General features: G+C 73.5%; 54 protein-coding genes and 1 riboswitch (1 of these 55 cut by a window edge). Of the genes, 30 read left to right on the top strand and 24 right to left on the bottom strand.

All coding sequences use genetic code 11. The features are described 5' to 3' along the window. The 4 genes from ACZ7MY_RS18950 to ACZ7MY_RS18935 all read right to left on the bottom strand — a co-directional run. Positions 1 to 1083, bottom strand: the 5' portion of a protein-coding gene (locus ACZ7MY_RS18950; protein ID WP_499603095.1) for a WD40/YVTN/BNR-like repeat-containing protein. 3 nt of this gene lie to the left of the window's left edge; the window shows 1083 of its 1086 coding nt (coding positions 1-1083); it begins with the start codon at positions 1081 to 1083; its stop codon lies off the left edge, out of view. Between the two features lie 174 nt (positions 1084 to 1257). Then, on the bottom strand, positions 1258 to 2607 hold the full coding sequence (locus tag ACZ7MY_RS18945; protein WP_499603094.1) for a nucleobase:cation symporter-2 family protein: 1350 nt from the start codon (positions 2605 to 2607) through the stop codon (positions 1258 to 1260). Between the two features lie 91 nt (positions 2608 to 2698). Then, the gene (locus tag ACZ7MY_RS18940; RefSeq protein ID WP_499603093.1) at positions 2699 to 4045 is read right to left on the bottom strand and encodes an FAD-dependent oxidoreductase; all 1347 of its coding nucleotides are present in this window, start codon (positions 4043 to 4045) and stop codon (positions 2699 to 2701) included. A 142-nt stretch (positions 4046 to 4187) separates the two neighbouring features. Next, positions 4188 to 4865: a DUF305 domain-containing protein gene (locus ACZ7MY_RS18935; protein WP_499603092.1), complete on the bottom strand. Its 678-nt coding sequence runs from the start codon at positions 4863 to 4865 to the stop codon at positions 4188 to 4190. Between the two features lie 27 nt (positions 4866 to 4892). On the opposite strand from ACZ7MY_RS18935, the gene ACZ7MY_RS18930 reads away from it, so the two are divergent. Next, positions 4893 to 6344 (top strand): LVIVD repeat-containing protein, encoded by a 1452-nt coding sequence (locus tag ACZ7MY_RS18930; RefSeq protein ID WP_499603091.1) that lies wholly within the window; start codon positions 4893 to 4895, stop codon positions 6342 to 6344. Here the strand turns inward: ACZ7MY_RS18930 and ACZ7MY_RS18925 are convergent. The 7 genes from ACZ7MY_RS18925 to ACZ7MY_RS18895 form a co-directional block, all read right to left on the bottom strand. After that, positions 6335 to 6973 carry a TetR/AcrR family transcriptional regulator gene (locus ACZ7MY_RS18925; RefSeq protein WP_499603090.1) on the bottom strand — a complete coding sequence of 213 codons (639 nt, stop codon included), beginning with the start codon at positions 6971 to 6973 and terminating at the stop codon, positions 6335 to 6337. The two genes, ACZ7MY_RS18930 and ACZ7MY_RS18925, sit on opposite strands and share 10 nt — an antisense overlap. Positions 6974 to 7159: 186 nt before the next feature. Next, the gene (locus ACZ7MY_RS18920; RefSeq protein ID WP_499603089.1) at positions 7160 to 7855 is read right to left on the bottom strand and encodes an HAD family hydrolase; all 696 of its coding nucleotides are present in this window, start codon (positions 7853 to 7855) and stop codon (positions 7160 to 7162) included. Positions 7856 to 7920: 65 nt separating this feature from the next. Continuing rightward, positions 7921 to 8454, bottom strand: a complete 534-nt coding sequence (locus tag ACZ7MY_RS18915; protein WP_499603088.1) for an SMI1/KNR4 family protein — start codon at positions 8452 to 8454, stop codon at positions 7921 to 7923. 103 nt (positions 8455 to 8557) lie between these two features. Further along, positions 8558 to 9268 (bottom strand): phosphatase PAP2 family protein, encoded by a 711-nt coding sequence (locus ACZ7MY_RS18910; RefSeq protein ID WP_499603087.1) that lies wholly within the window; start codon positions 9266 to 9268, stop codon positions 8558 to 8560. 10 nt (positions 9269 to 9278) lie between these two features. Beyond that, positions 9279 to 10217 carry a M56 family metallopeptidase gene (locus ACZ7MY_RS18905; RefSeq protein ID WP_499603086.1) on the bottom strand — a complete coding sequence of 313 codons (939 nt, stop codon included), beginning with the start codon at positions 10215 to 10217 and terminating at the stop codon, positions 9279 to 9281. A gap of 72 nt (positions 10218 to 10289) precedes the next feature. Continuing rightward, entirely contained in the window at positions 10290 to 10889 is a 600-nt protein-coding gene (locus ACZ7MY_RS18900) for a DUF5134 domain-containing protein (RefSeq protein ID WP_499603085.1), read from the bottom strand. A gap of 103 nt (positions 10890 to 10992) precedes the next feature. Then, positions 10993 to 11898 (bottom strand): DMT family transporter, encoded by a 906-nt coding sequence (locus tag ACZ7MY_RS18895; RefSeq protein ID WP_499603084.1) that lies wholly within the window; start codon positions 11896 to 11898, stop codon positions 10993 to 10995. Between ACZ7MY_RS18895 and ACZ7MY_RS18890 the strand changes: the two genes are divergently transcribed. Continuing rightward, positions 11897 to 13348 (top strand): aminotransferase-like domain-containing protein, encoded by a 1452-nt coding sequence (locus ACZ7MY_RS18890; protein WP_499603083.1) that lies wholly within the window; start codon positions 11897 to 11899, stop codon positions 13346 to 13348. The two genes, ACZ7MY_RS18895 and ACZ7MY_RS18890, sit on opposite strands and share 2 nt — an antisense overlap. Positions 13349 to 13408: 60 nt before the next feature. Here the strand turns inward: ACZ7MY_RS18890 and ACZ7MY_RS18885 are convergent, their stop codons facing one another. Beyond that, positions 13409 to 13795 (bottom strand): VOC family protein, encoded by a 387-nt coding sequence (locus tag ACZ7MY_RS18885; protein ID WP_499603082.1) that lies wholly within the window; start codon positions 13793 to 13795, stop codon positions 13409 to 13411. 74 nt (positions 13796 to 13869) lie between these two features. On the opposite strand from ACZ7MY_RS18885, the gene ACZ7MY_RS18880 reads away from it, so the two are divergent. Together ACZ7MY_RS18880 and ACZ7MY_RS18875 are read left to right on the top strand one after the other, a co-directional pair. Then, complete coding sequence (locus ACZ7MY_RS18880) at positions 13870 to 14478, top strand: hypothetical protein (RefSeq protein WP_499603081.1); 609 nt, start codon at positions 13870 to 13872, stop codon at positions 14476 to 14478. A 266-nt stretch (positions 14479 to 14744) separates the two neighbouring features. Then, the gene (locus ACZ7MY_RS18875; protein WP_499603080.1) at positions 14745 to 15290 is read left to right on the top strand and encodes a GNAT family N-acetyltransferase; all 546 of its coding nucleotides are present in this window, start codon (positions 14745 to 14747) and stop codon (positions 15288 to 15290) included. A gap of 42 nt (positions 15291 to 15332) precedes the next feature. Here ACZ7MY_RS18875 and ACZ7MY_RS18870 read toward each other — a convergent pair whose 3' ends face one another. After that, entirely contained in the window at positions 15333 to 16028 is a 696-nt protein-coding gene (locus tag ACZ7MY_RS18870; RefSeq protein ID WP_499603079.1) for a glycerophosphodiester phosphodiesterase, read from the bottom strand. A gap of 229 nt (positions 16029 to 16257) precedes the next feature. On the opposite strand from ACZ7MY_RS18870, the gene ACZ7MY_RS18865 reads away from it, so the two are divergent. Genes ACZ7MY_RS18865 through ACZ7MY_RS18855 form a run of 3 tightly spaced genes read left to right on the top strand, consistent with a single transcriptional unit; the run spans position 16258 to position 19546 of the window. After that, positions 16258 to 17676: a DUF6421 family protein gene (locus ACZ7MY_RS18865; protein ID WP_499603078.1), complete on the top strand. Its 1419-nt coding sequence runs from the start codon at positions 16258 to 16260 to the stop codon at positions 17674 to 17676. Positions 17677 to 17702: 26 nt separating this feature from the next. Then, entirely contained in the window at positions 17703 to 18467 is a 765-nt protein-coding gene (locus ACZ7MY_RS18860) for an SDR family oxidoreductase (RefSeq protein WP_499603292.1), read from the top strand. Beyond that, positions 18464 to 19546 (top strand): threonine aldolase family protein, encoded by a 1083-nt coding sequence (locus ACZ7MY_RS18855; RefSeq protein ID WP_499603077.1) that lies wholly within the window; start codon positions 18464 to 18466, stop codon positions 19544 to 19546. Before ACZ7MY_RS18860 ends, ACZ7MY_RS18855 begins: the two co-directional genes overlap by 4 nt. 129 nt (positions 19547 to 19675) lie before the next feature. Here ACZ7MY_RS18855 and ACZ7MY_RS18850 read toward each other — a convergent pair whose 3' ends face one another. Then, the gene (locus ACZ7MY_RS18850) at positions 19676 to 19945 is read right to left on the bottom strand and encodes a chaplin (protein WP_499603076.1); all 270 of its coding nucleotides are present in this window, start codon (positions 19943 to 19945) and stop codon (positions 19676 to 19678) included. Positions 19946 to 19982: 37 nt separating this feature from the next. After that, on the bottom strand, positions 19983 to 21155 hold the full coding sequence (locus ACZ7MY_RS18845) for a sialidase family protein (protein WP_499603075.1): 1173 nt from the start codon (positions 21153 to 21155) through the stop codon (positions 19983 to 19985). Positions 21156 to 21446: 291 nt separating this feature from the next. On the opposite strand from ACZ7MY_RS18845, the gene ACZ7MY_RS18840 reads away from it, so the two are divergent. Continuing rightward, the gene (locus ACZ7MY_RS18840; RefSeq protein ID WP_499603074.1) at positions 21447 to 22841 is read left to right on the top strand and encodes a C39 family peptidase; all 1395 of its coding nucleotides are present in this window, start codon (positions 21447 to 21449) and stop codon (positions 22839 to 22841) included. An 11-nt stretch (positions 22842 to 22852) separates the two neighbouring features. Here ACZ7MY_RS18840 and ACZ7MY_RS18835 read toward each other — a convergent pair whose 3' ends face one another. Then, positions 22853 to 24754: a M48 family metallopeptidase gene (locus ACZ7MY_RS18835; RefSeq protein WP_499603073.1), complete on the bottom strand. Its 1902-nt coding sequence runs from the start codon at positions 24752 to 24754 to the stop codon at positions 22853 to 22855. Positions 24755 to 24847: 93 nt separating this feature from the next. Next, positions 24848 to 26509: an IclR family transcriptional regulator domain-containing protein gene (locus ACZ7MY_RS18830; protein WP_499603072.1), complete on the bottom strand. Its 1662-nt coding sequence runs from the start codon at positions 26507 to 26509 to the stop codon at positions 24848 to 24850. Positions 26510 to 26646: 137 nt separating this feature from the next. Here ACZ7MY_RS18830 and ACZ7MY_RS18825 point away from each other — a divergent pair, with 137 nt between their 5' ends. From ACZ7MY_RS18825 to ACZ7MY_RS18790, 8 genes are all read left to right on the top strand, one after another. Beyond that, positions 26647 to 27417, top strand: a complete 771-nt coding sequence (locus ACZ7MY_RS18825) for a CoA transferase subunit A (RefSeq protein WP_499603071.1) — start codon at positions 26647 to 26649, stop codon at positions 27415 to 27417. Then, a complete protein-coding gene (locus ACZ7MY_RS18820) occupies positions 27417 to 28073 on the top strand; it encodes a CoA transferase subunit B (RefSeq protein ID WP_499603070.1) in 657 nt (218 codons plus the stop codon). Before ACZ7MY_RS18825 ends, ACZ7MY_RS18820 begins: the two co-directional genes overlap by 1 nt. Next, positions 28070 to 29263, top strand: a complete 1194-nt coding sequence (locus ACZ7MY_RS18815; protein ID WP_499603069.1) for a thiolase family protein — start codon at positions 28070 to 28072, stop codon at positions 29261 to 29263. Before ACZ7MY_RS18820 ends, ACZ7MY_RS18815 begins: the two co-directional genes overlap by 4 nt. A gap of 8 nt (positions 29264 to 29271) precedes the next feature. Further along, positions 29272 to 30054, top strand: coding sequence for a protocatechuate 3,4-dioxygenase subunit beta (gene pcaH, locus ACZ7MY_RS18810; RefSeq protein WP_499603068.1), 783 nt, complete (start codon positions 29272 to 29274; stop codon positions 30052 to 30054). Next, complete coding sequence (gene pcaG, locus ACZ7MY_RS18805; RefSeq protein ID WP_499603067.1) at positions 30051 to 30623, top strand: protocatechuate 3,4-dioxygenase subunit alpha; 573 nt, start codon at positions 30051 to 30053, stop codon at positions 30621 to 30623. The genes pcaH and pcaG overlap by 4 nt, the downstream gene beginning before the upstream one ends. Next, the gene (gene pcaB / locus ACZ7MY_RS18800) at positions 30592 to 32040 is read left to right on the top strand and encodes a 3-carboxy-cis,cis-muconate cycloisomerase (RefSeq protein ID WP_499603066.1); all 1449 of its coding nucleotides are present in this window, start codon (positions 30592 to 30594) and stop codon (positions 32038 to 32040) included. The genes pcaG and pcaB overlap by 32 nt, the downstream gene beginning before the upstream one ends. Before the next feature lie 151 nt (positions 32041 to 32191). Beyond that, positions 32192 to 33367 carry a bifunctional 3-oxoadipate enol-lactonase/4-carboxymuconolactone decarboxylase PcaDC gene (gene pcaDC, locus ACZ7MY_RS18795; protein WP_499603065.1) on the top strand — a complete coding sequence of 392 codons (1176 nt, stop codon included), beginning with the start codon at positions 32192 to 32194 and terminating at the stop codon, positions 33365 to 33367. A gap of 8 nt (positions 33368 to 33375) precedes the next feature. Continuing rightward, positions 33376 to 34557, top strand: coding sequence for a 4-hydroxybenzoate 3-monooxygenase (locus ACZ7MY_RS18790; protein WP_499603064.1), 1182 nt, complete (start codon positions 33376 to 33378; stop codon positions 34555 to 34557). Here ACZ7MY_RS18790 and ACZ7MY_RS18785 read toward each other — a convergent pair. After that, positions 34554 to 35249, bottom strand: coding sequence for an alpha/beta hydrolase (locus tag ACZ7MY_RS18785; protein WP_499603063.1), 696 nt, complete (start codon positions 35247 to 35249; stop codon positions 34554 to 34556). The two genes, ACZ7MY_RS18790 and ACZ7MY_RS18785, sit on opposite strands and share 4 nt — an antisense overlap. A 209-nt stretch (positions 35250 to 35458) precedes the next feature. On the opposite strand from ACZ7MY_RS18785, the gene ACZ7MY_RS18780 reads away from it, so the two are divergent. Further along, positions 35459 to 36253 (top strand): SDR family NAD(P)-dependent oxidoreductase, encoded by a 795-nt coding sequence (locus ACZ7MY_RS18780; RefSeq protein ID WP_499603062.1) that lies wholly within the window; start codon positions 35459 to 35461, stop codon positions 36251 to 36253. Positions 36254 to 36350: 97 nt separating this feature from the next. Here the strand turns inward: ACZ7MY_RS18780 and ACZ7MY_RS18775 are convergent, their stop codons facing one another. Then, positions 36351 to 36923, bottom strand: a complete 573-nt coding sequence (locus tag ACZ7MY_RS18775; protein ID WP_499603061.1) for a TetR/AcrR family transcriptional regulator — start codon at positions 36921 to 36923, stop codon at positions 36351 to 36353. Positions 36924 to 37113: 190 nt separating this feature from the next. On the opposite strand from ACZ7MY_RS18775, the gene ACZ7MY_RS18770 reads away from it, so the two are divergent. The 3 genes from ACZ7MY_RS18770 to ACZ7MY_RS18760 all read left to right on the top strand — a co-directional run bounded on the left by ACZ7MY_RS18770 (position 37114) and on the right by ACZ7MY_RS18760 (position 39149). Continuing rightward, positions 37114 to 37824: a molybdopterin-dependent oxidoreductase gene (locus ACZ7MY_RS18770; protein WP_499603060.1), complete on the top strand. Its 711-nt coding sequence runs from the start codon at positions 37114 to 37116 to the stop codon at positions 37822 to 37824. Then, on the top strand, positions 37808 to 38446 hold the full coding sequence (locus ACZ7MY_RS18765; RefSeq protein ID WP_499603059.1) for a cytochrome b/b6 domain-containing protein: 639 nt from the start codon (positions 37808 to 37810) through the stop codon (positions 38444 to 38446). The genes ACZ7MY_RS18770 and ACZ7MY_RS18765 overlap by 17 nt, the downstream gene beginning before the upstream one ends. 253 nt (positions 38447 to 38699) lie before the next feature. Beyond that, positions 38700 to 39149: a phospholipase gene (locus ACZ7MY_RS18760; RefSeq protein WP_499603058.1), complete on the top strand. Its 450-nt coding sequence runs from the start codon at positions 38700 to 38702 to the stop codon at positions 39147 to 39149. 63 nt (positions 39150 to 39212) lie between these two features. Here ACZ7MY_RS18760 and ACZ7MY_RS18755 read toward each other — a convergent pair whose 3' ends face one another. Beyond that, positions 39213 to 39710 (bottom strand): peptidylprolyl isomerase, encoded by a 498-nt coding sequence (locus ACZ7MY_RS18755; protein WP_018562386.1) that lies wholly within the window; start codon positions 39708 to 39710, stop codon positions 39213 to 39215. A 93-nt stretch (positions 39711 to 39803) separates the two neighbouring features. Here ACZ7MY_RS18755 and ACZ7MY_RS18750 point away from each other — a divergent pair, with 93 nt between their 5' ends. Continuing rightward, complete coding sequence (locus ACZ7MY_RS18750; RefSeq protein ID WP_499603057.1) at positions 39804 to 40436, top strand: GNAT family N-acetyltransferase; 633 nt, start codon at positions 39804 to 39806, stop codon at positions 40434 to 40436. 64 nt (positions 40437 to 40500) lie between these two features. On the opposite strand, the gene ACZ7MY_RS18745 is transcribed toward ACZ7MY_RS18750, so the two are convergent. Then, entirely contained in the window at positions 40501 to 41508 is a 1008-nt protein-coding gene (locus tag ACZ7MY_RS18745) for an aldo/keto reductase (protein WP_499603056.1), read from the bottom strand. A gap of 632 nt (positions 41509 to 42140) precedes the next feature. Continuing rightward, a riboswitch (cyclic di-AMP (ydaO/yuaA leader) is annotated at positions 42141 to 42332 on the top strand. 2 nt (positions 42333 to 42334) lie between these two features. On the opposite strand from ACZ7MY_RS18745, the gene ACZ7MY_RS18740 reads away from it, so the two are divergent. From ACZ7MY_RS18740 to ACZ7MY_RS18730, 3 genes are all read left to right on the top strand, one after another. Continuing rightward, a complete protein-coding gene (locus ACZ7MY_RS18740; RefSeq protein WP_499603055.1) occupies positions 42335 to 43474 on the top strand; it encodes a transglycosylase family protein in 1140 nt (379 codons plus the stop codon). A 208-nt stretch (positions 43475 to 43682) separates the two neighbouring features. After that, on the top strand, positions 43683 to 44498 hold the full coding sequence (locus ACZ7MY_RS18735; RefSeq protein ID WP_499603054.1) for an SAM-dependent methyltransferase: 816 nt from the start codon (positions 43683 to 43685) through the stop codon (positions 44496 to 44498). Beyond that, a complete protein-coding gene (locus ACZ7MY_RS18730; protein ID WP_499603053.1) occupies positions 44495 to 46651 on the top strand; it encodes a putative bifunctional diguanylate cyclase/phosphodiesterase in 2157 nt (718 codons plus the stop codon). Before ACZ7MY_RS18735 ends, ACZ7MY_RS18730 begins: the two co-directional genes overlap by 4 nt. Here the strand turns inward: ACZ7MY_RS18730 and ACZ7MY_RS18725 are convergent. After that, positions 46648 to 47448, bottom strand: a complete 801-nt coding sequence (locus ACZ7MY_RS18725; protein WP_499603052.1) for an alpha/beta fold hydrolase — start codon at positions 47446 to 47448, stop codon at positions 46648 to 46650. The genes ACZ7MY_RS18730 and ACZ7MY_RS18725 overlap by 4 nt on opposite strands. Positions 47449 to 47580: 132 nt before the next feature. Here ACZ7MY_RS18725 and ACZ7MY_RS18720 point away from each other — a divergent pair, with 132 nt between their 5' ends. From ACZ7MY_RS18720 to ACZ7MY_RS18700, 5 genes are all read left to right on the top strand, one after another. Beyond that, positions 47581 to 48921 (top strand): aminotransferase-like domain-containing protein, encoded by a 1341-nt coding sequence (locus ACZ7MY_RS18720; protein ID WP_499603051.1) that lies wholly within the window; start codon positions 47581 to 47583, stop codon positions 48919 to 48921. A 135-nt stretch (positions 48922 to 49056) separates the two neighbouring features. After that, entirely contained in the window at positions 49057 to 49440 is a 384-nt protein-coding gene (locus ACZ7MY_RS18715) for a hypothetical protein (protein WP_499603050.1), read from the top strand. Beyond that, positions 49437 to 50417, top strand: a complete 981-nt coding sequence (locus tag ACZ7MY_RS18710; protein WP_499603049.1) for a transcriptional regulator — start codon at positions 49437 to 49439, stop codon at positions 50415 to 50417. Before ACZ7MY_RS18715 ends, ACZ7MY_RS18710 begins: the two co-directional genes overlap by 4 nt. 80 nt (positions 50418 to 50497) lie before the next feature. Beyond that, positions 50498 to 50890 carry a roadblock/LC7 domain-containing protein gene (locus tag ACZ7MY_RS18705; RefSeq protein WP_499603048.1) on the top strand — a complete coding sequence of 131 codons (393 nt, stop codon included), beginning with the start codon at positions 50498 to 50500 and terminating at the stop codon, positions 50888 to 50890. Positions 50891 to 51006: 116 nt separating this feature from the next. Next, positions 51007 to 51381, top strand: coding sequence for a hypothetical protein (locus tag ACZ7MY_RS18700; protein WP_089223338.1), 375 nt, complete (start codon positions 51007 to 51009; stop codon positions 51379 to 51381). 89 nt (positions 51382 to 51470) lie between these two features. On the opposite strand, the gene ACZ7MY_RS18695 is transcribed toward ACZ7MY_RS18700, so the two are convergent. Then, entirely contained in the window at positions 51471 to 51929 is a 459-nt protein-coding gene (locus tag ACZ7MY_RS18695) for a hypothetical protein (protein ID WP_499603047.1), read from the bottom strand. A gap of 341 nt (positions 51930 to 52270) precedes the next feature. Between ACZ7MY_RS18695 and ACZ7MY_RS18690 the strand changes: the two genes are divergently transcribed. Then, positions 52271 to 53449: an acyl-CoA dehydrogenase family protein gene (locus ACZ7MY_RS18690; protein WP_499603046.1), complete on the top strand. Its 1179-nt coding sequence runs from the start codon at positions 52271 to 52273 to the stop codon at positions 53447 to 53449. A 64-nt stretch (positions 53450 to 53513) separates the two neighbouring features. Here the strand turns inward: ACZ7MY_RS18690 and ACZ7MY_RS18685 are convergent, their stop codons facing one another. Continuing rightward, positions 53514 to 53951, bottom strand: a complete 438-nt coding sequence (locus tag ACZ7MY_RS18685) for a hypothetical protein (protein ID WP_499603045.1) — start codon at positions 53949 to 53951, stop codon at positions 53514 to 53516. Positions 53952 to 53972: the final 21 nt, after the last annotated feature.

Raw genomic sequence — 53972 nt, 5'->3', positions numbered from 1 at the left:
GACCACAGCCGCCCGGACGCACAGCACATCCGGCAGGTGCGAGGCCACGAGCCGCCAGGTGTCGCCCTCGTCGGCGCTGGCGTAGACCTCGCCGTTGCGGTTGCCGAAGTACACGCCGGCCGGGTCGGCGTCGTCGGTGCGCAGTCCGTCGCGCAGGACCACGCCGTAGTGCTCGTCCGTGGGCAGGCCGGCGGACAGGGCCGTCCACGAGGCGCCGGCGTCCTCGGTGCGGTAGACGCGGCAGCGGTAGTCGGGCTGGTAGCGGTCGCTGCCGTCGTTGACCGGCGAGACGTAGGCGACGCCGCCGCGGCGGGGGTGGACGGCGACGGCGAAGCCGAAGTCCGCGGGCAGGCCCTTGCCGATCTCCGTCCACGACGCGCCGGCGTCGTCACTGCGGTAGACCCCGCCGTGGTTCTGCAGGTAGAGCCGGTCCGGGTCCACCGCGTCCCGGGCGATCTTGTGCACGCACTGGCCGAACTCCGGGTACGGGTCCGGCAGGAACTCCGCCTTGAGCCCGGTGTTGGACGCCTCCCAGCTCGCGCCGCCGTCGCCGGAGCGGTAGACCCCGCCGGAGGAGACGGCCGCGATCACGGCGTCGGCGTCACGCGGATCGGTGACGACCGTGTGCACCGCCTGCCCGCCGAACCCGGCGCCCCACAGCTCCCGCTGGGGGTGCTCCCACAGGCTCCGCACGAACTCGAAGGTCACGCCGCCGTCGTCGGAACGGAAGAGCGCGCCCGGTTGCGTGCCCGCCCACACCAGGTCCGGGGCGTCGGTCCCGGCGGGCTGGATCTGCCAGACGCGCTCCAGCGAGGTGTCCGTGTCTTTGGGGAAGCTCACCGCGGGCCGGGCCGGCTCCTCCCAGCTGCGCCCGAGGTCGTCGGAGCGGAACACCGACGGCCCCCAGTGCGAGCTGTCCGCGCCGACCAGCAGCCGGGGAACCGCCCGGCGGGTGTCGATGCCCACCGAGTACACCGCCTGCATCGGGAAGTGCGGGCCGGTCAGCTCCCACCCCCCGGCGGCTGTCCGCCGTCCGAGGAACAGGCCCTTGCGCGTGCCGATCGCGAGTACGACGTCGTCCATGACGCACCATCTCCGAGCTACGGGAATGTGTCCTGCATCACAGATTCTGCACTGCCCCACCGACAACGGGGGGTCGCGGCGCGCGTTCGCCCCGGCGACGGGTCCCGCCCCGGACCGCGGGACGAGGGGCCCCGCGCGTGGACAGCTCGGCGGCGGGGCCGGACCGGCGTGCCGTCAGCCCCGGTGGAGCCCGGCCTCCTCGGCGCCCGAACCGGAACCGCCGGGCAGGTGGTTGAAGAGCAGGTTCAGCGCGATCGCGGTGATGCACCCCGCGCTGATGCCGCTGTCCATCACCGTCTGGAACCAGTCGGGGAAGGCGTCGTACACATGCGGCACGCCCACCGGCAGCAGTCCCACGGCGACCGACACGGCCACCACGGTCAGGTTGCCGTTGCCGTGGAAGTCGACGGTCGACAGGGTCCGTACCCCGCTCGCCGCCACCATCCCGAACATCACGAGGCCCGCCCCGCCCAGCACGGGCGCCGGGATCGCCGCGACCACCGCGCCCAGCTTGGGCAGCAGCCCCAGGAACACGAGGATGCCGCCCGCGGTCGCCACCACCCAGCGGCTGCGCACCCCGGTCATCCCCACGAGGCCCACGTTCTGTGCGTAGGCGGTGTACGGGAAGGTGTTGAACACCCCGCCGAGCACGGTCGAGACGCCGTCCGCGCGCAGCCCGTCGGCGAGCCGCCGCGGCTCCACATGGCGGCCCGTCAGCTCGCCCACGGCGATGATGTCCCCGGTCGTCTCGGTCATCGTCACCAGGGCCACCACGAGCATGGAGACGATTGCCGCGCCCTGGAAGTGGGGCGTGCCGAAGTGGAACGGCGTGCTGATCCCGAGCCAGCCGGCGTCGCCGACCGCGCCGAAGTCGGTGAAGCCCAGCGGCACGGACGCGAGGGTGCCCACCACGATGCCCGCCAGGACCGCGACGCGCGCGACGACGGGGGGCGCGAAGCGCTGCACCAGCAGGACGACCACCAGCACCGCCGCCGCGAGGCCGATGTTCCGCGGCGCCCCGAAGCCGGCCGACCCCGCCCCTCCCGCGGCCCAGTTGCCGGCGACCGGCAGCAGGCTGAGCCCGATGACCAGGATCACGGTGCCCGTCACCAGCGGGGGGAAGAACCGCAGCAGCCGTCCGAAGACCGGTGCCAGTACGACCATCGCCACTCCCGAGGCGATGACGGCGCCGTAGATCGCGGGGAGTCCGCCGTGCTGGCCGATCAGCACCATGGGTGAGACCGCCGCAAAGGTGCAGCCCTGCATGATGGGCAACCGGACGCCGAACCGCCACCATCCCACGCACTGCAGCAGTGTGGCGATGCCGCACACCAGCAGGTCCGCCGTGATCAGGTAGGCGAGGTCGGCGGGCGACAGCCCCAGTGCGCCGCCGACGATGAGCGGCACGGCCACCGCCCCGGCGTACATCGCCAGCACATGCTGCAGCCCGAACGCCCCCAGCTGGACGGCGGGGAGGACCTCGTCGACGGGATGGACGGCGGAACGGTGCGGCGGCGTCGCCACAGGCGGCTCCTCGAACGCGGCGCGGGTGTGCGGTGGCAGGACGAAGCGGCTGCCCGGGACCTGGTGCTGCCGGGGGGACTGTCCCGCGGCCTCACCCCGTGGGGCGGGCGGCCGCCAACAGCCCTTGCCAGTCGTGGATCTTCACCGTCGTGCGGTCCAGCGACCGGCCCAGCGCCGCTTCGGCGGCCTCGATGGCCTCCCACCCGGTCCACTCCACCGGGTCCTGGCCGAGCGCGCGCAGCCCTTCCAGCGGATCGGCGGCCGCGGTGTGCCTGGCCAGCAGCTCAGGCGCGTCGGCGACCAGGGCGGCCGCCGTCTGCTTGGCGCAGGGGCGGTTGGTGCCGATCACCCCGGTCGGCCCGCGCTTGATCCACCCGGCGACGTACTCGCCCGGTGAGGGCGCGCCGTCGCGCAGCACACGCCCCTCCTCGTTGGGGACGATGCCGAGCCGGTCGTCGAACGGCAGCCCCTCCAGGGGGACGCCGCGGTAACCGACCGACCGCAGCACGAGCCCGGCCTCGATGTCCTCCAGGACGCCGGTGCCGCGCACCCCGCCCTGTCCGTCCGGCGCGGTCCGCTCGAACCGCACCCCGGTCACCGCGTCCGCACCGAGCACGGCCACCGGCCGCAGGAAGAAGCGCAGATTGATGCGGCGCCGCCGGCCCGCCGGCGGCCGGGCGGCCCAGCCGCGCAGCACCTCCACGTTGCGCCGGGCGACCGGGACGAGCCCCTGCGGGTCGGTGTACGCGGGGTCGAGCGCCAGTTCCGAGGGCCGGACGACGACGTCCGCGTCGGGCAGGTCGCCGAGCTCGCGCAGCTCCTTGGTGGTGAACTTCGCCTGCGAGGGCCCGCGGCGCCCCACCATGTGGACGTCCGTGACCCGGCTGTCCGCCAGGGCCCGCAGCACTTCCTCGGGCACATCGGTGCGGCGCAGCTCCCCGGCGCCCCGGGCCAGGACGCGTGCCACGTCGACGGCCACGTTGCCGACCCCGATCACGGCGGCGGAGCGGGCGTGCAGGGGGAAGGTGCCGGGAGCCTCGTCGGGGTGGGCGCTGTACCAGGAGACGAAGTGCGTGGCCGCGCAGCTGCCGGGCAGGTCCTCGCCGGGCACCCCCAGGCGGCGGTCGGTCGCGGCGCCGACGCAGTACACGACCGCCTGGTACAGCCCCAGCAGCGCCCGCGGGGACAGCCCGGGACCGCCGACCGTCACATTGCCCAGGAAACGGATCCGGGGGTCCTCCAGGACGCGCCGCAGCGTGCCCTGCAGGGACTTGATCTTCTCGTGGTCGGGGGCCACCCCGTACCGGACCAGCCCGTACGGGCAGGGCAGCCGGTCGAGCACGTCGACGGCGACGTCCGGCACCGACTCCTGGCGGGTCAGCGCCTCGGCCGTGTACACCCCGCTGGGACCTGATCCGACCACTGCCACACGCAGCACGGGCGCCTCCCCTTCGGCGAGGGTTGGGTTCACCTCGGCGGCCCGTGCGCCGCCCGGAACGGGCGGGACGGGCGGCCACGTCCAGCATCGCACCGAGGGACCACCGGGGGGAGGGCACCGGCGCGTGTCGCGGCCGGGGATGTCAGCCCATGGCCTGCATCCGGGCGATCTCGGCGCTCTGCTGGGCGATCACGTCGTTCGCCCACTCGCCGACCTGGACGTTGCGGCCGTGGGTGAGCTCGTCGGTGGCCATCGTCACCGCTCCGCGGTGGTGGGTGATCATCAGGTGCAGGAACTGCCGGTCGAACTCCGCGCCGCGCGCCGCGCGCAGCGCCGCCAGTTGCGCCGCGGTGGCCATCCCGGGCATCGAGGAGTGGTCGTGGTCGTGGGCGGCGCCATGGGAGCCGCCGTTGGTCTTGAGCCAGGCCTCCATGACGTCGATCTCCGGGCCCTGTGCGGCGTCGATGCGTCCGGCGAGTGCGCGGACCCGCTTGTCCGAGGCGTGGGTGCCGGCGAGGGCCGTCATGACAAGCGCCTGCTGGTGGTGGGCGACCATGTTCGTCACGTAGGTGAGGTCCGCCGCGTTCGGTGAGTCGTCGGGCAGGGCCTCGGCCGCCTCGTCCCGGGACAGGGTGGTGGCCTTCTCACCCGGTGCTCCCGGTGCGATGACCGAGGACGCGGCGGACGCGGAATCGCCTCCGGAACCGCCGTCGCAGCTGGTCAGGGCGAGGGTTAAGGCGGCGGCGAGGGCCAGCGCGGGCAGCGTCGCAACGCGATACGAAGAAAACACCAGTGCATTGTCATCTTTTGACGCGCGCATGAGAAGGGCCATACTGCCGGGGTCCGCATGAAGTTCAATCGCGAACGGACTCAAGGGAGGAACGCGGTGAAGCGCTTACGTACAGCCCTCGCTCGCCCCGGACGACTGGTGGCCCTGGCGGCCGCAGCCGTCGCGCTGCTCGGACTGGCGGCCCCGGCCCCCGCCACGGCCGACGGGAGCATCCCGGGTGTCGACGAGGTCGTGACGAGCGCCAACGTCGAGCACCTGGTCAACATACCCAAGCAGTCGCTCGGGGGATTCAACACCGACCTGGCGTTCCAGGGGAGATACGCCTTCGCCGGCAACTACGACGGCTTCGTCATCTGGGACATCAGCCGTCCCACCAGCCCCAAGATGGTCAGCCAGGTGCTGTGCCCCGGATCCCAGAACGACATCTCGGTCTCCGGGAACCTGCTGGTCCTGTCCACCGACTCCTCGCGCTCCGACAACACCTGCGCGAGCACGAGCCAGTCCGCCGCCGAGAAGTCCTCCTGGGAGGGCGTCAAGGTCTTCGACATCAGCGACAAGGCCAACCCGCGCTACGTCGCCGCCGTGGAGACCGCCTGCGGCTCCCACACCCACACCCTTGTACCGGAAAAGCGCGACCTGTTCGTCTACGTGTCCTCCTACTCGCCCAGCGCGAGCTTCCCGGACTGCCAGCCCCCGCACGACGGCATCTCCGTCGTGAAGATCCCGCGCAGCCACCCGGAGAAGGCGGCCGTCACGGCCTTCCCCGTCCTCTTCCCCGACGGCGGCAACCCGGGCGTCCCGCCCACCGACACCCAGGCGCGGGTCAGTGAGACCACCGGCTGCCACGACATCACCGCGTTCCCGAAGATGAAGCTCGCCGCCGGTGCCTGCATGGGCGACGGCATCCTGATGGACATCTCCAACCCCGAGCGGCCGAAGGTCCTCGACCGGGTCCAGGACAACGTCAACTTCTCGTTCTGGCACTCGGCCACCTTCAACGAGCGCGGCACCAAGGTCGTCTTCACCGACGAGCTCGGCGGTGGCGGCGGCGCCGAGTGCAACGCCGCGATCGGACCGAATCGAGGCGCCGACGGCATCTACGACATCGTCCGCAAGCACGGCAAGTCCGAACTCGTCTTCCGCAACTACTACAAGATCCCGCGCCACCAGGCCGACACCGAGAACTGCGTCGCCCACAACGGATCGCTCATCCCCGCCAAGGGCCGCGACATCATGGTCCAGGCCTGGTACCAGGGCGGCGTCTCCGTGTGGGACTTCACCGACTCCTCGCGTCCCAAGGAGATCGGCTACTTCGAGCGCGGGCCCATCTCGACCGACACCCTGACCCTGGGCGGCTCCTGGAGCGCCTACTACTACAACGGATACATCTACTCGAACGACATCGCCAAGGGCTTCGACGTGCTCCGGATCTCCGACCGGCGCACCGACAGCGCCCGCGGCGTCCGGATCGCCGAGCTCAACGTCCAGACCCAGCCCGACTACCGCTGAGCGGTCCCGGGCAGCGGCGTTCCGCCGGGCGGCAGGTCGCCCGGCGGAACGCCGAGTTCCCAGGACAGTCCGTACCGCTGGAACATCTCGGCCCGCAGCCGCGCCAGCGGCATCGCCGCGCCCGGGATCAACTGGGCGAACACCCCGCCCATGAGCTGCGCCCGCAGCATCCGGTAGTCCTGCTCGGGGTCCTGCGAACCCCATGCCGTGATGGCGCCGAGCAGCAGTTCGGCCAGGCGCTGCCGCTCCTCGCACTCGCTGAACCCCGCGGTCTGGAGGATGCCGGCCATGTGCGCCCGCATGACGACCGGGTGGTGCACGGGCAGCCCCAGGACGGCGTCGATCGCCCGGGCCAGCACCTCGCGGCCGTCGGAGGGGGCCGGTTCCCGCCCGAGGGCGGCGGCCAGTTCGGTGTGCATCAGACGGTGCGCGGCCGACTGCAGCAGCAACCGCTTGCCGGGGAAGTAGTACGACACCAGACCGCGTGCCGAACCCGCGCGGTCGGCGATGTCCCCGAGGGTCGTGGCCTCGAAGCCGTTCTCCTCCACCAGTTCGACGGTCGCCTGCAGCAGACGCTCCCGAGAACGCCGGCGCATCGCTTCATTGACCGACGGTCGCCGAGGGGACATGCTTTACTCCTGCGTTGACTGGCTCGGAGCCAATATACTCAGGGCCGGCCCGCGGTGAGTGGCATGCTCACGCGGGTCCACGGGGGTGAGGTGCACGTACCCGGCGGCGCGGGGGACCGCCGGGTACCGCACCTCCGAGCCGGTCGCCCGGGCGCCCTCAGATCCTCGCCACCGGTCAGGAACCCGTCACGCGGTCAGGTCCAGCACCGGCAGCAGCCCCGACGGCCGCTGTTCCACCGGCAGGTGGTCCACCAGGTGCAACGTGCAGCCCAGCGCCGCCGCCCCGCCGTCCGCCCGCCGGTCGTCCCCGACCATCACGACCCGCTCCGGCGGCAGCCCCAGTCCCTCGCACGCGACGCGGAACAGCCGCGGATCCGGCTTCTGGACGCCGTGTTCGAAGCTCAGCACGAAGACGTCCACCAGCCCCTCCAGACCGTGCGCCCGGAACACCGGCCGCAGGTCCCACCCGATGTTGCTCACCACCGCCACCGGCACGCCCCGGCGCCGCAGTTCCTCGAGCACCTCGACCGTGTCCGGGTACGGCGACCAGGCGGCGGGCTCCATGTGCCGGTCGTACAGCGCCGCGTGGACGTCGCCCCACGGCAGCTCCACCTCCCGCGCCAGCGCGGTGAACGCCGCACGGTGGTGCTCCGCCGACAGGTCCCGTTCCCGGTACAGCCGCTCCAGCCGGGCCGGCACCCGCTCGGGTGCCGCCCCACCAGGAAGCCCTCCGGCCCGCTCCAGCCGTTCCGCGTACGCCGCCAACTCCTCCTCGCCGGGGGTGATCCCCATCCGCTCCAGAACGGCGCCCAGCCAGCTGCGGGCGGACTCGGCCCGCAGCAGCGTCCCGGAGAAGTCGAACATGCATCCCTTGATGGTCATGCCCGCCATCCTCCCCGCCCCGGCTTCCCGGTCAACACCCGGACCCGGCGCCGGCCGGGCCCCGGTCAGGAGGCGTCGAACCAGGGCCTGCCGGCCGCCCAGTGCCCGACCCACCCCGCGAACCCCGCGTCGAACGGGCAGGCGCCCTCGCCGGTGATGTTCCACACGCGGCCGCGCTGAGGTCCGGTGACGACCAGGTGCCAGTACATGCCGCAGCCGTCCGTGCCCAGCACGACCGAGCCGTGGTCGAACACCTGGGAGCGGAGCGGCGCGAGTTCCTCCTCGGGCCGGTCGTCGTCCTCCCAGAGCCACGCCGACGTCAGGGGGAAGGGCCGGCCGAGGTCGCGCTCGGGACGCTCGTCGCCCCAGTCGTCCGGCAATTCCTCCAACCCCACGAGCCCGAAGTCGGGAGGCCCCTGGAAGGAGCCGTCGGTGATCTCGGCGACGAACGTCCGGTAGGGCTCGGGCAGGACCACCCCGTGCCGCGCCTCGAAGGCGTGGACGGCCTCCCATCCGAGCGCCGACTCACCGCCGTCGTCCACGTCGAAGGCCGCGCGGAGCGCGGCGAGGTCCTCGGGGGAGGCGTGTTCGGTGTCCATGCCGACCATGGATACCAGCCGGTACCGGCAGCTCGGGAGGGCAGTCGGCGGGCGGCCCCGATCTCCCCTGAACCTGCACGACTCCCGGCCCTGACCGGCGGGGTCACGAGGACGTACGGCCCTGCTCCGAGGAGCCCGTGCGCCACGGTTCGCAGAGCGCGGCCGTACCCGTGAGCACGGCCGCCGCGAGCAGCCAGCCCCCCAGGACGTCGGAAGGCCAGTGGACGCCGAGGTAGACGCGGGTGAAGCCGACACCGGCGACCGACACGAAGGCGACGGCGCAGGCGGCGACGCACCAGGGGGAACGGGCCGGCACGCGGAGCAGCAGCAGCCACAGCAGCGCGCCGCAGACGAGCGCGGCGGTCGTCGCGTGGCCGGAGGGGAACGCCGCGAAGGCGGCCGAGTCGACGGGGTCGGGCCACCGCGGGCGTTCCCGCCCGAGGAGGGCCTTGGCGGCCTGCTGGAGCACCCAGCCGAGGGTGCCGGCCACCACCAGCCACAGGGCCTGGCGGTTCTCGCGCCGTACGACCAGCCACGCCACGGCCGCGAGCAGCAGCAGACGCATCGTCAGCGGGTCCCAGACCCAGTCGGTGAGGACGCGGTTGAGCCGGGTCCAGCCGGAGTGCCGTACGGCGACGGCGTGCAGGTCCACGACGGCGGCGCGGTCGGCGGCCAGCAGCGGCCCCCAGCGCGCCGCGACGAGCCCGAGCAGCAGCAGGAAGGCGGCGGAGACCGCCGCGCACTGGCTCAGGCACGCGGTGCGCGGGGCACTGTCGGGGTCCCGGACATCGGAAGGTGCGGGAGGGGCGTGCATGCAGCCGAGGCTACGTGAGCGCCCCGATTCCGGGGCCGAAGGCCACGAGCAACGGCACGACGGGAATCAGCAGCGCGCACGCCGAGGCATGGGCGCGGCCGAGGCGGGTGAGGCGGGGCGCGGGGTCCAGCAGCCGGTTGACGCGGACCGGGACCTGCGCGTCCGGCGTAGGGCAGGGGCCGAACACGCCGCGGTCCTCGTTGAGTTCGACCAGGGCCAGGGCCGTGGTGAGCCGCCCGAAGCGGCGTGAGGCGATGTCGTCGGCGGCCAGCTCGACGAGCCGGTGCACCTGGTCGCGGAACCCGGCGAAGACCGGCACCTGCGGGAAGCCCGAGGCGAGCGCCCCGGCGCAGTGCAGCAGGACGTCGTGCCTGGCCCGCGCGTGGCCCTGCTCGTGGGCGAGGACGGAATCGAGCTGACGGCCCTTCAGCCGCCGCAGCGCGGCCGTGGTGATGACCAGCTGCGGCCGGGGACCGGTCAGCCACCAGGCGTCCGGACGCTCGCCCTCCAGGACGACCAGCCGCTCGTCCGGCGCGGCGGCCTCACCGGGCAGCCGGGGCGAGCGGGCCCGCAGTTCGGTGCGGCGCGCCCGCTGCCGGGCCCGGGCCCCGCGGATCTCGCGGGCCAGCATGGCCGCCGTCCAGGCGCCCCCGCAGGCCAGCAGCACCGCCAGGTAACCCGCCCAGGGGCCGTAGCCGGGCAGCTCGTAGGCCTCGACGACGTCATGGGGGGCGAAGGCGAACAACCCCTCGCGCAGCGAGGACCAGGTGGCGGAGGCGCTGAGGGCCATGGCCAGGAACAGGCACAGCAGGACCGCGCCGACCACGCACTGCCACACCCACAGGGCCAGCACCGGTTCCCGCTCGGGCCAGACGGCGCGGGTGAGCAGGCGCGGGGCCATGGCGGCCGCCACCGCACCGAGCAGGAGCAGCGCGAGCGGGACGGTCATGCCGCCAGACTATGAGGGTGCCGCTGCGCACGGGTACGTTCTCCGGCGGGAAAGTGACGCGCCTCACTGCCGTCACAGCGTGAGGAGCATGGCGAACATCCCGATCGCCATGGACACGCGGCACGCCGACGTCAGTTCGGGCGCGTGCGCCACCGGGACGACGCCACCCGCGGGCGCCGGACCGGCCGCGGTCACGGCGGCTGGGACCGAGACCAGGCGGACGCCCGCCGCCAGGACGTACACCGCGAAGTAGGCCAGCAGCAGCCCGGTCGCCGCGGGCGTGCCCGCCGGGGTGTGACCGGCGTGGGCCGCGCCCCCGGCGGCACCCGCGGCGCCCGCCTCGGCCATGGCCACCGCCATGTAGACCATCGCCCCCGCACCCACCGCGTGGTGCAGATGGTGCGGGTCGTGCCGCGCCAGCAGCAGCGCGCGCACCGCGGCGGCCCCGAAGACCAGGCCGAAGGCCGCCGCGGCCCACCGCGGCGGATCGAGGACCGACACCGGCACCGCCATCACGGCCATGCCCAGCCCCATCAGCGCCTCCGCGCGCGCCGTCCGGCGTACGTCGGGCCCGGTGCCGGGGCAGCCCCGACGCGTGCGGAACAGGCAGTACGCCCCCGTGGCGGCGCCGAGCGCCACGAGCAGCCAGGCCACCAGCGGCGGTCCGTGCATGAGCGGCCCTCCTTCGGCTCCTTCGCGGAGGATGCCCGCCGCCGGCGGCGCACACTCCAGCGCACGGGCGTACCGGGGGAGCGCGGCACGGCCCGCCGCCGTCTCAGCTGCGGGCCCTCTGGGTGACGGCCACGCACACCAGGACCGCCACCGCCGCGGGCGCGGTCAGCGCGCCCAGGTCCTCGCCGAGCAGCGCGGCCGCCCACACCAGCGTCAGCAACGGCTGTGCGAGCTGCAACTGGCTGGCGCGCGCCACACCGACGACGGCCATGCCCCGGTACCAGACCATCAGCCCGAGGAACTGGGACACCACCGAGACCCAGAGCAGCCCCGCCACCGCCTGCCCGCCCAGGTGCACGGGTTCGAGCGCGAGCGCGACCCCCGCCGCCGGCACCGTCAGGGGCAGCGCACCGACCAGCGCCCACCCGATGACCTGCCAGCCCGGCATGACCGAGGCCAGCCGCCCGCCCTCGACGTAACCGGCCGCGCAGACCAGCAGCGACGCGAAGAGGAAGAGGTCGCCCCTCGTCGGGGCGCCGCCGCCCTGCCACAGGGCGAAGCCCACGACGATCGCCCCGCCCGCGACCGCGGCCGACCAGAACAGCCGTGACGGGCGGGTCCCGACGCGTACGGCGGCCAGGACGGCGGTGACCAGCGGCAACGCGCCCACGACGACGGCGGCGTGCGAGGTGTCGGTGGTGCGCAGCGCCAGGGTGGTCAGCAGGGGGAAACCCAGGACGACGCCGAGCGCCACGATCCCGAGCCCCACCCAGTGCCCGCGGTCGGGCCGCGGCACCCGCGCGACCGTGAGGCAGACGCCCGCCACGGCCGCCGCCAGCACGCCCCGGACGGTCGTGGCCGTCCAGGGGCCGAGTCCGGTGAGGGCCCAGTGCGTCGCGGGGAACGTCAGGGAGAAGGCGGCGACCCCCAGCCCGGCGAGGGCGGTGCCCCGTGCACGGCTCCCGACCGCTATCGACGGGGCCGCGGTAGCGCTATTCTGTGCTGTCATGAATGACGGTAGCAGTTCCGGAAACCTCGCGGACACCCTGCGGAACGAGCTCCAGCGCTACTCGCTCGGTGAGAAGCTGCCCTCGAGCCGTGTCCTCGTCGAGCGCTTCGGCGTCAGCCCCGTCACGGTCTCCCGCGCCCTGGCCGCCCTCGCCGCCGAGGGCCTGGTGGTCACCCGCCCCGGTGCCGGCGCCTACCGTGCCCACCGTGCCGAGGGCGGGCCCCGCGCCGTCGACACCTCCTGGCAGCAGATGGCCCTCACCGTCGAGGAGCAGCACGGCGAACCCGCCCCCAGGGTCGTCGACGCCTCCGGCGTGACCGCCAGCCTCGCCGTCCCGCCGCCCGGGGTCATCGCCTTCAACGGCGGCTACCTGCACCCCTCGCTCCAGCCCGGACAGGCACTCGGCGCCGCGCTCGCCCGCGCCGCCCGCCGCCCCGGCGCCTGGGACATGCCGCCGCTGGAGGGGCTGACGGCGCTGCGGGCCTGGTTCGCGCGCGAGGCGGGCGGCCCCGGCGGCACGCTCGGCCCCGCCAACGTCCTGGTCACCGCGGGCGGCCAGGCAGCGCTCACCACCGCCCTGCGGGCGCTCGCCCCACCCGGTTCGCCGGTGCTGGTCGAGTCGCCGACGTACCCCGGCGCCATGGCCGTCGCCCGCGCGGCCGGGCTGCGTCCCGTCCCCGTCCCCATGGACGACGACGGCGTGCGCCCCGACCTGCTCGCCGACGCCTTCGCCGCCACCGGCGCCCGGGTCTTCTTCTGCCAGCCGCTCTTCCAGAACCCCACCGGGGCCGTCCTCGCCGCGGACCGCCGCCGGCGGATCACCGAGATCGCCCACGCCGCCGGGGCCTTCCTGGTCGAGGACGACTTCGCCCGGCGCCTGGGCCACGGCGCCGAAGCCCCGCCGCCCCTGGTCGCCGACGACCCGTACGGCACCGTCGTCCACGTCACCTCGCTGACCAAGCCCACCTCGCCCAGCCTGCGCGTCGGCGCGCTCGTCGCCCGCGGCCCGGTCATGGAGCGGCTGCGCGCCATCCAAGTCGTCGACAGCTTCTTCGTGCCGCGCCCCCTCCAGGAGGCCACCCTCGAACTCGTCGGCGCCCCCGCCTGGCCCCGGCACCTCCGGGCTGTCTCCGCAGGGCTTCGCGAGCGCCGGGACGCCATGCTCGCCGCCCTCCACCGTGACCTGCCGGCGCTCGCGGCCGCCGTCCGCGTCCCCGTCGGCGGCTACCAGCTCTGGCTCCGGCTCCCGGACGGCACGGACGAGTCCGCGCTGGCCGCCGCCTCGCTGCGGGCCGGCACCGCCGTCGCCCCCGGCCGCCCCTACTTCGCCGCCGAGGCGCCGGCGCCCTACGTCCGCCTCAGCTTCGCCGACACCCGCGGCACCGAGGAGATCGCCGAGGGCGTCCGCCGCTTCGCGGCCGCCTGTGCCGAGACCGGCGTGGCCGCGTGACCGGGGCCGGTGCGCGGACGCCGCGCCGCACGGCCCGGTCCGGCTCGTGACCGCGCGGGCCTACGGCCGGTAGCGCAGCGGATGGTCGGCGGGGACCTCGACCACGCAGATCCGTACGCCGTCGGGATCCTCGATCCACATCTCCACCAGCCCCCAGGGCTCCTGGACGGGCTTGCGCACGATGCGGACCCCGCGCCCGGCGAACCGCCGGTGGCACTCCGCCACGTCCTCGACCTGGAGCCACAACTGGAGCCCCGGAGCGGGTGGTTCATCGGCGTGCCCCGAGACCTCGAGGAAGCCCCCGCCCAGGAAGAAGACGGTGCCGCGCTCCTCCCAGGGCCCGAACTCGCGGTAGACCGCGAGCCCCAGGTCGTCCCGGTAGAAGGCACGGGACCTGGGGAGATCGGTCGGCCGGAGCAGGATCCTGCTGCTCAGTACGTTCGTCACGGGCCCGAAGCTACCCATGCGCCGCCGGGAAAACCGGCTGACACGGCGCCTTCCGCCGGGGGAGGCTGCGCCGCATGGACCACGGCCCGGGCGCGATCGCCCCGCTGTTCAAGACCTGCACCGGCTGCGGCGCCGAGGCCGGCCACCACGCAGGTGTGATCGTCATCGACGGCGCCCTTCACTGGAGCGTGGAGGGTACCTGCGAGGCGTGCGGTTCCGGCGAGGTGGAGTGCGGTCGCGACGAGGTCCCCGAGCACGTCAGCGCCGCCCTGATCGCCGCGCACGGCCCGGTGGTGCTGCGCGCCGAGCCGCCGCCCGGCGCGGCGGGCGCGCGGGCGCTCAAGACGCTGCGCGAGGTGTTCGGCCTGCCGCTCGCCGAAGTCCGCGGGCGGCTGCGCGCGCTCGCGGCGGAGGGGGAGCGGGGAACGGGGCCGGAGACGGCGCTTCTGGCCGCACGGCTGAGGGCGGGCGGATTCGCCGTCACCCTGGAGGCGGGGGAGCCCACGGGCGAGGAGCGCTACGTGCGCACCGCGCCCGGCCGCCGCCGGCCGGCCGACCCGGCCGCCCAGGGCCACCCCGTCTTCACCGCCGCTCCGTCCCGCGTCGGCCGCGGCAGGGGCCGCCAGGTGCGTCTCGTCCCGGGGAGCCTGCCGGAGGAGCTGCGCGAACCCCTCGCGGACTAGCTCGCCGCGGGCCGGATCCTGGTCATCGCGGCGAGCCACGCCCCGGATCCACTGGCGGAGGGGCCGTACGAGTACGTCCGCCCGGGACGGGCCACCGACGGCACCTGGGCGTGGGACCTGGCCTGGGAGCAGTGGGTGCGCCGGCGCGGGTGCGCGCCGCCGGAGGAGTTCCTGCGCCATGTGCGGGCCAGGGGTTTCGTGCCGTCCCCCGATACGACCGGCTAGCCTCGGGACGAGCCGCCGCCGCAGAGAGGACGCCCCCCGTCATGGAGACCGCGCAGCCCGTCGCCCGCCCCGTCTTCCGTACCGCCACCCGTGAGGACGTCCCGGCGCTCGTCGCGCTGATCGAGTCGGCGTACCGCGGGGAGTCCAGCCGCGCCGGGTGGACGACGGAGGCGGATCTGCTCGAGGGGCAGCGCACCGACCCCGAGGGCGTGGCGGCCGTCATCGACGGCGAGCACAGCCTGATCCTCGCGGTCGAGTCCGACGGCGCCGTCGTCGCGTGCTGCCAGCTGGAGAACCGCGACGGGCACGCCTACTTCGGGATGTTCGCCGTGCGTCCGGCCCTGCAGGGCGGCGGCATGGGCAAGCTGGTGCTCGCCGAGGCGGAGCGGCTGGCCCGCGAGGAGTGGGCGGCGGACGAGATGCACATGACGGTGATCACGCAGCGCGCCGACCTGATCGCCTGGTACGTGCGCCGGGGCTACGCGCGGACCGGCCGCACCAGCCCCTTCCCGTACGGCGACGCGCGCTTCGGGCTGCCCACCCGCGACGACCTCGCCTTCGAGCTGCTGGTCAAGAAGCTCGGCTGAGCCCGGCGCCCCGTCCCGGCGCGCTTCGCCCGCCGGGGCGGGTCACCAGTCGGTGAGGCCGCCCTCGACCGCGCGCTTGACCGCCGGCATGTCGGTGACGACGCCGTCCAGGCCGAGGGCCCGTGCCAGCGCGAGGTCGGCCGGGGTGTTCACCGTCCACGCGATCACCGAGATCCCCGCGCGCCGGCACTCCTGCACCAGCGCCAGGCTGATCCGCCGCAGGCTCAGGCTGACGAGCCGCGCCCCGACCGCCTGGGCCCGGGTGACGATCTCCGAGCCCATCGGGCCCTGGGCGACCAGCACGGTGCGCACGTCGGGCACCAGCTCGCGGATCTCGGCGAGTGCCTCGTCGTGGAAGGACAGCACGTCGACGCGCTCGACCAGGTCGCGCTCGCGCATCACGCCGGCCAGGACGCGGGCCGCCGCGACGTCCTTGATCTCGGCCTGGATCGGCTTGGTGACCGCGTCCAGCACCTCCTCGAACACCGGGACCCGCTCGCCGTGGCCCGCGTCGAGCTCGCGCAGCTCGTCCAGGGTGAGGTCGCCGATCAGCCCCGCCCCGTCCGTGGTGCGGTCGACCTTCACGTCGTGCATGACGATCAGGGCGCCGTCCTTGCTCAGGTGCAGGTCGAGCTCGATCTGGTCCAGGTCCTCACGCTCGGCGCGGACGAAGGAGCGGAGGGTGTTCTCGGGCTCGACGCCCATGACACCGCGGTGGCCGACGGTGAGAAAGCTCAAGGGGAACCGCTTCCGTGCTGGGTGCTGCGGGTGATCGACGGACTACCCGGCAGCCTAGCGGTCCCTTGCGGCGCAAGGCCGAACGCGGGATGAACGGCGCGGCCGCCCACAGGAAGATCCACGGTCCGGGGCCGTGTCGGCGGAAGAATCTCCTCCGCCTCCACTTGAACGGGAGAAGCTGCCGTATATACGGTGAGCTGACAACAGGTTCTTCAGCGAAGGAGGGGTCATGACGGAAATTCTGTCGCCGGTCGCGGCATCGATGGACAGCGCAGCCACCAGCGAGGCCGGTGTGTCCGGCGGCGGCATTGTCCGGCACCCGGCCTGGGCGGTCCTGAAGCAGGCGGTGGAGGAGATCCGCCCCTGGCAGAGCAAGGACGGCTCGATCGACTTCTCCGCGGAGGGCGCGCCCGAGCCCGCCGCCGCCGAGAGCGCCCTGCACCGGGTGATCAGCGCCGTCGAGGACCTCTCCCCGCTCGTGCCGCACGACAAGGCCTACCACGAGGCCCTGGTCGTGGACCTGCGCCGCTGGGCCGAGGGCGGGTTCGCGGTGCCCGACTTCCTCGACTCGCTGCTGGCCTTCCACCCGGCGGCCGACCGCCAGGACGGCCTGGAGCACCTCGTGGTGTTCCCGATGTACACGCAGAACGGCAACCCGGACCGCAACCTCGAGGCCGTCGCGCTGCGCGTCGTGTGGCCGCAGTGGCTGTCGGAGCTGGAGCGCACCCGCTACGACAACCCCCTCTTCGTGCCGATCACGTTCGAGGACTTCACCCCCGGGTACGACACGAACTCCGCCGTGCTCTTCCCCGAGACCGTCGCCGTCCGCGAGGCGCCCGAGCGCTTCACCTGGGGCGGCATCTTCTGCGATCGCGAGGCCGCCCGCTTCCGCGCGGTGAGCCGTGCCGCCGTGGACACCCTCGGCCTCGAGCTCCCCGAGGACGCCGCCGAACTCCTCGGCGACCAGGACCTCAGCCAGCAGACCTTCGTGCTCTGGGACATGATCCACGACCGCACCCACAGCCACGGCGACCTGCCCTTCGACCCCTTCATGATCAAGCAGCGGCAGCCGTTCTGGATGTACGGCCTGGAGGAGCTGCGCTGCGACCTCACGACCTTCAAGGAGGCCGTGAAGCTGGAGGCCGAGGGCCACGGCATGGGCCGCTACGTCCAGTACGCGATCCTCTTCGACCGCCTCTTCCGCTTCCCGGTCACCGGCGACCGCGTCCGCAACTACGACGGTCTCGGCGGCCAGCTGCTCTTCGCCTACCTGCACAAGCACGACGCCGTACGCTGGACGGACAACAAGCTCCACATCGACTGGCAGCGCGCCCCGCAGGTGACCACCCAGCTCTGCGGCGAGATCGAGAAGCTGTACCGGGACGGCATCGACCGCCCCAAGCTCGTGCACTGGTTCGCCGCATACGGTCTCGTCGCGGACTACCTCTCGCCGCACCCCGGTTCGGTCTGGGCCAAGGGGCCCGAGGCCCTCGACCTCGACCAGCCGCCGCGCAAGCTCGTGGACGACGTGCTGCCGGACGAATTCCCGCTCAGCATGTTCTACGAGGCGCTGGCCAAGAAGCTGCGTGATGTGATCGCCTCGACCAAGGGCATCACGGCCCACGGCACCGGCCAGGTGGCCGCGTGACCGATCCAGGCGAGGAGGCGGCGCAGATGACGGAAGCCAACGAGGTGGCCAGGGGACCCCTGGCCGGAGCCGTGATCGCGGTGGCGGGGGCCGGCGGCCCCGCCGGACGCGCGACGTTGCAGCGGCTCGCCCGCGCCGGCGCCTGGGTCATCGCCGCCGACGCCAACCCCGAGCGGCTCGCCGAGGCCGTGGACCTGGCCCGCTTCGACGCCGGCGGCGCCGGGATCACCGGCGACATCGTCGACCTGCTCGACCTGGACGCCACCCGCGAGTGGGCGGGCCGCATCGAGAAGGAGCACGGGCGGATCGACGGCATGGTCCACCTGGTCGGCGGCTGGCGCGGTTCGGCCTCCTTCCAGGAGACCGACCTCGCGGACTGGGACTTCCTGGAGAAGCTGCTGATCCGTACCGTCCAGCACACCTCGCTGGCCTTCCACGACGGCCTGCTCTCCAGCCCCGTCGGCCGCTACGTGCTGATCAGCGCCGCCGGGGCCACGCAGCCCACCGCCGGCAACGCGGCGTACGCCGCGGCCAAGGCGGCCGCCGAGGCGTGGACGCTGGCGATGGGCGACTCCTTCCGCAAGCTCGCGGGGGAGCAGGGCCCGAGCGCCGCCGCCACCGTGCTGGTGATCAAGGCGCTGGTGCACGAGCAGATGCGCAAGGAGCGCCCGAACGCCAAGTTCGCGGGCTTCACCGATGTGACCGACCTGGCCGACGCCATCGCGGACGTGTGGAGCCGGCCCGCCGAGGAAGTGAACGGAACCCGCCAGTGGCTGACACCCCGCCCGTGAGCGCAGCATCCCCGACCGACGCGGTCCGGCACCACGACCCCGAGGTCCGGGGCTTCGCCAGCGACAACTACGCGGGGATCCACCCCGAGGTGCTGGCGGCGATCGCCCTCGCCAACGGCGGCCACCAGGTCGCCTACGGCGGGGACGAGTACACCGCCCACCTCCAGGACGTCTTCCGCGGCCACTTCGGCCCGCGGGCCGAGGCGTTCCCGGTCTTCAACGGCACCGGCGCCAACGTCGTGGCCCTGCAGGCGCTCACCGAGCGCTGGGGCGCGGTCGTCTGCGCCGCCTCCGCCCACATCCACGTGGACGAGGGCGGCGCCCCGGAGCGGATGGGCGGGCTGAAGCTGCTCACCGTGCCCACCGCGGACGGCAAGCTCACCCCCGAGCTGATCGACCGGGAGGCCTGGGGCTTCGACGACGAGCACCGCGCGCAGCCGCAGGTCGTCTCGATCACGCAGTCCACCGAACTGGGCACCTGCTACACGCCGGAGGAGATCCGCGCGATCTGCGACCACGCCCATGAGCGGGGTCTGGCCGTGCACCTCGACGGCTCGCGGATCGCCAACGCCGCGGCCACCCTCGGGGTGCCGCTGCGCGCGTTCACCACCGACGCGGGTGTGGACGTCCTGTCCTTCGGCGGTACGAAGAACGGGCTCCTGCTGGGCGAGTGCGTCGTGGTGCTGAACCCGGAGCGGGTGCGGGCGATGAAGCACCTGCGGAAGCTGTCCATGCAGCTCGCCTCCAAGATGCGCTTCGTCTCGGTGCAGTTCGAGGCGCTGCTCTCCGGTGACCTGTGGCTGCGCAGCGCCGGTCACGCCAACGCGATGGCCCGGCGGCTGGAGTCGGCCGTCCGCGCGGTCGAGGGCGTCACCGTCGTCCGTCCCGTCCAGGCCAACGCGGTCTTCGCGGTGCTTCCGCGGGAGGTCAGCGAACGGCTGCAGAAGCGCTACCGCTTCTACTTCTGGGACGAGTCGACCGGCGAGGTCCGCTGGATGTGCTCGTTCGACACCACCGAGGAGGACGTGGATTCCTTCGCGGCGGCGCTGGCGGAGGAAATGGTTGCCCATTCCGGGTGAATCCGCGGCCGGCGCCGGAAAGGGGCACGGCCACGGCGTCCCGCCGGACCGCACGAAGCCCGAGGGGCGTACGGGATGTCCCGTACGCCCCTCGGCGCGTCGCCCCGCGGCCCCCGTGGGGCCGCCGGATCACGCGTTGACGCAGACGTTGCCGAGCGCGGGGTTGAGCAGCCCGATGGCGTTGATGGTGTTGCCGCACAGGTTGATCGGGACGCTGACCGGGATCTGGATGACGTTGCCGCTGGCGACACCGGGGGAGCCGACGGCGGCGGCCTGCGCCGAGGCACCGCCGTGGTCGTAGCCGCGACCGTGGTCGGTCGCGCCGGCGGCGCCCGCGGCGCCCAGCACGGTGGCGCCGGCGACAGCGGTCAGGGCCGCGGCCTTAGCGATGCGCATCATTCGTTCTCCTTATGGAAGATCGCTCTGTGGACCCTGCTCAACGAACCGTTCCGGCCCCGGGTGTGGGAATCCACCCGTTCGGTCCTTGCGTCAACCGTGTAAACGTCACCGACTCGTACGGGGAGGTGATTCCGGTCTCGTAGAGCAGGCCGACGGTGCCGTCGGCGAGCTCGACGAGGTCGGAGTAGGCCGCGGGAGAGTCGCTGACGGGGGGCCCGGACGTCCACGACGCGCCTTGGTCGCCGCTGACCCGGAGGGTCATCAGGCGGCGTTTGGCGGGGTCGGCGGGGCCCGAGTACAGCAGGGCACCGGTGCGGGTGAGCAGCACGCTGCCCTGCACCTCGGGGCCCTCCAGGGCGCCCTGCGGCCGGAAGATGCCGGTGATGCTGAGACCGCCGTCCGGGCTGTAGGCGTCGGCCCGGGTGGGGGCGGAGAACCCGTGGTCGTCGCGGCTGTTGACGTAGACCCTGCCGTCGGCGAGCTCGGCCATGGTGCTCTCGTTGAGGTTGAGCCAGTCGCCGGGGAGCGCCTGGACGAAGCCGATGTGCCAGGTCAGGCCGCTGTCGTCGCTGTAGAGCGCGTGGGCGCCGTGCACGGTCCGGCCGGCCAGGACGGACGTGTGGTTGGCGGGCACCAGCAGGCGGCCGGCGTGCGGGCCGCTCGTCAGCGCGATGGCGTGCCCCGGACCGGTCGCGTACCAGCGCCAGTTGCCGGGTTTGACCGTGGCGGTGATGTCGCGGGGCGGGGACCAACTCAGGCCGCCCGAGTCGCTGTGCAGTTCGTAGACGAGCCGTTCCGGGCCGGTGTCGCGGCAGATCAGCAGCACGACGCGCCCGGTGCGGGGATCCACCACGGGGGCGGGGTTGCCGAAGGTCTGGGTGCCGGCGTCGGCGATCACCTGGAGGGGTTCCCAGGTGCAGCCGCCGTCGTAGGAGCGCCGCAGCACGACGTCGATGTCGCCGTCGTCCGCCGCCGAGTTGCGGCGTCCCTCGGCGAAGGCGAGGAGGGCGGCGCCCCCGATGCGCACGACCGCCGGGATCCGGAAGGTGTGGTAGCCCGCGGTCCCGGAGCGGAAGGGCACGGACGTCGTGCAGTCCACCGGGAGCGGCGTGGTCGCCGCGCCCGCGGACGCCTGCCATCCGGCGGCGCCGGTGAACAGCAAGGCGAGGCCGGCCAGTGTGCGTACGCCCCTGGCGGCGGCGAATGTCATGGGGCGGTTCCTCCGGGACGGCGTGCGGTCGGCCAGCGGCGCCACATTCTCATCGGTCCGCCCGAGTCGCCGTATGACACTCCGTTCGATGCTTTTCCGGTAGTTCAATATGAGGAATTAGGCCGAAACGGCGAGGATATGCTTGACGGTTCTCCGGCTCCCGCCTTTCTCTGTGTCAGAGGTATCGACCAATGAATGTGCCCGGATCCTTTCGGGGGTGCTGGTCGAAAGGCGCGCGTGGAGCGATAGTTGTGCACCTGTCGTCCATGCTCATGACAGGGGGACACCGCCATGACCCGACCGACCCCGCGTCGTACGGTGCTGGCCGCCGCCATTGCGGCGGCCGCCGCGGCGACGACCGCCCCGAGGGCCTTCGCCGCGTCCGACGCCGACGCGTGCGACCTCGCCGACGAGGTGGTGGGCACGCCGGGCGCCCACGACGGCGACCCGGCCGCCGTGGACTACCGGGCCTGGACGCGGTGGGCCGACTGGCACCGCGGGCGGGCCTCCGGCGCCGGGGTCGTGCCCGGTCCGCGCCCGGGCGTGGCGATCCTGCGTCCGACCGGCACCATGGAGTACACCGACCCGCACACCCACTCCACCGCCACGTGGGAGACGGCCACCTGGACCTCCCCCGAGCACACCCCGCGGCACCCGGCGACCGAGATCGTCGCCTCCTGGAACGCCCGTACGCCACCCGGCACCTGGATCCAGGTCGAGCTGCGCGCCACCTACACCGACGGCAGTCTCTCCCCGTGGTACGTCATGGGCCGCTGGGCCTCCGGCGACGCGGACATCAGGCGCACCTCCGTCGACGACCAGAGCGACGGCAGGAGCAGTGTCTGGACCGACACCCTCTCCGTCGACGACGCCGCCTCGGGCCTGCGCCTCGCCGCGTACCGGCTGCGGCTCACGCTGCTGCGGACCCCCGGCTCGCGCGTCACCCCCACCGTCTGGCGGCTCGGCGCCATGGCCTCCGACGTCCCGGACCGCTTCACGGTGCCGGCGTCGGTGCCGGGCGTGGGACGGGGGGTCGAACTGCCCGTGCCGCGCTACTCGCAGGAGATCCACAAGGGCCAGTACCCGCAGTACGACAACGGCGGCGAGGCCTGGTGCAGCCCGACGGGCTCCCAGATGGTCATCGAGTACTGGGGCCGCGAGCCGACCGACGCCGACCTGGCCTGGGTCGACCCCTCGTACGCCGACCCGCAGGTCGACCACGCCGCCCGGTACACCTACGACAGCCAGTACGAGGGCTGCGGGAACTGGCCGTTCAACGCGGCCTACGCGGCCACCTACCGCGACATGGTGGGCGTCGTCACCCGGCTGCGCGGCCTGGGCGACGTCGAACTGCTGATCAAGGCGGGCATCCCGGTGATAACGTCCCAGTCCTTCCTCGCCACCGAGCTGGACGGCGCGGGCTACGGGACCTCCGGGCACCTGATGTGCGTCATCGGCTTCACCGCCGACGGCGACGTCATCGCCAACGATCCCGCGAGCCCTGACGACGCCTCGGTGCGCCGGGTCTACAAACGGGCGCAGTTCGAGACGATCTGGCTCAGGACGAAGCGCTACACCGCCGACGGGCAGCTGCGCACCGGCACGGGCGGCGTCTGCTACCTGTACTGGCCGCTGCGGCCCTCCGGCCGCCAGGCCCGGGCACTGCAGCGGATCGGGGTCCTGTAGGCGGCAGGTGTTCAGCGGGGCGTCGCAGGCGCGATCGGGCGCAGCGAGAAGTCCGGCACGGGCGGCAGGCTCGGGACGTAGGCCGGGAAGGAGGGGCGGTACGGGGGGAAGGCCGTCCGCCAGTCCGGCGTCGGGTAGCCGGGCGCGCCGGGTATGCCCGGACCGCACTGGAGGACGCCGCCCACGACACGGCAGAGCGTCGCAATGGGCGAGGGGGCCGGCGTCGTGTCGTCGCCGCCCCCGGCCGTCCCCACGATGATGCCGACGAGCACGGCGGCGCCCATGGTCATCAGCGCGACACGGGTCTGGCGCTTCCGCTGCTCCTCCGCGTCGGGGTCGGCCACGAACGTGAACTGCCGCCCCTGGAACGACGGTTCCTTCGCGTCGTCCGCCGGCTCCTCCAGCCACGGATTCGCCGGGTCGGGCGGCCCCGAGCGGTCGGGGTCCACGTCCAGGAGCGTCAGGTGGAGCCGCAGCCGGTCGAGGACCGGCGGCTCGGAGAGTGCCTCCGCGACGAGCACCCGCAGTCCGTCGTCGGCCAGGCCGTCGCACACGAAGCGGGTGCCGCCGCCCCAGAGCGGGACCCAGGAGGCCCGCCCCTCCCTGAGCAGGGTGTGGCCCACCAGTGCGTACAGCGCCTCCGCGAGGTCCTCACGGGTGCCGTCGAACTCCCGGACCAGGGGCGCCGGTCCCTCGTCGGCGAGCAGCCGCAGGACGGTGTCCAGCCCCGGCAGCCGCTCTCCGGTCGCGCGCGACGCGGCACGCAGCAGGTCCCAGGCGCGCGTGCCGGCGGCGCGGTTGGCGGAGAGCTCGATCCAGCGTTCCCAGGGCAGGGTCGTCAGGCTGTGGGCCAGCGGACCGCGCAGCTCGGTCAGCACCCGGCCCAGGTTCCCGGGCAGCAGCCGGAGCGCCCCCGTGCCGTCGTCCTCCCCGGGCGGGACGTCGAGTTCCTCCAGGCGGCGCAGCCGCAGGCCGAGCGGGGGGTGGGAGTCGCGCCGGTGCGGACGGGTGCGGTCGTCGTCCACCGGTTCGCGACGGACGCCCAGCTCGCCGAGGAGCGAACGGAACGCCAGATACGGGTTGTCCGGGTGCAGCCCCGCCAGGGCGGACGGATCGAGCCACTCCCGCCGGAACCTCCGCCAGGCCGTCGCGGTGCCGTGCGTCGCGCGCAGCGCGGACACCGTCACCTCCCGTCCGGCCAGGCTCGCCGCCGTGCGGTCGGCCTCCAGTTCCTGCCGGCGTCGTACGGCGAAGGTGAGCCGGCGGAAGGCCAGCGCGTACAGCCGGACGGAGCCGCGCACCACGAGATGCGGGAGCGAGAGCCACCTCCTGCCGGTGTTCCACTGACCGAGCGTCGTGGCCAGCGCCACGTCGCACCGGTACGCGACGGCGCCGAAACGCGTGTGGCGGTGGGAGAAGTGGCCGAACTCGTGCGCCAGCACGGCCCGCAGCTCCGCGTGGGTGAGGCTCGCCAGCAGGGGCAGGCCCAGATGGAGCCGCCGCTGCCCGGACAGCAGGCCCAGCGCGGCCCCGTCCTCCGCCACCGAGGCGTTGACGTCCCCGGTGAGCAGCAGCACGTCCGGCGGGCGCGCCCCGACCCGCCAGGCGATGCCGGTGGCCAACTCCCACAGCGCGGGCGCCTCTTCGCGGGACACCGGCACCGCGTCGGCGCGCGGGGGCGCCGACCGGGTGATCGCGCCCAGCCCCTGGACCATGGTCAGCAGCAGGGGGACGGCCGCCGCCGCGAAGAGGACACCGCGCATGGCGAGGTCCGTCTGGCCGTCACGGGCCGCCAGCAGGAAGAGGGCGAGCATGACGAGGACGCCGATCCCGAGCCCGCCGATCAGCACGACCAGCCCCACCAGCAGCACGATCGCCAGCAGCGCCCGTAACGACGCCCACACCGTGCTCATCGCCCACCCCCTCGCGTGCCCGCGTCCCCCGTGTCCCGCGTCCCTCGATGATGCCCGCTCGCGGACGCCGTGGACCACTTGTCCACAGGCTCCTCAGCCGGCCGGCACGCGGGCGTAGCGGCCGACCACGCGCAGGTCGCCGCCGATGCGCGCGGCGGCCTCCAGCAGCGGGGGCAGCAGTTCGGAGCGCGACTGCTCCACGGAGCGGCGGCTGGCGTGCATGGAGACGTTGATCGCCGCGACCACCCGGCCGCCGCGGTCGCGGACGGGCACGGCGATGGACCGCAGTCCCTCCTCCAGCTCCTCGCTGACCAGGGCGTGCCCCTCGGCGGCGACCCGGTCCAGGACCCGGGCCAGGTGCGGCGCGTCGGTGACGGTGTACGGGGTCAGCCTCGTGAAGTCGGTGCGCCCGAGGTGCGCCGCGCGTTCCCGCTCGGGCAGCCCCGCCAGCAGGACGCGGCCCATCGCGGTCGCGTAGGCGGGGAAGCGGGTGCCGAGCGTGATGTTGACGCTCATGATGCGGACGGTGGGGACGCGGGCCACGTACTGGATGTCCTCGCCGGAGAGCACCGCCATCGACGCGGAGTCGTGCACGGCCTCGACCAGTCCGACCAGGTGGGGCTGGGCGATCTCGGGCAGCGTCAGCCGCGACAGATGGGCGCAGCCCAGCTCCAGCACGTGCGGGGTGAGCCGGAAGAGCCGTCCCTCGGAGGCGACGTAGCCCAGGTGCTCCAGGGTGATCAGGGAGCGCCGCGCGGTGGCGCGGGCCAGTCCGGTGGCCTCGGCGACGGCGGTGAGGGGCAGTTCGCCCCGCCCCTCGCCGAAGGCGGTGAGCACGGCGAGGCCGCGGGCCAGGGACTCCACGAACTCCGGTCCGAGTTCCTGCTTGGAGGCCCGCGTCCAGGTGGCGGGGGACGCGCCGGCGGGCGCGGGGGCCGGGCCGTCCGCTGGCCGCGCGAGGGCCTCCTCCATGGCGGTGACGGTCTCCCGCAGCCGGGGCAGCACGGCCTCGCGCAGCGACCCGGCGCTGTGCCTGCTGGTGTGGCTGACCACGCTCACCGCGCACACCGGCCGCCCGTCGCCGTCCCGTACGGGGACGGCGACGGCGATCAGGCCCGGCTCGATCAGCTGGTCGTCGGCCGACCAGCCGTGGGCACCCGCGGCGGCGACCCGCTCCCGGAAGGAGGCGGCGGCGTCCCCGTGCCCCCGCGGGAGCGCGGGGAAGCCGGCGTCCAGCGGGTCCTCCTCGCGGCGGCGACGCCAGCGCTCCCAGCCGGCGTCGTCCCAGCCGCCGGCGAAGAGCGCCCCGGGGGCGCCGCGTTCGGCGGGCAGCTGGTCGCCGATGCGGAACGTCAGGGACATCGCGCGGCGCCGGGTCGCCTGGTGGACGAAGCGGACCCCGTCGCCGTCCGGCACCGCGATGGACACGGACTCGTCCAGGCCGTCGGCGAGGGCGTCGGCGAGCGGTCCGAGCAGGTCGGGGAAGCGGCTGGCGGCGAGGTAGGCGTTGCCGAGTTCCATCAGCCGGGGGGCGAGGACGGCGTCGCGGCCCTCGACGCGCAGGTAGCCGGTGCGGACGAGGGTGCTGACCACCCGGTCCACCGTGGAGCGCGCCAGGCCGGTGGCGCGCACGAGGTCGCCGACCGAGCGGCGGCCGCCGGCTGTGGCCAGCTCGCGCAGCACCGCGAGTCCCCGCACGAGGGGGCCGACTGCCTCCTGCGGCGGGGGAGCGGTCGCGGTGGTCAGCGGTGTCATCAGCACTCCAGCGTGGCGAAAGGTCGTCGAAACCGTACCGCCCCGGAACGTTGACAGAGCGGGCGACCGAGGATCAGACTCGGGCAGGAGTAATTGTGAACTTAAGTTCACTGGACGAACAAGAAGGTGGGCGCAGGATGGACAAGGTGGTCGCCTCGGCCGCTGAGGCCGTAGCGGACGTCCAGGACGGCGCGTCGCTGGCGGTGGGCGGCTTCGGCCTGAGCGGCGTGCCGAACGCGCTGATCCAGGCCGTGTACGAAGCCGGGGTCGGCGGCCTCGCCGTCGTCTCCAACAACTGCGGCGCCCTGGACTCGGGCCTCGCCGTCCTGCTGGCCGCGCGCCGTATCGCCCGCGTCACCGGCAGCTACATCGGGGCCAACAAGGAGTTCGCCCGCCAGTACCTGGCCGGCGAGCTGGAGCTCGAACTGATCCCGCAGGGCACCCTGGCCGAGCGCCTGCGCGCGGGCGGCTGCGGCATCCCCGCCTTCTACACCCCGGCCGGCGTCGGCACCCAGGTCGCCGAGGGCGGCCTGCCCTGGCGTTACGACGGGGACGGCCGAGTGGCGCTCGCCTCGCCGCCGAAGGAGGTGCGCGCCTTCGACGGCACCGAGTACGTCCTGGAGCGCGGCATCACCACCGACTTCGCCCTCGTGCGCGCCGCCAAGGGCGACCGCCACGGCAACCTGGTCTTCAACAAGTCCGCCCGCAACTTCAACCCGCTCGCCGCGATGGCCGGCCGGGTCACCGTCGCCGAGGTCGAGGAGCTCGTCGAGCCCGGCGAGCTCGACCCCGACCAGGTGCATCTGCCCGGCATTTTCGTCCAGCGCGTGGTCGCGCTCACGCCCGAGCAGGCCGCCGACAAGAAGATCGAATTCCGTACCGTCACCGCCAGGGAGGTGCGGGCCTGATGGCCTGGACACGCGACGAGATGGCCGCCCGTGCCGCCCGCGAACTGCGCGACGGCGAGTACGTCAACCTCGGTATCGGCCTGCCGACGCTGATCCCCAACCACCTCCCCGAGGGAGTCGAGGTCGTCCTCGAGTCCGAGAACGGCATCCTCGGCACCGGCCCCTTCCCGTACGAGGAGGAGGCCGACCCCGACCTGATCAACGCCGGCAAGGAAACCGTCACCGTGCTGCCCGGCGCGGCCTTCTTCGACTCCGCGCTCTCCTTCGGGATGATCCGCGGCGGCCACATCGACACCGCGGTGCTCGGCGCCATGCAGGTCTCCGCCCGTGGCGACCTGGCCAACTGGGCCATCCCCGGCAAGCTCGTCACCGGCATCGGCGGCGCCATGGACCTGGTGCACGGCGCCCGGCGGGTCATCGTCACCATGACCCACACCGCCAAGGACGGCAGTCCCAAGATCCTCCGGGAGTGCGCCCTGCCGCTCACCGGGAAGGCCTGTGTGGACCGGATCATCACCGACCTGGGCGTCCTGGACGTCACCGACGGGGGACTCGTCCTCGTGGAGACCGCCCCCGGCGTCACCGCGGAGGAGATCCTGGAGAAGACCGCGGCCCCGGTGCACGTCGCCGTCGCCGCAGAAGGGAGCGCCCGATGAGCGGGCAGCTGCGTGAGGTGTACATCGTCGACGCCGTCCGTACCCCGGTCGGCAAGTACGGCGGCGCCCTGTCGGGGGTGCGCCCCGACGACCTGGCGGCGCACGTCGTGGCCTCGCTGATGGCCCGCACGCCCGGACTCGACCCGGCCAGGATCGACGACGTCTTCTTCGGCGACGCCAACGGCGCCGGTGAGGACAACCGCAACGTCGCCCGGATGGCGGCACTGCTGGCCGGGCTGCCCGTCACCGTGCCCGGCACCACGGTCAACCGGCTCTGCGGCTCCGGCATGGAGGCCGTGATCCAGGCCGCCCGCGCCGTGGCCGTCGGTGACGTCTCCGTCGCCGTCGCGGGCGGCGTGGAGTCCATGAGCCGCGCACCCTGGGTGCTGCCCAAGCCCGGACGCGCCTTCCCCGCGGGCTCCCAGGAGCTGTACTCCACCACACTCGGCTGGCGCATGGTCAACCCGGCGATGGACCCGCGGTGGACCATCCCGCTGGGCGAGAGCGCCGAGCTGATCGCCGACCGGTACGGCATCACAAGGGAGCAGCAGGACGCCTACGCGGTGGCCAGCCACGAGAAGGCGGCCCGCGCCTGGAAGGACGGCCTGTACGAGGCCGAGGTCGTCCCGGTCGACGGCGTGGACCTGCCCCGCGACGAGACGATCCGCGACAACACCTCCATGGAGGCGCTCGCCCGGCTCAAGCCCGCCTTCCGTAAGGACGGCGGCACCGTCACGGCGGGCAACTCCTCGCCCCTCAACGACGGGGCGGCGGCGCTGCTCATCGTGGACGAGGAGGGGCTGAAGGCCACCGGCCGCGAGCCGCTCGCCCGCATCCGCGCCTCCGCCGTCACCGGCATCGAGCCAGACTACTTCGGCCTCGCCCCCGTCGAGGCCGTACGCAAGGCGCTCGCCAAGGCCGGCAAGGGCTTCGGCGACCTAAACACCGTCGAGCTGAACGAGGCCTTCGCCGCGCAGGTGCTGGGCTGCCTCGCCGGATGGCCCGAGCTGGACCCCTCCGTCGTCAACCCGCGCGGCGGCGCCATCGCCGTCGGCCACCCGCTGGGCGCCTCCGGTGCCCGGATCGCCGGCGCCGTCGCCCACCAGCTCGCGGCCGCGGGTTCGGGTACCGGCCTCGCCACCCTGTGCATCGGCGTCGGGCAGGGCATCGCCCTCGTCCTCGAGAGGTAGGAGCCCGCATGAGCAGCCCCCTCACCCAGGGCGAGGTCTCCGCGGAGATCGCCGACGAGCGCGCGGCCTACGCCGGGCGCCTCGCCGGCGGCGGCGCCGCGCAGGACCACCCGGACCGGGGCTACGCCCCCTACCGCAGCAGTGTGCTGCGGCACCCCAAGCGGCCGCTGGTGGCGGCGGGGGCGGGGGCCGGCGACCCCGAGGCGGTCGAACTCTCCGGGCCGGTCTTCGGCGTCACCGACGTCACCGCCCTCGACCACGACCTGACGCGGCAGCACCGGGCCGAGCCGCTGGGCGAGCGCATCAAGGTGACCGGGCGCGTCCTGGACCGCGCGGGCCGCCCCGTGCGCGGGCAGCTCGTCGAGATCTGGCAGGCCAACGCCTCCGGCCGCTACGCCCACCAGCGCGACGACCACCCCGCCCCGCTGGACCCCAACTTCACGGGCGTCGGCCGCACCCTGACCGGGGACGACGGCTCCTACGAGTTCGTCACCGTCAAACCCGGCGCCTACCCCTGGCGCAACCACCTGAACGCCTGGCGCCCGGCCCACATCCACTTCTCGCTGTTCGGCCCGGCGTTCACCCAGCGCCTGGTCACCCAGATGTACTTCCCCGGGGACCCGCTCTTCCCGTACGACCCGATCCTGCAGTCCGTCACCGACGACGCGGCCCGCCGGCGGCTCGTCGCGACGTACGACCACGACCTGTCCACCCCCGAATGGTCGCTCGGCTACCGCTGGGACATCGTCCTGGACGGCCCGGCCGCCACCTGGATCGAGGAGGGCCGATGAGCGGCGAGCCAGCGGCCCCCACACCGTCGCAGACCGTCGGTCCCTTCTACGGCTACGCGCTGCCCTTCCCCAAGGGCGGCGACCTCGCCCCCGCCGGGCACCCGGACACGATCACCGTCCACGGCTGGGTCTACGACGGCGCCGGCCTGCCCGTACCCGACGCGCTCATCGAGGTCTGGCAGCCCGCACCCGACGGCTCCCGCCACGGCGCCCCCGGCTCGCTGCGCCGCGACCCGGTCACCGGCGCGGTCCTCGGGCGCGACGGACTGACGTTCACGGGCTTCGGGCGGGTCGCCACCGACGCGGACGGGCACTGGCTGATCCGTACGCTGCCGCCCGGCGGCGTGCCCTATCTGTCGCTGATCGTCTTCGCCCGCGGTCTGCTCCACCACCTGCACACCCGGGTCTACCTCGGCGACGCCGAGGGCGACCCGCTGCTCGGCGTACTGGAGCCGGAACGGCGCGCCACCCTGGTCGCCACTCCGGAGGGCGGGCGCGTCCACCGCTTCGACGTCCGGCTCCAGTACGACGGAGTGCATGAGGAGACGGTCTTCCTTGCCTTCGACTGATCCCGCCGCGGACGTCGGCCTGCTCTCCCCGGTACGGGCCGGATCGGCCGTCGAGGAGGCGACCGGGGACGCCGCCTATGTGCGGGCCATGCTCGACGCCGAGGCCGCTCTGACCCGGGCGCAGGCCGCGCTGGGGCTCGCGCCGGCCTTCGCGGCGGCCGCGGTGACCGCCGCGGCAGCCGAGTCCGGCCGGTTCGACGCGCGCGACCTGGCGCTGCGCGCCCGGTCCGGCGGCAATCCGGTGATCCCGCTGGTGGCCGACCTGACCGCGGCCGTGGGGGAGCGGGACGCGACGGCCGCCGCCTATGTGCACCGCGGCGCCACCAGCCAGGACGTCCTGGACACCGCGGCCATGCTCGTCGCGTACCGCGCGCTGCGCCCCGTCCTGGACGACCTCGCCGCCGCGGCGGAAGCGTTCGGGAGGCTCGCCGCGGAGCACCGCGACACCCCGATGGCGGGACGCACCCTGACGCAGCACGCCGTCCCCACCACCTTCGGACTCAAGGCGGCCGGGTGGCGCGCCCTGGTCCTCGACGCGCACGACCGCCTGACGGCCGTCCGCGGCGCCCTGCCCGCACAACTGGGCGGCGCCGCGGGCACGCTCGCCGCGTTCGGCGCCTTCGCCGAGGCGGACGCCGCAGCCCCTGGCGCCGGCGACGCACCGGACGTGAGCGACGCCGCCGGTCCGGGACTGCTCGCCGCCTACGCCGCCGAGACGGGACTCGCGGAGCCCGCACTGCCCTGGCACACCCTGCGGACCCCCGTCGCCGACCTCGCCGGGGCCCTCGCCTTCACGTCGGGCGCGCTGGGCAAGGCCGCCGCCGATGTGCTGGTGCTGTCGCGGACCGAGACCGGCGAGGTCACCGAGGGTTCCGGCGGCGGCTCCTCGGCCATGCCCCACAAGGCCAACCCCGTCCGCGCCGCGCTCATCGCCGCCGCGGCCCGCCAGGTGCCCGCGCTCGCCGCCGTGCTGTACGGCTCGCTGGCCGCCGAGGACGAGCGTCCGGCGGGCGCCTGGCACGCCGAGTGGCAGTCGCTGCGCGATGCCCTGCGCCTCGTCGGCGGCGCCGCCCGGGACGCCGCGGGACTCGCCGCGGGCCTGCGCGTCCACCCGCACCGCATGCGCGAGAACCTCGACGCGACCGGGGGGCTGGTGGTCACCGAACGCCTGGCCGCCGCCCTGACCGCCGTCATGGGCCGTGGCGAGGCCAAGTCCGCCCTCGCGCACGCCTCCAGGCGCGTCGCCGAGGACGGGATGACGCTGGAGGCCGCCCTCGCGGAGGACCCGGCCCTCGGCGGTCTGCTTCCCGACGAGCGCCTCCGGGAACTCACCGACCCCACCCGCTACACCGGTCGCGCCGGCGCGCTCGTCGACCGCGCCCTGCGCCGCACCGGTCCCCCAGGGACGTCCGCATGACCGCCCACGCCCCCTTCCGCGAGCGGGGCCGATCGGGGTACCCCATGTCGGGGGGCCCTCGGACCCGGGCGGGCGCCGCCCCGGCCGCCGGGCCCCGAGAGGACGCCGTGACGACGCCGCACGCACCCGGCACCATCCGCGAGGAGCCCGCATGAGCACGCCGCACGAGGCCGTGGAACCGCGACTGCCGCACCACCGGGTGGACGGTGCCCCCGGCCTGCCCCCGCTGATCCTCGGCCCGAGCCTGGGCACCTCGCTCGCCGTGTGGGACCCGCAGGTCCCGGCCCTCGCCCGCGGCCACCGCGTCATCCGCTGGGACCTGCCCGGCCACGGCGGCTCCCCCGCCTCGCTGCTCCCCGAGGGCGGCACGGTCGCGGACCTGGGCCGCTCGGTGCTGGCGCTCGCCGACGCGCTCGGCGCGGGGCGCTTCGCCTACGCCGGCATCTCCCTCGGCGGCGCCGTGGGGACCTGGCTCGCGATCCACCACCCCGAACGGGTCGCCGCGCTCGCGATCGTGTGCTCCTCCGCCGACTTCGGCGACCGGGACGGCTGGCGGGAACGCGCCGCCCTGGTCAGGGACAAGGGCACGGGACCCGTCGCCGACGCCGCGGCCGGCCGCTGGTTCACCCCCGCCTTCGCCGGCGCCCCCGCCGCCGGCGCCCTCCTGGACGACCTGCGCGCCGCCGACCCGGAGGCGTACGCCACCCTCTGCGAGGCCCTCGCGGGCTTCGACGTACGCGCCGAACTGCCGCGGATCACCGCGCCCACCCTCGTCGTCGCCGGCCGCGGCGACCCGGCGACGCCGGTCGCGGACGCCCGCGTCCTCGTGGACGGCATTCCGGACGCGAGCCTCACCGAGGTCGCGCACGCCGCCCACCTGGCCGGCGTCGAGCGTCCCGCCCCCGTCCTGGCGGCGCTCCTGCAGCACTTCGCCACCGAGCCGGCCGCCGACGACGGCGCCCGCCACACCGAGGGCGCGGCCGTCCGCCGCGCCGTGCTCGGGGACGCGCACGTCGACCGGGCGATCGCCCGGACCACCGCCTTCACCGCCCCCTTCCAGGACTTCATCACCCGCTACGCGTGGGGCGAGATCTGGACGAGGCCGGGGCTGAGCCGCAGCACCCGCAGCTGCATCACCCTGACCGCGCTGGTGGCCCGCGGCCACCTCGACGAGCTGGCGATGCACGTGCGCGCCGCCCGCAACAACGGCCTGACCCGGGAGGAGATCCAGGAGGTCCTGCTCCAGTCCGCCGTCTACTGCGGCGTCCCCGCGGCCAACGCCGCGTTCGCCGTCGCGAACCGCGTCCTCGAGGAAGAAGAGGAGTAGGAGAACACATGCAGCACCACACCACCGTCGGCATCATCGGCGGCGGCCCCGCCGGCCTCCTGCTGGCCCGCCTGCTCCACGCCTCCGGCATCGACTGCGTCGTCCTGGAGAGCCGTGAACGCGACTACGTCGAGCAGCGCCAGCGCGCCGGGATCCTGGAGCAGGGCACGGTCGACGTGCTGCGCTCCTCCGGCGCGGGCGAGCGGCTGGACCGCGAGGGCCTGGTCCACGACGGCATCGAGCTGCGTTGGAACCGCCGTTCCCACCGGCTGGACTTCCCCACGCTCACCGGGGGCCGGCGCGTGTGGGTCTACGCCCAGACCGAGGTCGTCAAGGACCTGATCGCCCTCCAGCTGAAGGACGGGGCGCCGCTGCTGTTCGGCGCCCATGCGCACTCCGTCGAGGGCGCCGACACCGACCGCCCGGTGGTCCACTACCGCCACGGGGGCCGGGAGAAGACCCTCACCTGCGACTACGTCATCGGCTGCGACGGCTTCCACGGCGTGACGCGGGCGGCGGTCCCGGAGCACGCCCGGCAGACGTACGAGCGGGTGTACCCCTTCTCGTGGCTGGGCATCCTGGCCGACGTCCCGCCGTCCTGCGAGGAGTTGATCTACGCGCACTCGCCCCGCGGGTTCGCGCTGCACAGCATGCGCTCCGCCGAGGTCAGCCGGCTCTACCTGCAGGTGCCGAACGGCACCGATCCCGCGGACTGGTCCGACGCGCGGATCTGGGACGAACTGGACGCCCGCTTCGCCGTCGACGGGGACTGGAAGCTGGAACGCGGCCCGATCACCTCGAAGGCCGTGCTGCCGATGCGGAGCTTCGTGACCGAGCCGATGCGCTGGGGCCGGGTCCTGCTCGCCGGGGACGCCGCGCACATCGTGCCGCCGACCGGCGCCAAGGGGCTCAACCTGGCGGCCGCCGACGTCATCGTGCTGGCCCGCGCGCTCGCCCACCTTAAGGAGACCGGCTCCACCGCCCTGCTCGACGCCTACTCGGACACCTGCCTGCGCAGGGTGTGGCGCGCCGAGCACTTCTCCTGGTTCATGACCACGACCCTGCACACCGACCCGGGGCAGAGCGACTTCGACACCCGGCTGCAGATCTCGCAGCTCGACCGGATCGCCGCCTCCCCGCACGCGGCGGCCGAACTCGCGGAGAACTACGCGGGCCTGGAGATCGGCTAGGCCAGGGCGAGCTCGTGCCGGACGAGCCGGGCGAGCTCGGAGGGCCGGGACAGGAAGGGGGAGTGCGAACTCGCCAGGCGCAGTGTCCGGTCGGCGCGCCGGGCGAAGACCTCCTGGACGGGGGGCGGGAGGGCGTGGTCCGCCTCGCAGACGATGTAAGTGCTGGAAATCGTCCGCCAGGCGACCGCGGTCAGCTCCTGGGTGTTGGCGACGTAGGACTGGTAACCCATGGCCGCTGTCGCCTCCTCGGCGAGGCCCCGGTCCACGTCCGTGTAGAACACGTCGACCGGTTCCGCGACGGTGAGGAAGTCGCCCGCTCCTTCCTGCCGGTGGAACTCCCACCACGAGGCGGGTTCGCCGCCCACGCTCGACAGCAGGGAGTCGCCCGCGTCGAGCTGGAACCCGGCGAGGTAGACGATGCTCTTGACCCGGGCCGCCCCGGCGAGCGCCTGGGTGGTCGGGATGCCGCCGTAGGAGTGCGCGACGACGACCACGGGCCCGTCGACCGCCTCGACCGCGGCCCTGACGGCGGCCGCGTCGGAGTACATGTCGCCCAGTGCACCGGGGTCGTCGCCGCACGAGGTGAGGGCCACGGTGCGGACGTCGACGTCGGGCAACTCGTCGACGAGGAGTCGCAGGTGCTCGGGCTTGTGCCAGGCTCCGGGCACCAGCAGCAGCGACGGCAGGGTCATGCGAACCTCACTTCACGTGTCGCCTCGTCTGGGGTGGGTCGTTCGCCGGGCGGGTCTTGATCGCGTTCCCAACTAAAGGGTGTGCGGTCCGCGCGGCGACTGATCCTCGCGGCATGTCCTGTGCCGTGGGGCCGGGCGGTGGACGCCTGCGTGATTCTTAGATTATGTTAGCCATCTAAATTCGTGCGTGACCAGAAAGAGGGATGACCATGTCCACACCGAATGCCGGGACGGCGCTCGTCACCGGAGCGACCGCGGGTCTGGGCGCCGCTTATGCCGAGGAGCTGGCGTCGAGGGGCCGCGACCTGGTGCTCGTCGCCCGCGACCAGGCGCGGCTGGAGGCCGCCGCGGCCGGCCTGGCGGAGCGCTACGGTGTGGAGGTCTCGGTGCTGAGCGCCGACCTGGCCACCCCGAAGGGCATGCGGAGCGTCGAGGACCTCCTGGCGGCCGACCCCTCGATCGACATGCTGGTGAACAACGCCGGCAGCGCCCTGTTCGGCCCCCTGTCCGCGGCGGACCCGGACCGGCTGGAGTCGCTGATCACGTTCAACCTGACCTCCGCCACCAGGCTCGCGGCCGGCGCGGCGAAGGCCTTCGCCGGCCGGGGCACCGGCACGATCGTCAACGTCTCGTCCGCCCTCGCCCTCAACATCCTGCCGGTGAGCGCGGTCTACAGCGGGACCAAGGCGTACATGATCGCGTTCACCGAGGCCCTGGCGCAGGAATTCGCGGACTCCGGCGTCCGGGTGCAGCTCCTGGTGCCGGGAGCGCTGGAGACGGCGATCTGGGACGGCTCGGGCATCGAACTGGACCAGCTGCCCAAGGAGGCCGTCATGACGCCCCGCGACGCCGCGCGGGCCGGGCTCGCCGGTCTCGAGGCGGGCGAGTCGGTGACGATCCCCTCGCTGGCGGAGCACTCCAGGTGGGAGGAGTACGAGAACGCCCGCCGGGAACTCATCCCCGGTCTGTCGCTCACGCACCCCGCCGGGCGCTACGCCGGCTGACACCGGCGCCGGGCAATTCCCGTCTCCAGGGGCCGGGGGCAACCGCCTCCGGCCCTTCGGCGTCGCATGTGTGCCGCCCTGCGGGGGCGGACGGACGTCAGCCGGCCGCCGGCCGAGTGCCGTCGGCGGTGTTCGCCGCCGCTGTGTGCGCGGCGTTGAGAATCCGTTCCGAGAGAGGCGTGCCCGCGGTGGCGCGGGCGAGGAGGATGCCGCCGACGAGGGTGGCGTAGGCGGCCAGGCCGGCCTCGCCGGGCGCTATCCACGCCGCGACTTCCTCGACGCCTTCCGCGTAGGTCTTCCGGTGCTCGGGCCGGCGGGCGACGTCGCCGGCGAAACCGGCCCCGGGGCAGCCGTCGCCGGGGTCGTCCCGGTGCTCGACGGAGCAGTAGGTGCCGAGCAGCGACCTCAACGCCGCCTGGTGTCCGCCGTTCTCCTCTTCCAGCGCCTCGAGGTCCCGCAGGTTGTCGGCGAAGGCCTTGGCGGTCGCCTCGTCGACGAGCGCGGCTTTGGAGTCGAACTGCTTGTAGAAGCCGCCCTGTGTGAGCCCGATCGCCTTCATGACGTCCGCGATGCCGACCGAGGCCACACCGTTCTCACGGAAGAGCCGAGCGGCCGCCGCCACCACCCGTTCCCGGTTGGCCTTTGCCTCCGCCTGCGATACGCGACTCATCCTGCGCCTTCCGTAGTGCCGCCCGCCGTCCGGCGCGTCACGGGTCGTGATGACGACCGGTGGACGGAAACCGGACACTTAAGATTATGCCTGACGTCTATCGGTCGCGCAGGTGCCGGACCCATTACGCCCTCCTTACGCAGCGCCCCGGCGCACCGCAACCGTGCCGCACGGGATTACCGTGAGGGGCATGGATGGCAAGGGCACGCCGGTCGGCCGGCGCGTGGTGCTCGGGATGCTCGGGCTGGGCGCCCTGGGGGTGGCGTTCGGCAGCCGCGCCCAGGACGGTCTGGACTCGGCGCTCTCCCAGGTGGCGGGGAAGGACCCGACGGGGCTCAGCGGGCTGCTCCCCGGGGGCGGCGGCTTCCGCATCTACAACGTGGCGGACTCCGTGCCCCACCGGAACGCCGGCGACTACCGCCTCACCGTCTCCGGCCTCGTCGACCGGGAGGGCACCCACACCCTCGCCGACCTGCGGGCGATGCCGCAGACCCGGCTGGTGCGCGACGTGCAGTGCGTGACCGGGTGGCGCGTGCCCGGCACGCCCTTCGAGGGGGTGCGCCTGTCCCACCTCCTCGACCTCGCGGGGGTGCGGGACGGTGCCGGGGCCGTCCGCTTCACCTGCTTCGACGGGGTGTACAGCGAGAGCCTCACCCTCGAACAGGCCCGCAGGGACGACGTCCTGGTCGCGCTGAGGATGCAGGACAGGCCGGTCACCACGGCCCACGGCGGCCCCGTGCGGCTCTACGTGGCGCCGATGTACTTCTACAAGTCCGCCAAGTGGCTCTCGGGCATCGAGGTCACCCGGGACGTGCGCCCCGGCTACTGGGAGCGCTACGGCTACGACGTCGACGCCTGGGTCGGCCGATCGAACGGACGCAGCGATGACCCGACGTCCTGAGCGGGTGCGCCGGTTCACCCCCGGCGAGCGCCGGGTGCACCGGGCGACGGCCGCGCTGATGCTCGTCTGCCTTGTCACGGCCGCGGCCCTCTACCTGCCGCCGCTCGCCGAACTCGTCGGCCGCAGGCGGCTGGTGGTCACCGTCCACGAGTGGTCCGGCATCGCCCTGCCGCTGCCCGCCCTCCTGGGCCTCGCCTCGCGTGCCTTCCGGCGCGACCTGCGGCTGCTCAACCGGTTCGCGTCGTACGACGGGGGCTGGTTGCGCGACGCACTGCGCCGCGTGCCCCGCGACCGGCGTACGGCGGGCAAGTTCAACGCGGGGCAGAAGCTGTACGCGTCCTTCGCCGCGGGCGCGGTGCTCGTCATGCTCGGCACCGGGCTGCTGATGATGTTCCCGCACCTGAGCGGCGTGGTGTGGCGTACCGGCGCGACCTTCGTCCACGACTGGCTGGCCCTGGCGGTGGCGACCGTGGTGGCGGGCCACCTGTGGATGGCGGCGGGCGACCCCGAGGCGCGGCTGGGCATGCGCACCGGGTTCGTCACCCCGGAGTGGGCCGGCCGCCATCATCCGCGCTGGGAGCACACGGAGCCGGTGGAGCCGGGACCGCCTGACGCCCCGTAGGGGAAGCGTGCAGGCCGTGGGGCCCGCGGGGAACTGAACCAGACCACGGTTTCAGCCTCTTGACGTGCCGTCGACGATCGCTGTCGGCGGCACGTCGTCATGTTCATGCAAGTTTTGCCATCCGGCGTCTACTCGCATAGACCGCCGCGGCTCCATCCTGGCTTCGCACACCAGTACCACCCGTTCGATTCCGCATCCGGTTGCACCCCCATGCCCGCGCGTCACAACGCGCCCGTCAGTGACTGGAGTCCCCATGCGCCGAATCACGACCGGCTTCGCCGCCACCGCGGTCGCCGCCGTCGCCACCGTCGTCCTCGCCGTCCCCGCCCAGGCCGCCCCCGCCGACAAGGCGCAGGTGCTGGCCAGTTGGACCCAGACCAGCGCCTCCAGCTACAACACCTGGTGGTCGGCCCGCGGCAACCAGGGCGCCTGGGCCGCCTACGGCTTCGACTGGTCCACCGACTACTGCAGCAGCTCCCCGGACAACCCGTTCGGCTTCCCGTTCCAGAACTCCTGCGCCCGGCACGACTTCGGCTACCGCAACTACAAGGCGATGGGCACCTTCTCCGCCAACAAGAGCCGCCTCGACAGCGCCTTCTACGAGGACCTCAAGCGCATCTGCGCGAACTACGGCGGCGCCACCGCGACCGCCTGCAACAGCACCGCGTGGACCTACTACCAGGCGGTCAAGGCCTTCGGCTGACCCGCGGAGCACGGCGGCCCGGCACCGGGAGCTCCGGTGCCGGGCCGCTACCGTGGGACAGGGTCAGGCGACCGTGCCGGACTTGGCGATCTCGATGCGGGCGCTGGTGGCGCCGGTGCGCGAGCCGAGCGACTCGACCTTCTTGACGACGTCCATGCCCTCGACGACCTCGCCGAAGACCACGTGCTTGCCGTCGAGCCAGTCGGTGACGATCGTGGTGATGAAGAACTGCGAGCCGTTGGTGTTCGGGCCCGCGTTGGCCATGGAGAGCTGGCCGGGCTTGGTGTGCTTGAGCTGGAAGTTCTCGTCGGCGAACTTCTCGCCGTAGATGCTCTTGCCGCCGGTGCCGTTGCCGGCGGTGAAGTCGCCTCCCTGGAGCATGAAGTCGGGGATCACGCGGTGGAAGTGCGAGCCCTCGAAGCCGAAACCGTGCTCGCCGGTCGCGAGCTCACGGAAGTTCCGCGCGGTCTTGGGGACCACGTCGTCGAACAGGGTGAACACGATCCGTCCGGCGGGCTCGCCGTCGATCGTGATGTCGAAGAACACGTCGTTGCTGTTCATGCCCCCATTTTCGCATCCTGGGACCCGGGCCTCCGACACGCCCCGCGGAAACGCGCTTGACGGGCGACCCGGCCGGACAGCACGATCCGGGGCATGCCCGAACCCGTGATCTTGGAAGGCAGGCACGTCCGCCTGGAACCGCTGAGCGGCACCCACACGGACGGGCTGCTGCACGCCGCCGGCGAATCCCGCGACACCTACGCCTTCACCAAGGTGCCGGACGACCGTGAGGCGATGGCGCGCTACATCGAGGAGGCCCTCCAAGAGCAGGCGACCGGGGCCTCACTCCCCTTCGCCGTACGGGACGTCCGGCGCGACGCGTTGATCGGCTCCACCCGCTTCCTCGACCTCGACTACTGGACGGCCACCCCCGCCTGGCCCGCGGGCCGCTCCGTGCCCCGCACCGGCGCGGTGCCCACGGTCGCCGAGATCGGCAGCACCTGGCTCGCCGCGTCCGCCCAGCGCACCCCCTGCAACACCGAGGCGAAGCTGCTGCTGCTCACCCACGCCTTCGACGTGTGGGGTGTGCTCCGCGTCACCTTGAAGACGGACGCGCGCAACGCACGCTCCCGGGCCGCCATCGAGCGCATCGGCGGCCGCTTCGAGGGCATCCGCCGGGCCCACACCCTCGCCGTGGACGGCACCGTCCGCGACAGCGCGTACTACTCGATCCTCGCCGGGGAGTGGCCCGGCGTGCGCGCCGCACTGGAGGCCCGGCTCGGCTGACCCGGCACCGACGCGCAGGGGCCGGCTCCCGCGGGAGCCGGCCCCTGCGCGCGGAGAGCCGCCGTCACGGGATGCGGACGCCCGCCTCGGCCGAGAGGCGGTCGATCTCGGCCAGCTCGTCGGCGCCGAGCGGGCCCGCGTCGAGCGCGGCGAGGTTCTGGTCGAGCTGGGCGACGCTGCTCGCGCCGATCAGCACGGAGACGACCCGCGGGTCGCGCAGCACCCAGGTCAGCGCGAGCTGGGCCAGCGTCTGGCCGCGCTCCCCGGCGAGCTTGTTGAGGGCGTGCAGGAGGCCGAGCTTCCGTTCGGTCAGGGCGTCGCGCTTGAGGAAGTGGCCGAGCGCCATCCGGGAGTCCGCCGGCACACCGTCCAGGTAGCGGTCGGTGAGCTGGCCCTGGGCGAGCGGCGAGTACGCGATGAGGGCGGTGCCGGTGTCGCCGACGGCGTCGAGGACACCGTCCTCCGGGTCGCGCTGGAGGATGCTGTAGGCCGCCTGGTGGATCAGCAGCGGGGTGCCCAGCCCGCGCAGGATCTCGGTGGCGCGGCGGTGCGCCTCCGCGGGGTAGTTGGAGATGCCGGCGTAGAGGGCCTTGCCCTGGCGGACCGCGGAGTCCAGGGCGCCCATGGTCTCCTCCAGGGGCGTGTCCGGGTCGAAGCGGTGCGAGTAGAAGACGTCCACGTGGTCCAGGCCCATGCGACCCAGGGACTGGTCGAGCGAGGACAGCAGGTACTTGCGGCTGCCCCATTCGCCGTAGGGGCCCGGCCACATGTCGTACCCGGCCTTGGTGGCGATGAAGAGCTCGTCGCGGTAAGGCCGGAAGTCCTGGGCGAAGAGCGTGCCGAAGTTGGCCTCGGCCGAGCCGGCGGGCGGGCCGTAGTTGTTGGCGAGGTCGATGTGGACCACGCCGCGGTCGACGGCGCGGCGCAGCACCGCGCGCTGGTTCTCCAGCGGCGAGGTGTCGCCGAAGTTGTGCCACAGGCCCAGGGACACGACGGGCAGCAGGACCCCGCTGCGCCCGGTCCTGCGGTATTCCATCGAGGCGTAGCGGTCGTCGGCGGCGAGGTAGGGCACGCGAGGGCTCCCGGGCGATGTAAGAAAATGTGCGGGATTGGGAGGCTACCGTCGGTGAATCGGCGCTGTCACGTCCGTTCTCCGGACGCGGCCCGCCGTCCGCCTGCTCTTCTCACCCCGCCGCGGGGGCGGTTGTGGCGCACGCCACACCAACGGCGGCGTGTGAACCGCGCATCCGGGAATCGCCGGCCGCCCCCGGCGGTTGGACCGGGGGTGCCCGTTCGGGCGGGCAGTCAGGGCGCCGCGGCCGGGGGCGGGTTGAACCACAACAGGTCCCGCCTTATCCGGCATTGAGGTGCCTAACCGGACATATGCGCCCACAGTGCATGCGTAGGCAATCGGTACGTGATGGGTGTCACGTACCGGTCACGCAACGGAAACCGCGGGCGACGCATCGTCCACATTTCCTGCTGAATTTCACCGGGCGATATCGGCCGATTACCGTCGGCCAAATTTTCGCCTACGCAGAGCGGACACTTCTCACGTAAAGTCACAGATGCGAATGATCGACTTGCGGTCCGCCGGGGGGCGTGATTCCGCTCCTTGCTCCGGAACGATTCCGTCGTTTAGCTTCCAGATCTCGCAGGACAAATGCCTGCGAGATTCTTCCGGGCGGAACGCCTAGTCCTGCCGCCGCCCGGACGCCGGATGACAAGACCGCACGGCAGGAGCGGGGGACCCAGGTAGTTTGCCGTTCCCGTTGGTCTCGGGACGGCTAGGGGTGAAGTCGCAGCGACATGCCTTTATTTGGTGTGCCATTTTGCGGCCGGGCATCTCCAGCCCGAACCCGACAGCTTACCTCGCAGGCGTCGGAGAGGAATTCGGCATGCCCGGTAAGGGAAAGCACCGTCGTCCGCGGAACACCCGTATCACCCGTATCAGCGCGCTGGCCGGCACCACCGGTGCGGCCGTGGCGCTCCCGATCGTCGGCGCCACCGGTGCCCACGCCGCTCCCGTGAGCGTCTGGGACAAGGTCGCGGCCTGCGAGAGCACCAACAACTGGTCCATCAACACCGGTAACGGCTTCTACGGCGGCCTGCAGTTCACCCAGAGCACCTGGGCCGGCTTCGGCGGCACGAAGTACGCGCCGCGCGCCGACCTCGCGACCAAGGCGCAGCAAATCGCCGTCGCGGAGAAGGTCCTGGCGACCCAGGGCCCGCAGGCCTGGCCCGTGTGCGGCCCGAAGGCCGGTCTGACCAAGGCGATGGCCGACCCGTCGGCCACCCCGGAGAGCGTCTCCGGCACCGCCGCGAAGCCCGCCGCCAAGCCGGCCGCTCCCGCCGTTAAGGCCGATGCGCCGAAGTCCTCCACCAGCGCGCCGAAGAGCGCGGGCGGCTCCTACAAGGTCGCCGGCGGCGACACCCTGTCCAAGATCGCCGGCGCCCAGTCGGTCGAGGGCGGCTGGAAGCAGCTGTACGCGGACAACGAGTCGGTCATCGGCGGCAACCCGAACCTGATCTACCCGGGCCAGGTCCTGTCGCTGGGCGAGAAGGTCGCCACCAAGGCCGCGCCGAAGGCCGCGAAGGCGGCCCCGGCCGCCGCCAAGGCGGCGAGCGCCTCCGGCTACACCACCCCGCTCGACCGCGTCACGCTGGGGACCGCCTACCACCAGGCCGGTGCCATGTGGTCCAAGGGCTACCACACCGGTGTCGACTTCATCGCCTCGACCGGCACCAAGGTGAAGTCGATCGCCTCCGGCACCGTGGTCTCCGCGGGCTGGGGCGGCTCGTACGGCAACCAGGTCGTCGTCAAGCACGCCGACGGCCGGTACTCGCAGTACGCCCACCTCTCCTCGCTGTCGGTCTCGGCCGGCCAGTCGGTCTCCGCCGGCCAGCAGCTGGGCCTGTCGGGCGCCACCGGCAACGTGACCGGTCCGCACCTGCACTTCGAGGTCCGCACCACCCCCGACTTCGGCTCCGACATGGACCCGCTGGCGTACCTGCGCGCCCACGGCGTCAACGTCTGATCGAACCGATCCACCGTCATCCGGCGGTAAGCGTGTGCCCTGTTCCCCTCTTGTCGGGAACAGGGCACATGCCTTTGGTCTGTGACCGAAAACGGATCGAATATTTCCATTTCTTGTTCTTCTCGAACGGTCGGTCAGTAGCCTCTGACGCACGTGGTCGTGTCCACGACCACTCGTCCCGATCGCCGACCACGAGCTGGAGCCGTTGATGGAGCGTCCCGCCTGGGCCCCCCATGGCATCGATCTTTCCGTGCCGAGCGTGTCCCGGATCTACGACTACTACCTGGGCGGCTCGCACAACTTCGAGGTCGACCGGGAGGCCGGACGGCGGGCCATCGAGGCCTTCCCCGGGCTGCCGAAGATCATGCAGGCCAACCGGGCGTTCATGCGCAGGGCGGTGCGCTTCGCCGTCGGCCAGGGCATCACCCAGTTCCTCGACATCGGCTCCGGCATCCCCACCTTCGGCAACGTCCACGAGGTCGCCCAGGCCGCCAGTCCCGGCGCCCACGTCGTCTACGTCGACCACGACCCGGTCGCCGTCGCCCACAGCCGCGCGGTGCTGGAGGGCAGCGACGCCGCCGCCATCGTCGCCGCCGACCTGCGCTCGCCCCGCGACATCCTGGACAGCCCCGAGGTGTGCGGGCTCATCGACCTGGAGCGCCCCGTCGCGCTGCTGCTCGTCGCGGTCCTGCACTTCCTCGAGGACGCCGACGAGCCGGCCAAGGCCGTGGCGGAGCTGCGCGACGCCCTCGCCCCCGGCAGCCTGCTGGTCGTCACCCACGCCTCCGTCGAGGGAGGCCCGCGCGCACCCGAGGAGGGGGAGCGGGTCGAGAACGTCTACCGCAGCGCGAGTTCGCCGCTGATCATGCGCTCGCGGGCCGAGGTGGAGCGCTTCTTCGACGGCTTCGACCTCGTCGAACCCGGCCTGGTCTCCCCGCCGCTGTGGCGCCCCGACGGCACGGACGACGACGAGCTCGACCCGGTCGTCTTCAGCGGGTTCGCGGGCGTCGGCCGCAAGGCGTGACGGTGACGAGAGCACCCGGCCCGGAGCCGGAGCCCGCCGACAGCCTGCGGCGCTTCGCGATCATCTGGAGCCGGGCGATCTACCCGGCCACCGCCACCTCCATGACGCGCGGCGAGTTCGAGGAGTACCTGCTCCCGCTCGCCGCGCGTCTCAACGCCGCCCTCCGCGCGCAGCCCTTCGACCCCCGGCCGGCCGCGGAGGTCGGAGCCGCGCTGGTGGCGGCGCACTGCACCGACCCCCAGGCGCTGGCGCGGATCCTCGACGTCGTCGACGCCTACCTGCTCCTGTACTGCCCGCCCGGCCCCGCCCTCCCGCCGGAGGAGAGCCGTACCCGCTGCAACCGCCTGCAGCACTGGGTGGCCGCCGGATACGCCCGCGCCTTGCAGGAACGCACGCGGACGGAGCAGGAGGCGCTGTCCCGCGCGGCGCTCGCCGCCCGGGCCGCCACCGAACAGGCGCTGTACGAGAGCGAGGTCCGCTTCCGCGCGGTCTTCCAGGACGCCTCCATAGGCATCGGCATCGCCGACATGGACGGCCGCGTCCTGGACGTCAACGCCGCCCTCACCACCATGTTCGGCGGCCTGGAACGCCACATCCGCAGCAGGAACGTCTACGACTGGGTGCACCCCGACGACGCCCCCGAGGTCTGGGAGATGCAGCGCCAGCTCAACCGCGGCGAACGCGACCACTACCGCATCGAGAAGGCCTACTACCGGCCCGACGGCACCGCCCTGTGGACCAACCTGACGGTCTCCCTGCTGCGCGACGCCGCCGGCACGCCGCAGTACATGCTCGCGCTGATGGAGGACATCACCGAGGAGCGCCTGCTCAGCGAGCGCCTGCGGCACGAGGCCACCCACGACGCGCTCACCGGACTGGCAAACCGCAACCTCTTCTTCGAGCGCCTGGAGCAGACGCTGAACGGCCCCGACGGCGTGGGCGTCGGCGTCTGCTACCTCGACCTGGACGGCTTCAAGGACGTCAACGACAGCCTCGGCCACGCCGTCGGCGACCGCCTCCTGGTCGCCGTCGCCGAACGCCTCGAGGCCTGCGTCACCTCACCCGACCAGCTCGTCGCCCGCATCGGCGGCGACGAGTTCGCCGCACTGGTCGTCAACCACGCCAGCCGCGCGGACATCACCGGCCTCGCCGACCTGATCCTGGCCGCGCTCGCCGACCCGATCCGGGTGGAGGGCCGCGACCTGTCCGTGCGCTGCAGCATCGGCATCGTCGAGGGCCGGGCCGGCTCCCTGGGCCCCGCCGAGGTGCTGCGCAGCGCCGACATCACGATGTACCGGGCCAAGGCCGCGGGCGGCAACCGCTTCGAACTGGCCGACCCGGACTCCGACGCGCGCGCCATCACCCGGCACGGGCTGACCAACCGGCTGCCGACCGCCCTGGAGCGCGGCGAGTTCTTCATCGAGTACCAGCCGTTGGTACGGCTCGGGGACGGCAGCGTCCGCGGGGCGGAGGCCCTGGTGCGCTGGTGCCACCCGGTGCACGGGATCCTCGGCCCCGACCAGTTCATCCCGCTCGCCGAGAGCACCGGGCTGATCGTGCCGCTCGGCCACTGGGTGCTGCAGCAGGCCGCCTGGCAGGCCCGGGACTGGCAGTTCCCGCGCAGCGACGGCCATCCGCTGCGCATCAACGTCAACCTCTCGCCGGCCCAGCTCGGCCACCCCGGCCTCGTCCCGGAGACCCTCGCGGTGATCAAGGACGCCGGGCTGGAGCCGGCCGCGCTGTGCCTTGAGGTCACCGAGAGCGCCTTCATCGGCGCCGACGAGGAACTGATGCGCCCGCTGCGGGAGTTCGCCGAACTCGGGATGGCCATCACCCTCGACGACTTCGGCACCGGCTACTCCAACCTGGCCTCGCTGCGCCGGCTGCCCATCACCACGCTCAAGCTCGACCGGTCCTTCACCCGCGGCATGCAGCAGCAGCCGGCCGATCCGGTGGACGTGAAGATCGTGGAGATCGTCGTCGACCTGGCGCACACCCTCGGGCTGTCGGTGACGGTGGAGGGCGTCGAGACCGGCGCCCAGGCCGAACACCTGCGGGCGCTGGGCTGCGACACCGCGCAGGGCTGGTACTACGCCCGGCCCGGCCCGCCCGACCGCCTCCACTCGCTCTCGCTGGTCGACACCACGACCTAGTCACACGTACCGAGGAACCCCAGCAGCGCGGCGTCGAACGCGTCGGGGCGCTCCAGGTTCGGCAGGTGCCCGGCGCCCTCGACGACCACGAGCCGGGAACCGCGCACGGCGGCGTGCATCGCCTCGGCCTCGGCGACCGGGGTGTACACGTCGTCCCGGCCCACCACGATCAGCGTGGGCACCCGGACCGCGGCCAGCACGGCCCCGTAGTCGGGCCGCCGGGCCCGGCCGCGCAGGGCCGCCGCCGCGCCCTCGGCGGAGGTGCCGCGCATCATCCGCAGCACGTGCGCGGCCACGCCCGGGAGCGCGGTGACGTTGCGGGGCGCGATCATCCGGTCCAGCACCTCGTCGGCGTAGCCGGACATCCCCTCCGCCACCAGCCGCTCCGCCATCGCCTCCCGGGCCCGCCGTCCCTCCTCCGTCTCGGCGCCCGGGAAGGTGTCGGCTAGCAGGAGCCCGGTCGTCCGGCCGGGGAACAGGCGCTGGAACTCCATGACGATCTGACCGCCCATCGACAGCCCGCCGACCACGGCCTCCGCGACGCCCAGGTGGTCCATGAGGGCGGCGAGATCGCGCGCGAAGGTCTCCAGCAGGGTGATGCCCGGGACAACCTCGCTCGCGCCGTAGCCGCGCAGGTCCGGTACGACCACCCGGCGGCCGGCCGCAGCGGCGGCCACCTGCGGCGCCCACATCGAACGGTCGAAGGGATGGCCGTGCACGAGCACCAGAGGTGTGCCGGGACCTTCCCCCTCGTCGTCGTACGCCAACGTCACGCCGTTGACCACAGCCGTTGCCACGGGGCTCTCCTCGCCTCGAACGCGCCTGCTCCCGAAGGGGAGTTGACCGCGATGCTAGGTTCCCCTGCCTGCTCGGTGCAATAGGATCTTTGCTCTCGGTGCAATGCAGGGATCGCCTCGAAGGAGGAACCGATGGACGACTACCGCACGGCCGCGGACGCCGTCGCCGCCGACATCGCCGCCGGACGCCTGCGTCCCGGCGACCGGCTCCCACCGCAGCGGACGTTCGCGCGGCGGCACGGCATCGCCAACTCCACGGCGATCCGCGTCTACGCCGAACTCGCCCGCCGCGGCCTGGTCGTGGGGGAGGTGGGGCGCGGCACCTTCGTCCGTGCCGCACCGCCCGCCGCGGGGCCCGCCCTCGCCGAGCCCTCGGCCCAGCGGATCGACCTGGAGCTGAACCACCCCGTCGCCGAGGGCCAGTCACGGCTGCTCGCTCCGGGCCTCGCCGCGCTGCAGCGCCCCGACGTCCTCGACGCCGCCCTGCGCCCGCTGACCGCCGCCGGCACCCCGGCCGCACGCGACGCCTTCGCCGCGCTGCTCGCCCGCACCGGCCCGCGCCCCGACCCCGGCCGTCTGCTCTTCGCGGGCAACGGACGGCAGGCCATCGCCGCCGCCCTGGCCGCGCTCGTCCCGCCCGGCGGCCGGCTGGCCGTGGAGGCCTTCACCTACCCCGTGGTCAAGGCGCTCGCCGCACGGCTTCGGATCACCCTCGTGCCCGTCCCCGGCGACGAGCACGGGATACGCCCGGACGCCCTCGCCGAACTCCACCGCGACGCCCGGCTGCACGCCCTCTACACCCAGCCCACCCTGCACAACCCGCTCGGCGTCACCATGCCGGAGCCGCGCCGGGCCGAACTCGCCGACACCCTCGGCCGGCTGGGCCTGCCCGCCGTCGAGGACGCCGTCTGGGCCTTCCTCGCCCCGGACGCCCCGCCGCCGCTCGCGGCGTTCGCCCCCGACCGCGTGGTCCTGGTGGACAGCCTCTCCAAGCGGCTCGCCCCCGGGCTCACCGCCGGCGTCGCGCTCACCCCGCCGGAGCTGACCGCCCCGGTTTCCGCGGCCCTGCGTTCGGCGGGCGCGACCGCCTCCGGCTTCGCGCTCGCCGCCGCCTGCCGCTGGATCGGCGACGGCGCCGTGGACGCGGTGGTGGCGGCCAAACGGCACGACGCGGCGGCCCGGGCCCACATCGCCGCCGAACGCCTCGCGGGGTTCTCCGTCACGGCCGATCCGCGCGCCTGCTTCTGCTGGTGGCGGCTGCCCGGACGCTGGCGCGCCGACACCTTCGTCGCGGCCGCCGCCCGGCAGGGCATCGCCGTCACCCCGGCCGCCGCCTTCGCGGCGGGGCGCGGCAGCGCGCCGCACGCCGTACGGATCGGCCTCGCCTCGCCGTCACCGCAGGTCCTGGGCGAGGCGCTGGACGTCCTCGCCCGGATCGCCGGGGGTGGACCCGAGGACAATTGCGCCGACTGATCACAAGCGGCGGCGAATCCTAGCGAGTCGCCCGCACATGCCTCTGGAAAATGCCCCAACTCACCTTTTTCGCGTACGGGATGAGTAACGTTCCGTGCTGTTCCGTATACCAGAAGTCGCGGCGAAGGGGTGCGCGTGCCCGGCATAGACGAGTGCCTTTCCGAGGCGCTGGCGATTCCCGGTGTGCTCGGGGCGAGCGTGGTCGACTGGAGCAGCGGCCTCCTCCTCGGGGCGGTCGGGCAGGAACCGGGACACGGCTACGAGGCGGCCGCCGCGGACACCACCGAGGCGGCGCGGGCGGTCGTGGAGGGCGGCACCTTCACCGCGAAGGAATCCGGAAGGGTGCCGGTCGAGGACATCATCATCACCGCCCCGGGGAGCTACCACCTCATCCGCTTCCTCGACACCTCCTTCGACAGCGACGTCATCCTCTACCTGTGGCTGGACCGTTCGATGGCCAACCTGGCCGTCGCCCGGCTGGGGCTGCAGGCCATCGCCGAGCGGCTGGTGCTCGTATGACGGGCACGGAGGCCGGCAGGCCCACGCTGGCCGTGCGCTCCCTGCCCCGGCGCACTCCGGCGCGCGGCGGCGCGCCGGCCCAGGTCCGCGCCGGAGTGGTGGGCGCGTACGCCTTCACCGCCGCGCTGGCCCGGCTCGCCGAGGCGCGGGCCAGCGGGGCGCTGTACGGATCGGCGGGGGCGGTCTACCTGCGCGACGGGGCGATCGTCCACGCCGAGAGCCCCTGCGCCCCGGACCTCGGGGTGCGGCTGATGGCCTGCGGGCTGCTCTCCCCGGACCAGTGGCGCGAGGCGGTCACCACCGCGAGCGCCGAGCGCGGCGTCGGCGGGCACCTCGTCGACACCGGGCGGGTGGCCCGCGGGGAACTGGAGCTGTGCCACCTGCTGGCGCTCTTCGACGCCGCCTACTTCACCCTCCTGCCCGACTCCGAGCCCGACCGGTTCCAGCCGGGCGCCACCTCCCGGCTGGGACCCATCTCCCGGCCGGTCCCCGCCCAGCGGGTGGCCAGGGAGACACAGCGGCGCCGCGCGCAACTGGAGCGGGCCTGGCCCTGGGACGACACCGACGCCGGCCCCGTCGTCCCCCGCTCCGAGCGCGAGGTGCGCGGCGGCCGGGCCAGGGCCCCCACGCCCGCCCAGCTGGCGGTGCTGGCGGCGGCGGACGGTTCCCGTACGCCCGTGCAGATCGCCTGGCACCTGGGGCGTTCCGCCTTCGCGACCCTGCTGGACGTACGCCGGCTGGCAGCGAACGGCCGGATCAGCATGCCGGTCCGCGCCCACGCGCGCCCGGCCCCGCTCCCGGCGCCGCCCGCGGCCCCGCCGCTGCCGCCCCCGCCGGTGCCCCCCGAGCCGCCACCGGCCCCGGCGCCGCCACCGCCCTTCGTCCAGGGTGGACCGCAGCCGGCGGTCCTGCCGTCCTCCGACCCCTCAGTCGCCCTGTTGCTACGACTTCGTGCCGCCCTGGAGGCCCGCCTGTGAGCGCCCTGCCGACCCGCCCGGCGCCCGCCGAACGACCGTGGAGGAAGGCTCTGCGGCAGCTCGCCGGAAGGAGACAGCTGGTGGCACTCGAAGCCGACGTACTGGCCGAACTCCGGAGCCTGCGGGCGAGGGTGCCGCACCTGACGGGCGGGCTCGTCGCCAGCGTCGACGGCCTGGTCGTCGCGCACGACCTGAGCGGGCCGGAGCCGGAGGGGGTCGCCGCGCTGACGGCGGCGGCGCTGGGCGTGGCGGCTCGGATCACGGAGGCCACCGAACGCGGCGGCTTCCGGGAACTGCTGGTCAGGGGGGACGGCGGCTACATCGCCGCCTACGCCGCCGGCGGCGCCATGGCCCTCGCCCTGGTGGCGGGACCCGCCTCCAACGTGGGCCGCCTCCACCTGGAGGCCCGTCGATCCAGTCGACGGATCGAGGATCTCGTCGACCTCGCGCTCCAACGTCAGGAGCGGAAATGACCGTACGACCCAGCTCACCAGCCGACAAGCCGCCGGGCACCGTACGCGGCCGCGCCGCCACCGGACCCAGGCATTCGTCACGTCAGAGAACCCAACGACAAGGAAGCGAGACCGCAATGGCCAACACCGAGACCGCGCTGAAGGATGTAATGACGTCGATCGAGGGCGTCCTGGGCGTCGCTCTCGTGGACTACGGCAGCGGCATGGCCCTGGGCACCCTCGGGGGCTCCAAGGACCTCGACCTGACCGTCGCGGCCGCGGGCAACACCGACGTCGTCCGCGCCAAGATGCGCACGATGGAGATGCTCAACCTCAAGGAGCACATCGAGGACATCCTGATCACGCTCAACACCCAGATCCACATGATCCGGCTGCTGACCGGGCGTTCGGGCAAGGGCCTGTTCCTCTACGTCGCGCTGGACAAGGACCGCGCGAACCTGGCGATGGCCCGCCACCAGCTCAGGCGCATCGAAGCCGACCTGGAGGTCTGACCCGCTCCCCCCGCGAGCCCGCGGCCGACGGCGGCCCGGCACATCAGGCGCAGGCCGACGTGTGCCGGGCCTCGCCCTCGCGGGACCGGCTACCGGCTCGCGGAGGACGCCGACGCGGACGCGGACGCCGAGGGGTCGGGGGCCGAGGGCGACGCGGCGGAGTGGCCGTGGTGCGCGCCCTCCTCGACCCTGCCGCCCAGCTTCTCGCGCACCGGCTCCAGCGCCTCGGGGTCGGCCTCCACCACCCAGCGCTCCCCGATCAGATAGGAACCGCCGTACGGCTCCGCCTCCTCCAGCCACGACTTCTGGCCGGCGGCGCTGGCGAACGTGAGCATCACATAGGCACCGCGTGCCGTCGTGCACGCGCCCTGGCGCAGCTCCTCCACGTCGGTCTGCAGCTGCGGGGTGCAGCCGGCGGCCTCCCCGATCCGCTCCAGGGCGACGGGTCCGCCCGCCGCATCCGTGTCCTGGCCGCCGCAGCCCGTCACCGCCAGCGCGACGACCGCCACCGCGGCCACCTTCGGGCCCCACGCAGGGAACACGGACACCGGCATCACCTTTCGTCGACTCCTGACGCGGTTCGCTCACGTCCCGCACACGCACCGCGCGCGTCGACGTTAACCCGAACGGCCCCATGACCCGTACAGCCTTGCGAAAAGCCGCCCCGCAGGTGTCCGGTGTGGAAAAATCCGCCGTCGCACGCTCCGGAGGGCCTGGCACCCCGTGACTCCGACGCCTCCGATCGGGCATACTCCAACGCGCCGAAGCCGCAGGTCGGACCATGCCGTGACCCGGCGGGAGACCATCGGTCGACGGTCGACGACCCGGCAGCGCCGCCACACCCTGAGCGGACGCCGCCGCAGCGCCCGACAGGGAGGAGAGTGCCGCCATGTCCCACGACGGCCTTCAGCCGGTGGACCGACAGCTTCCCACCGAGGAGGCCCGCGACCTGCTCGCGCTCGTACGCGAGCTGGCCCAGCGGGAGATCAAGCCCCGGGCGGCCGAGGAGGAGGACGCCGGCGTCTTCCCGCGCGAGGTGTTCCGCCTCATCGGCGAGGCGGGTCTGCTCGGACTGCCCTACCCGGAGGAGTACGGCGGCGGTGGCCAGCCGTACGAGGTGTACCTGCAGGTGCTCGAGGAACTGGCCGCGGCCCGGCTCACCGTCGGCCTCGGCGTCAGCGTCCACACCCTGGCCTGCCACGCGGTCGCCCACTTCGGCAGCAAGGAGCAGCGGACCGAGCACCTGCCCGCCATGCTCGGCGGCTCCCTGCTCGGCGCCTACAGCCTCTCCGAGCCCGCCTCCGGCTCGGACGCCGCCTCGCTGCGCACCCGGGCGACCCGCGAGGGCGACGCCTGGCGCATCGACGGCACCAAGGCGTGGATCACCCACGGCGGCGTCGCGGACTACTACACGGTGCTCGCCCGCAGCGGCGTCGAGGGCCCCCGCGGCATCACCGCCTACCTGGTGCCCGGCGACGCGGAGGGCCTGACCGCTGCGCTCCCGGAGAAGAAGATGGGCATGAAGGGCTCGCCGACGGCCCAGGTCCACTTCGACGGCGTGACCGTCCCCGACAGCCGCCGCGTCGGCGACGAGGGCCAGGGCTTCACCATCGCGCTGGCCGCCCTCGACTCCGGCCGCCTCGGCATCGCGGCCTGCGCCGTCGGCGTCGCCCAGGCGGCGCTCGACGAGGCCCTGGCGTACGGGATGACACGGCAGCAGTTCGGCCGTCCCGTCATCGACTTCCAGGGGCTGCGCTTCATGATCGCCGACATGGCCACCAAGATCGAGGCCGGCCGGGCGCTCTACCTCGCGGCGGCCCGGCTGCGGGACGCCGGCCGGCCGTTCTCCCGGCAGGCGGCCATGGCGAAGCTGTTCTGCACGGACGCCGCGATGCAGGTGACCACGGACGCGGTCCAGTTGCTCGGGGGCTACGGCTACACCGCCGACTTCCCCGTCGAGCGGTACATGCGCGAGGCCAAGGTGCTGCAGATCGTCGAGGGCACCAACCAGATCCAGCGCATGGTGATCGCCCGCAGCCTCGCCGGCCCGGAGAGCAAGGAGCGCTGACACGACGGTGCCGCGCCGCCTCGGCGGGCGCGGCGCGGCACCGTGGGTACGCGATGGGCGCGGGTCAGGCCGCGCGCTGGAACGGTACGCGGATCGGCCGCGAACCGGGGCCGCCCACGTGGGAGAACGGCTGCGTGCGCCAGTCCAGCCCGGCGGGGAGCGTCAGCAGGGCGCCCCACTCGACGTCCTCGCCCTGCGCGTCGTCGTCGGACGGCGTGGCCTCGGCGGCCGGACGCCCCGAGCCGGGGCAGACCGTCAGGCCGAACGGGTTCCACGGCGAGGCGCACAGCGCGTGCTGCGGCAGGGCGTCCTCGTCGGCGAGGAGGGCGATCGGGCGGGCACAGTCGGGGCAGTGCACCCGGAAGATCTCATAACCCTCTTCGTCGAAGGCGTCGTCGGCGTCGTCCGCCGTCAGCAGCTCGAACGACTCGCGACGTTCGTGCTCCTCCTCGAGCACCGCCAGCGAGCGTTCGCCGCGGCTGTGTCGTGCGTGGGTGCGCATGGGTGCATCTCCCCCTCAGAA

It is taken from the genome of Streptomyces sp. NPDC111520 (genome assembly GCF_055635295.1).
This window is presented reverse-complemented; position numbering and strand designations above follow the sequence as displayed.

Bases quoted from the DNA above. Each gene is read 5' to 3' on its own strand.
- ACZ7MY_RS18935 (WP_499603092.1), bottom strand. From the start codon at position 4,865: ATGCGCGCGTCAAAAGATGACAATGCACTGGTGTTTTCTTCGTATCGC.
- ACZ7MY_RS18930 (WP_499603091.1), top strand. From the start codon at position 4,893: ATGAAGTTCAATCGCGAACGGACTCAAGGGAGGAACGCGGTGAAGCGC.
- ACZ7MY_RS18925 (WP_499603090.1), bottom strand. From the start codon at position 6,973: ATGTCCCCTCGGCGACCGTCGGTCAATGAAGCGATGCGCCGGCGTTCT.
- ACZ7MY_RS18920 (WP_499603089.1), bottom strand. From the start codon at position 7,855: ATGACCATCAAGGGATGCATGTTCGACTTCTCCGGGACGCTGCTGCGG.
- ACZ7MY_RS18915 (WP_499603088.1), bottom strand. From the start codon at position 8,454: ATGGACACCGAACACGCCTCCCCCGAGGACCTCGCCGCGCTCCGCGCG.
- ACZ7MY_RS18910 (WP_499603087.1), bottom strand. From the start codon at position 9,268: ATGCACGCCCCTCCCGCACCTTCCGATGTCCGGGACCCCGACAGTGCC.
- ACZ7MY_RS18905 (WP_499603086.1), bottom strand. From the start codon at position 10,217: ATGACCGTCCCGCTCGCGCTGCTCCTGCTCGGTGCGGTGGCGGCCGCC.
- ACZ7MY_RS18900 (WP_499603085.1), bottom strand. From the start codon at position 10,889: ATGCACGGACCGCCGCTGGTGGCCTGGCTGCTCGTGGCGCTCGGCGCC.
- ACZ7MY_RS18890 (WP_499603083.1), top strand. From the start codon at position 11,897: ATGAATGACGGTAGCAGTTCCGGAAACCTCGCGGACACCCTGCGGAAC.
- ACZ7MY_RS18895 (WP_499603084.1), bottom strand. From the start codon at position 11,898: ATGACAGCACAGAATAGCGCTACCGCGGCCCCGTCGATAGCGGTCGGG.
- ACZ7MY_RS18880 (WP_499603081.1), top strand. From the start codon at position 13,870: ATGGACCACGGCCCGGGCGCGATCGCCCCGCTGTTCAAGACCTGCACC.
- ACZ7MY_RS18875 (WP_499603080.1), top strand. From the start codon at position 14,745: ATGGAGACCGCGCAGCCCGTCGCCCGCCCCGTCTTCCGTACCGCCACC.
- ACZ7MY_RS18865 (WP_499603078.1), top strand. From the start codon at position 16,258: ATGACGGAAATTCTGTCGCCGGTCGCGGCATCGATGGACAGCGCAGCC.
- ACZ7MY_RS18860 (WP_499603292.1), top strand. From the start codon at position 17,703: ATGACGGAAGCCAACGAGGTGGCCAGGGGACCCCTGGCCGGAGCCGTG.
- ACZ7MY_RS18850 (WP_499603076.1), bottom strand. From the start codon at position 19,945: ATGATGCGCATCGCTAAGGCCGCGGCCCTGACCGCTGTCGCCGGCGCC.
- ACZ7MY_RS18845 (WP_499603075.1), bottom strand. From the start codon at position 21,155: ATGACATTCGCCGCCGCCAGGGGCGTACGCACACTGGCCGGCCTCGCC.
- ACZ7MY_RS18840 (WP_499603074.1), top strand. From the start codon at position 21,447: ATGACCCGACCGACCCCGCGTCGTACGGTGCTGGCCGCCGCCATTGCG.
- ACZ7MY_RS18835 (WP_499603073.1), bottom strand. From the start codon at position 24,754: ATGAGCACGGTGTGGGCGTCGTTACGGGCGCTGCTGGCGATCGTGCTG.
- ACZ7MY_RS18830 (WP_499603072.1), bottom strand. From the start codon at position 26,509: ATGACACCGCTGACCACCGCGACCGCTCCCCCGCCGCAGGAGGCAGTC.
- ACZ7MY_RS18825 (WP_499603071.1), top strand. From the start codon at position 26,647: ATGGACAAGGTGGTCGCCTCGGCCGCTGAGGCCGTAGCGGACGTCCAG.
- ACZ7MY_RS18820 (WP_499603070.1), top strand. From the start codon at position 27,417: ATGGCCTGGACACGCGACGAGATGGCCGCCCGTGCCGCCCGCGAACTG.
- ACZ7MY_RS18815 (WP_499603069.1), top strand. From the start codon at position 28,070: ATGAGCGGGCAGCTGCGTGAGGTGTACATCGTCGACGCCGTCCGTACC.
- pcaH (WP_499603068.1), top strand. From the start codon at position 29,272: ATGAGCAGCCCCCTCACCCAGGGCGAGGTCTCCGCGGAGATCGCCGAC.
- pcaG (WP_499603067.1), top strand. From the start codon at position 30,051: ATGAGCGGCGAGCCAGCGGCCCCCACACCGTCGCAGACCGTCGGTCCC.
- pcaB (WP_499603066.1), top strand. From the start codon at position 30,592: ATGAGGAGACGGTCTTCCTTGCCTTCGACTGATCCCGCCGCGGACGTC.
- pcaDC (WP_499603065.1), top strand. From the start codon at position 32,192: ATGAGCACGCCGCACGAGGCCGTGGAACCGCGACTGCCGCACCACCGG.
- ACZ7MY_RS18790 (WP_499603064.1), top strand. From the start codon at position 33,376: ATGCAGCACCACACCACCGTCGGCATCATCGGCGGCGGCCCCGCCGGC.
- ACZ7MY_RS18785 (WP_499603063.1), bottom strand. From the start codon at position 35,249: ATGACCCTGCCGTCGCTGCTGCTGGTGCCCGGAGCCTGGCACAAGCCC.
- ACZ7MY_RS18780 (WP_499603062.1), top strand. From the start codon at position 35,459: ATGTCCACACCGAATGCCGGGACGGCGCTCGTCACCGGAGCGACCGCG.
- ACZ7MY_RS18775 (WP_499603061.1), bottom strand. From the start codon at position 36,923: ATGAGTCGCGTATCGCAGGCGGAGGCAAAGGCCAACCGGGAACGGGTG.
- ACZ7MY_RS18770 (WP_499603060.1), top strand. From the start codon at position 37,114: ATGGATGGCAAGGGCACGCCGGTCGGCCGGCGCGTGGTGCTCGGGATG.
- ACZ7MY_RS18765 (WP_499603059.1), top strand. From the start codon at position 37,808: ATGACCCGACGTCCTGAGCGGGTGCGCCGGTTCACCCCCGGCGAGCGC.
- ACZ7MY_RS18760 (WP_499603058.1), top strand. From the start codon at position 38,700: ATGCGCCGAATCACGACCGGCTTCGCCGCCACCGCGGTCGCCGCCGTC.
- ACZ7MY_RS18755 (WP_018562386.1), bottom strand. From the start codon at position 39,710: ATGAACAGCAACGACGTGTTCTTCGACATCACGATCGACGGCGAGCCC.
- ACZ7MY_RS18750 (WP_499603057.1), top strand. From the start codon at position 39,804: ATGCCCGAACCCGTGATCTTGGAAGGCAGGCACGTCCGCCTGGAACCG.
- ACZ7MY_RS18740 (WP_499603055.1), top strand. From the start codon at position 42,335: ATGCCCGGTAAGGGAAAGCACCGTCGTCCGCGGAACACCCGTATCACC.
- ACZ7MY_RS18735 (WP_499603054.1), top strand. From the start codon at position 43,683: ATGGAGCGTCCCGCCTGGGCCCCCCATGGCATCGATCTTTCCGTGCCG.
- ACZ7MY_RS18720 (WP_499603051.1), top strand. From the start codon at position 47,581: ATGGACGACTACCGCACGGCCGCGGACGCCGTCGCCGCCGACATCGCC.
- ACZ7MY_RS18710 (WP_499603049.1), top strand. From the start codon at position 49,437: ATGACGGGCACGGAGGCCGGCAGGCCCACGCTGGCCGTGCGCTCCCTG.
- ACZ7MY_RS18700 (WP_089223338.1), top strand. From the start codon at position 51,007: ATGGCCAACACCGAGACCGCGCTGAAGGATGTAATGACGTCGATCGAG.
- ACZ7MY_RS18690 (WP_499603046.1), top strand. From the start codon at position 52,271: ATGTCCCACGACGGCCTTCAGCCGGTGGACCGACAGCTTCCCACCGAG.
- ACZ7MY_RS18685 (WP_499603045.1), bottom strand. From the start codon at position 53,951: ATGCGCACCCACGCACGACACAGCCGCGGCGAACGCTCGCTGGCGGTG.